Source organism: Pseudomonas sp. GW821-FHT02H09 (assembly GCF_059421425.1).
In genome coordinates this window covers 57,158-112,287 of sequence record NZ_JBWKVA010000008.1, presented here as the reverse complement: position 1 = coordinate 112,287, position 55,130 = coordinate 57,158, and the positions used below count along the sequence as shown (strand labels likewise).

57 protein-coding genes, 1 tRNA gene and 2 pseudogenes (2 of these 60 running past the window's edge) are annotated in these 55,130 nt (G+C 57.3%); 14 read left to right on the top strand and 46 right to left on the bottom strand.

The features are described 5' to 3' along the window. Together AC07VR_RS12845 and AC07VR_RS12840 are read right to left on the bottom strand one after the other, a co-directional pair. On the bottom strand, positions 1-309 hold the 5' portion of the coding sequence (locus tag AC07VR_RS12845) for an esterase/lipase family protein (RefSeq protein ID WP_495011443.1). Its footprint begins 573 nt before the window's first position; the window shows 309 of its 882 coding nt (coding positions 1-309); its start codon is at positions 307-309; its stop codon lies beyond the left edge, outside the window. Between the two features lie 275 nt (positions 310-584). Further along, positions 585-1,676 (bottom strand): 3-deoxy-7-phosphoheptulonate synthase, encoded by a 1,092-nt coding sequence (locus AC07VR_RS12840; protein ID WP_495011442.1) that lies wholly within the window; start codon positions 1,674-1,676, stop codon positions 585-587. A 631-nt stretch (positions 1,677-2,307) separates the two neighbouring features. On the opposite strand from AC07VR_RS12840, the gene AC07VR_RS12835 reads away from it, so the two are divergent. Together AC07VR_RS12835 and AC07VR_RS12830 are read left to right on the top strand one after the other, a co-directional pair. Then, positions 2,308-3,066 (top strand): carbon-nitrogen hydrolase family protein, encoded by a 759-nt coding sequence (locus AC07VR_RS12835; RefSeq protein WP_494993225.1) that lies wholly within the window; start codon positions 2,308-2,310, stop codon positions 3,064-3,066. A 9-nt stretch (positions 3,067-3,075) separates the two neighbouring features. After that, positions 3,076-3,516, top strand: a complete 441-nt coding sequence (locus tag AC07VR_RS12830) for a GNAT family N-acetyltransferase (protein WP_495011441.1) — start codon at positions 3,076-3,078, stop codon at positions 3,514-3,516. Between the two features lie 111 nt (positions 3,517-3,627). Here AC07VR_RS12830 and AC07VR_RS12825 read toward each other — a convergent pair whose 3' ends face one another. Continuing rightward, positions 3,628-3,858 carry a DNA-binding protein gene (locus AC07VR_RS12825; protein WP_495011440.1) on the bottom strand — a complete coding sequence of 77 codons (231 nt, stop codon included), beginning with the start codon at positions 3,856-3,858 and terminating at the stop codon, positions 3,628-3,630. 81 nt (positions 3,859-3,939) lie between these two features. On the opposite strand from AC07VR_RS12825, the gene AC07VR_RS12820 reads away from it, so the two are divergent. The 6 genes from AC07VR_RS12820 (at position 3,940) to AC07VR_RS12795 (ending at position 9,726) form a co-directional block, all read left to right on the top strand. Next, on the top strand, positions 3,940-4,305 hold the full coding sequence (locus tag AC07VR_RS12820) for a helix-turn-helix domain-containing protein (RefSeq protein WP_494993223.1): 366 nt from the start codon (positions 3,940-3,942) through the stop codon (positions 4,303-4,305). 148 nt (positions 4,306-4,453) lie between these two features. After that, on the top strand, positions 4,454-5,095 hold the full coding sequence (gene gacA / locus AC07VR_RS12815) for a response regulator transcription factor GacA (RefSeq protein WP_494993222.1): 642 nt from the start codon (positions 4,454-4,456) through the stop codon (positions 5,093-5,095). A 2-nt stretch (positions 5,096-5,097) separates the two neighbouring features. Next, on the top strand, positions 5,098-6,921 hold the full coding sequence (gene uvrC, locus AC07VR_RS12810; RefSeq protein ID WP_494993221.1) for an excinuclease ABC subunit UvrC: 1,824 nt from the start codon (positions 5,098-5,100) through the stop codon (positions 6,919-6,921). Between the two features lie 32 nt (positions 6,922-6,953). Continuing rightward, positions 6,954-7,514: a CDP-diacylglycerol--glycerol-3-phosphate 3-phosphatidyltransferase gene (pgsA, locus tag AC07VR_RS12805; RefSeq protein ID WP_494993220.1), complete on the top strand. Its 561-nt coding sequence runs from the start codon at positions 6,954-6,956 to the stop codon at positions 7,512-7,514. 63 nt (positions 7,515-7,577) lie between these two features. Next, positions 7,578-7,653, top strand: a tRNA-Gly gene (locus tag AC07VR_RS12800). A gap of 234 nt (positions 7,654-7,887) precedes the next feature. Then, positions 7,888-9,726: a tyrosine-type recombinase/integrase gene (locus tag AC07VR_RS12795; protein WP_495011439.1), complete on the top strand. Its 1,839-nt coding sequence runs from the start codon at positions 7,888-7,890 to the stop codon at positions 9,724-9,726. A gap of 282 nt (positions 9,727-10,008) precedes the next feature. Here the strand turns inward: AC07VR_RS12795 and AC07VR_RS12790 are convergent, their stop codons facing one another. Both AC07VR_RS12790 and mobH read right to left on the bottom strand, forming a co-directional pair. Continuing rightward, positions 10,009-12,633, bottom strand: coding sequence for an AAA family ATPase (locus tag AC07VR_RS12790; protein WP_495011438.1), 2,625 nt, complete (start codon positions 12,631-12,633; stop codon positions 10,009-10,011). Between the two features lie 225 nt (positions 12,634-12,858). Next, positions 12,859-14,580: a MobH family relaxase gene (gene mobH / locus AC07VR_RS12785; RefSeq protein WP_495011437.1), complete on the bottom strand. Its 1,722-nt coding sequence runs from the start codon at positions 14,578-14,580 to the stop codon at positions 12,859-12,861. Between the two features lie 223 nt (positions 14,581-14,803). Here mobH and AC07VR_RS12780 point away from each other — a divergent pair, with 223 nt between their 5' ends. Further along, positions 14,804-14,998 (top strand): DUF7740 domain-containing protein, encoded by a 195-nt coding sequence (locus tag AC07VR_RS12780; protein WP_020300924.1) that lies wholly within the window; start codon positions 14,804-14,806, stop codon positions 14,996-14,998. Between the two features lie 139 nt (positions 14,999-15,137). Here the strand turns inward: AC07VR_RS12780 and AC07VR_RS12775 are convergent, their stop codons facing one another. Together AC07VR_RS12775 and AC07VR_RS12770 are read right to left on the bottom strand one after the other, a co-directional pair. Beyond that, positions 15,138-16,097, bottom strand: a complete 960-nt coding sequence (locus tag AC07VR_RS12775; protein ID WP_495011436.1) for an ArdC family protein — start codon at positions 16,095-16,097, stop codon at positions 15,138-15,140. A gap of 130 nt (positions 16,098-16,227) precedes the next feature. Continuing rightward, positions 16,228-16,557, bottom strand: a complete 330-nt coding sequence (locus tag AC07VR_RS12770) for a hypothetical protein (protein ID WP_495011435.1) — start codon at positions 16,555-16,557, stop codon at positions 16,228-16,230. A 455-nt stretch (positions 16,558-17,012) separates the two neighbouring features. Between AC07VR_RS12770 and AC07VR_RS12765 the strand changes: the two genes are divergently transcribed. Further along, a complete protein-coding gene (locus AC07VR_RS12765) occupies positions 17,013-17,420 on the top strand; it encodes a DUF3742 family protein (RefSeq protein WP_495011434.1) in 408 nt (135 codons plus the stop codon). On the opposite strand, the gene AC07VR_RS12760 is transcribed toward AC07VR_RS12765, so the two are convergent. The 5 genes from AC07VR_RS12760 to AC07VR_RS12740 form a co-directional block, all read right to left on the bottom strand. Next, on the bottom strand, positions 17,413-18,951 hold the full coding sequence (locus AC07VR_RS12760; protein ID WP_495011530.1) for a conjugal transfer protein TraG N-terminal domain-containing protein: 1,539 nt from the start codon (positions 18,949-18,951) through the stop codon (positions 17,413-17,415). The two genes, AC07VR_RS12765 and AC07VR_RS12760, sit on opposite strands and share 8 nt — an antisense overlap. A gap of 10 nt (positions 18,952-18,961) precedes the next feature. Beyond that, entirely contained in the window at positions 18,962-19,270 is a 309-nt protein-coding gene (locus AC07VR_RS12755; RefSeq protein ID WP_495011433.1) for a hypothetical protein, read from the bottom strand. Between the two features lie 3 nt (positions 19,271-19,273). Next, complete coding sequence (locus AC07VR_RS12750) at positions 19,274-20,656, bottom strand: integrating conjugative element protein (protein WP_495011432.1); 1,383 nt, start codon at positions 20,654-20,656, stop codon at positions 19,274-19,276. Then, entirely contained in the window at positions 20,653-21,609 is a 957-nt protein-coding gene (locus tag AC07VR_RS12745; protein WP_495011431.1) for a TIGR03756 family integrating conjugative element protein, read from the bottom strand. The genes AC07VR_RS12750 and AC07VR_RS12745 overlap by 4 nt, the downstream gene beginning before the upstream one ends. A gap of 117 nt (positions 21,610-21,726) precedes the next feature. Then, on the bottom strand, positions 21,727-21,981 hold the full coding sequence (locus AC07VR_RS12740) for a helix-turn-helix domain-containing protein (RefSeq protein ID WP_495011430.1): 255 nt from the start codon (positions 21,979-21,981) through the stop codon (positions 21,727-21,729). Positions 21,982-22,150: 169 nt separating this feature from the next. Between AC07VR_RS12740 and AC07VR_RS12735 the strand changes: the two genes are divergently transcribed. Beyond that, positions 22,151-22,405 (top strand): LasR-specific antiactivator QslA, encoded by a 255-nt coding sequence (locus tag AC07VR_RS12735; protein ID WP_495011429.1) that lies wholly within the window; start codon positions 22,151-22,153, stop codon positions 22,403-22,405. Between the two features lie 44 nt (positions 22,406-22,449). Here AC07VR_RS12735 and AC07VR_RS12730 read toward each other — a convergent pair whose 3' ends face one another. From AC07VR_RS12730 to AC07VR_RS12690, 9 genes are read right to left on the bottom strand one after another with little or no spacing between them, the layout of a single operon-like run. Next, the gene (locus AC07VR_RS12730; protein ID WP_495011428.1) at positions 22,450-25,203 is read right to left on the bottom strand and encodes a conjugative transfer ATPase; all 2,754 of its coding nucleotides are present in this window, start codon (positions 25,201-25,203) and stop codon (positions 22,450-22,452) included. After that, positions 25,203-25,619 carry a TIGR03751 family conjugal transfer lipoprotein gene (locus AC07VR_RS12725; protein ID WP_495011427.1) on the bottom strand — a complete coding sequence of 139 codons (417 nt, stop codon included), beginning with the start codon at positions 25,617-25,619 and terminating at the stop codon, positions 25,203-25,205. The genes AC07VR_RS12730 and AC07VR_RS12725 overlap by 1 nt, the downstream gene beginning before the upstream one ends. Further along, the gene (locus AC07VR_RS12720) at positions 25,582-27,099 is read right to left on the bottom strand and encodes a TIGR03752 family integrating conjugative element protein (protein WP_495011426.1); all 1,518 of its coding nucleotides are present in this window, start codon (positions 27,097-27,099) and stop codon (positions 25,582-25,584) included. The genes AC07VR_RS12725 and AC07VR_RS12720 overlap by 38 nt, the downstream gene beginning before the upstream one ends. Beyond that, positions 27,089-27,901 (bottom strand): TIGR03749 family integrating conjugative element protein, encoded by an 813-nt coding sequence (locus AC07VR_RS12715; protein ID WP_495011425.1) that lies wholly within the window; start codon positions 27,899-27,901, stop codon positions 27,089-27,091. The genes AC07VR_RS12720 and AC07VR_RS12715 overlap by 11 nt, the downstream gene beginning before the upstream one ends. After that, the gene (locus AC07VR_RS12710) at positions 27,898-28,539 is read right to left on the bottom strand and encodes a PFL_4703 family integrating conjugative element protein (RefSeq protein WP_495011424.1); all 642 of its coding nucleotides are present in this window, start codon (positions 28,537-28,539) and stop codon (positions 27,898-27,900) included. Before AC07VR_RS12710 ends, AC07VR_RS12715 begins: the two co-directional genes overlap by 4 nt. After that, positions 28,536-28,949: a TIGR03750 family conjugal transfer protein gene (locus AC07VR_RS12705; protein WP_495011423.1), complete on the bottom strand. Its 414-nt coding sequence runs from the start codon at positions 28,947-28,949 to the stop codon at positions 28,536-28,538. The genes AC07VR_RS12710 and AC07VR_RS12705 overlap by 4 nt, the downstream gene beginning before the upstream one ends. A gap of 7 nt (positions 28,950-28,956) precedes the next feature. Further along, on the bottom strand, positions 28,957-29,328 hold the full coding sequence (locus AC07VR_RS12700) for a TIGR03745 family integrating conjugative element membrane protein (protein WP_065950720.1): 372 nt from the start codon (positions 29,326-29,328) through the stop codon (positions 28,957-28,959). A gap of 17 nt (positions 29,329-29,345) precedes the next feature. Beyond that, entirely contained in the window at positions 29,346-29,585 is a 240-nt protein-coding gene (locus AC07VR_RS12695) for a TIGR03758 family integrating conjugative element protein (RefSeq protein WP_495011422.1), read from the bottom strand. Continuing rightward, positions 29,582-29,917 carry an integrative conjugative element protein, RAQPRD family gene (locus AC07VR_RS12690; protein ID WP_495011421.1) on the bottom strand — a complete coding sequence of 112 codons (336 nt, stop codon included), beginning with the start codon at positions 29,915-29,917 and terminating at the stop codon, positions 29,582-29,584. Before AC07VR_RS12690 ends, AC07VR_RS12695 begins: the two co-directional genes overlap by 4 nt. A 299-nt stretch (positions 29,918-30,216) precedes the next feature. Between AC07VR_RS12690 and AC07VR_RS12685 the strand changes: the two genes are divergently transcribed. Further along, positions 30,217-30,798, top strand: coding sequence for a hypothetical protein (locus AC07VR_RS12685; protein ID WP_495011420.1), 582 nt, complete (start codon positions 30,217-30,219; stop codon positions 30,796-30,798). Positions 30,799-30,813: 15 nt separating this feature from the next. Here AC07VR_RS12685 and AC07VR_RS12680 read toward each other — a convergent pair whose 3' ends face one another. From AC07VR_RS12680 to AC07VR_RS12565, 24 genes and pseudogenes are all read right to left on the bottom strand, one after another. Beyond that, positions 30,814-31,545: a TIGR03747 family integrating conjugative element membrane protein gene (locus AC07VR_RS12680; protein WP_495011419.1), complete on the bottom strand. Its 732-nt coding sequence runs from the start codon at positions 31,543-31,545 to the stop codon at positions 30,814-30,816. An 88-nt stretch (positions 31,546-31,633) separates the two neighbouring features. Continuing rightward, a complete protein-coding gene (traD, locus tag AC07VR_RS12675; RefSeq protein WP_495011418.1) occupies positions 31,634-33,739 on the bottom strand; it encodes a type IV conjugative transfer system coupling protein TraD in 2,106 nt (701 codons plus the stop codon). Positions 33,740-33,748: 9 nt separating this feature from the next. Next, entirely contained in the window at positions 33,749-34,264 is a 516-nt protein-coding gene (locus tag AC07VR_RS12670; protein ID WP_495011417.1) for an integrating conjugative element protein, read from the bottom strand. Then, positions 34,261-34,809, bottom strand: a complete 549-nt coding sequence (locus AC07VR_RS12665; RefSeq protein ID WP_495011416.1) for a lysozyme family protein — start codon at positions 34,807-34,809, stop codon at positions 34,261-34,263. The genes AC07VR_RS12670 and AC07VR_RS12665 overlap by 4 nt, the downstream gene beginning before the upstream one ends. Continuing rightward, a complete protein-coding gene (locus AC07VR_RS12660) occupies positions 34,791-35,504 on the bottom strand; it encodes a TIGR03759 family integrating conjugative element protein (protein WP_495011415.1) in 714 nt (237 codons plus the stop codon). Before AC07VR_RS12660 ends, AC07VR_RS12665 begins: the two co-directional genes overlap by 19 nt. Before the next feature lie 9 nt (positions 35,505-35,513). Continuing rightward, positions 35,514-36,185 carry a chemotaxis protein gene (locus AC07VR_RS12655; protein ID WP_495011414.1) on the bottom strand — a complete coding sequence of 224 codons (672 nt, stop codon included), beginning with the start codon at positions 36,183-36,185 and terminating at the stop codon, positions 35,514-35,516. Beyond that, positions 36,182-36,721 carry a PFGI-1 class ICE element type IV pilus protein PilL2 gene (gene pilL2, locus AC07VR_RS12650; RefSeq protein ID WP_495011413.1) on the bottom strand — a complete coding sequence of 180 codons (540 nt, stop codon included), beginning with the start codon at positions 36,719-36,721 and terminating at the stop codon, positions 36,182-36,184. Before pilL2 ends, AC07VR_RS12655 begins: the two co-directional genes overlap by 4 nt. A 106-nt stretch (positions 36,722-36,827) precedes the next feature. Then, positions 36,828-37,574 (bottom strand): DUF5983 family protein, encoded by a 747-nt coding sequence (locus AC07VR_RS12645; RefSeq protein WP_495011412.1) that lies wholly within the window; start codon positions 37,572-37,574, stop codon positions 36,828-36,830. Between the two features lie 53 nt (positions 37,575-37,627). Then, positions 37,628-38,122, bottom strand: a complete 495-nt coding sequence (gene radC / locus AC07VR_RS12640; RefSeq protein ID WP_495011411.1) for a RadC family protein — start codon at positions 38,120-38,122, stop codon at positions 37,628-37,630. A gap of 100 nt (positions 38,123-38,222) precedes the next feature. After that, a complete protein-coding gene (locus AC07VR_RS12635; protein WP_495011410.1) occupies positions 38,223-38,480 on the bottom strand; it encodes a hypothetical protein in 258 nt (85 codons plus the stop codon). 71 nt (positions 38,481-38,551) lie between these two features. Further along, the gene (locus AC07VR_RS12630) at positions 38,552-39,133 is read right to left on the bottom strand and encodes an STY4534 family ICE replication protein (RefSeq protein ID WP_495011409.1); all 582 of its coding nucleotides are present in this window, start codon (positions 39,131-39,133) and stop codon (positions 38,552-38,554) included. A gap of 1,086 nt (positions 39,134-40,219) precedes the next feature. After that, positions 40,220-42,187: a DNA topoisomerase III gene (locus tag AC07VR_RS12625; RefSeq protein WP_495011408.1), complete on the bottom strand. Its 1,968-nt coding sequence runs from the start codon at positions 42,185-42,187 to the stop codon at positions 40,220-40,222. 226 nt (positions 42,188-42,413) lie between these two features. Further along, on the bottom strand, positions 42,414-42,884 hold the full coding sequence (locus tag AC07VR_RS12620; RefSeq protein WP_495011407.1) for a single-stranded DNA-binding protein: 471 nt from the start codon (positions 42,882-42,884) through the stop codon (positions 42,414-42,416). Further along, positions 42,881-43,399 (bottom strand): DUF3158 family protein, encoded by a 519-nt coding sequence (locus tag AC07VR_RS12615; protein WP_495011406.1) that lies wholly within the window; start codon positions 43,397-43,399, stop codon positions 42,881-42,883. Before AC07VR_RS12615 ends, AC07VR_RS12620 begins: the two co-directional genes overlap by 4 nt. Beyond that, the gene (locus AC07VR_RS12610) at positions 43,396-44,139 is read right to left on the bottom strand and encodes a PFL_4669 family integrating conjugative element protein (RefSeq protein WP_495011405.1); all 744 of its coding nucleotides are present in this window, start codon (positions 44,137-44,139) and stop codon (positions 43,396-43,398) included. The genes AC07VR_RS12615 and AC07VR_RS12610 overlap by 4 nt, the downstream gene beginning before the upstream one ends. 242 nt (positions 44,140-44,381) lie before the next feature. After that, entirely contained in the window at positions 44,382-45,572 is a 1,191-nt protein-coding gene (locus AC07VR_RS12605) for an STY4528 family pathogenicity island replication protein (protein WP_495011404.1), read from the bottom strand. Continuing rightward, positions 45,569-46,117 carry a DUF2857 domain-containing protein gene (locus tag AC07VR_RS12600; RefSeq protein ID WP_495011403.1) on the bottom strand — a complete coding sequence of 183 codons (549 nt, stop codon included), beginning with the start codon at positions 46,115-46,117 and terminating at the stop codon, positions 45,569-45,571. Before AC07VR_RS12600 ends, AC07VR_RS12605 begins: the two co-directional genes overlap by 4 nt. Before the next feature lie 17 nt (positions 46,118-46,134). Then, the gene (locus tag AC07VR_RS12595; RefSeq protein WP_495011402.1) at positions 46,135-47,742 is read right to left on the bottom strand and encodes a ParB family protein; all 1,608 of its coding nucleotides are present in this window, start codon (positions 47,740-47,742) and stop codon (positions 46,135-46,137) included. A gap of 14 nt (positions 47,743-47,756) precedes the next feature. Continuing rightward, on the bottom strand, positions 47,757-47,966 hold the full coding sequence (locus tag AC07VR_RS12590) for a hypothetical protein (protein ID WP_495011401.1): 210 nt from the start codon (positions 47,964-47,966) through the stop codon (positions 47,757-47,759). Positions 47,967-48,048: 82 nt separating this feature from the next. Continuing rightward, entirely contained in the window at positions 48,049-48,891 is an 843-nt protein-coding gene (locus AC07VR_RS12585; protein WP_495011400.1) for a ParA family protein, read from the bottom strand. Between the two features lie 4 nt (positions 48,892-48,895). Beyond that, complete coding sequence (locus AC07VR_RS12580) at positions 48,896-49,126, bottom strand: AlpA family transcriptional regulator (RefSeq protein WP_495011399.1); 231 nt, start codon at positions 49,124-49,126, stop codon at positions 48,896-48,898. A gap of 114 nt (positions 49,127-49,240) precedes the next feature. Further along, the gene (locus AC07VR_RS12575; protein WP_495011398.1) at positions 49,241-49,990 is read right to left on the bottom strand and encodes a hypothetical protein; all 750 of its coding nucleotides are present in this window, start codon (positions 49,988-49,990) and stop codon (positions 49,241-49,243) included. A gap of 353 nt (positions 49,991-50,343) precedes the next feature. Next, positions 50,344-51,048, bottom strand: a complete 705-nt coding sequence (locus tag AC07VR_RS12570; RefSeq protein WP_495011397.1) for a TetR/AcrR family transcriptional regulator — start codon at positions 51,046-51,048, stop codon at positions 50,344-50,346. An 883-nt stretch (positions 51,049-51,931) separates the two neighbouring features. Further along, positions 51,932-52,975 (bottom strand): annotated as a pseudogene (locus AC07VR_RS12565) (DUF3422 domain-containing protein); the annotation flags it as partial. On the opposite strand from AC07VR_RS12565, the pseudogene AC07VR_RS12560 reads away from it, so the two are divergent. Beyond that, a pseudogene (locus AC07VR_RS12560) lies at positions 52,972-53,061 on the top strand (AsnC family transcriptional regulator); the annotation flags it as partial. The pseudogenes AC07VR_RS12565 and AC07VR_RS12560 overlap by 4 nt on opposite strands. Before the next feature lie 505 nt (positions 53,062-53,566). Here the strand turns inward: AC07VR_RS12560 and AC07VR_RS12555 are convergent. Then, positions 53,567-54,451, bottom strand: a complete 885-nt coding sequence (locus tag AC07VR_RS12555) for a LysR family transcriptional regulator (RefSeq protein ID WP_495011396.1) — start codon at positions 54,449-54,451, stop codon at positions 53,567-53,569. Positions 54,452-54,585: 134 nt separating this feature from the next. On the opposite strand from AC07VR_RS12555, the gene AC07VR_RS12550 reads away from it, so the two are divergent. Further along, positions 54,586-55,130, top strand: partial view of an HTD2 family dehydratase gene (locus tag AC07VR_RS12550; RefSeq protein WP_495011395.1) — the 5' portion only. The gene runs 283 nt beyond the window's last position; 545 of the gene's 828 nt are visible here — the first part of the coding sequence; it begins with the start codon at positions 54,586-54,588; its stop codon lies beyond the right edge, outside the window.

The following is a 55,130-nucleotide window of genomic DNA, read 5'->3' as shown; positions in this document are numbered from 1 at the left end:
GACCGACGCCACCTTTTTCGGCTGTATCGCGGCGGCATAACGGGCGGCCAACGCGCCTTGGCTATGACCGATAAGATTGACTTTGGCGGCGCCTGTTCCAGCCAGCACCCGATCGATCTGCGCCAGTAGTTGTTCGCCGCGAAGCTCGTTGCTATGGGTGGCGGACAGATAGGGGATAAATACCCGGGCTCCGGCGTGTCTCAGGGCTTGCTTGATGCCATGAAAAATGTCGATGTTGGCAATGCTCTCAAAGCCGAAAAGTCCGTGGACCAGGAGGATTGGGTATTGAGTCGTCGCATTCCGTTGCATGTTGATTCCTTATCTTCAGTGAGTGAGGTGTTACTGATTTGTCTCCTCACTCTAGTGCAGGCGGCTGGACCGAATGTGTAGGGCATGTCCGTTGAGCGCTGAAGATCATAGAGTAAAAGTTGTGGGGGTGATTCGGACGTCAGGATCTGACATTCACGCTTCGTTGGTAGTCAGCGCTCATGATCGAGGAACATCGGGCAAGGCGAAGAGCGACGGGGTCTGATGGGATTTCAGGCCCCGGGCCTGGGTCGTAACAGGCAGCAGCGGTCTTTGTTTCAAATGCTCGCTTGGCGGGTCCTTTCGGATGAGCGCAACCGCCGGGCTGCCTGGCGTAACAGTTGCTCCGTTGCATCCCAGCCAAGGCAACCGTCGGTCACTGAAACCCCATAACGCAAAGACTGGCTCAATGGCTGGCAGCCTTCGAACAGGTGGCTTTCAAGCATCATGCCGATCAGGGAATGGTCACCTTGCAAGCGTTGCTCAAGCACGTCAGCGAAAACCGCCGGCTGACGCAAGGGGTCTTTAGCGCTGTTGGCGTGGCTGCAATCGACCATGATCCGCGTCGGGATGGCCAGTTTTTTCAGATCTGCGTGCACATGGCTGATGCTCTGAGGATCGTAGTTCGGTCCGCGATGGCCGCCGCGCAGCACCAGGTGAGTGTCCGGGTTTCCCGGTGTCTGAATGATCGCCGGGTGCCCCTGGCTGTCGACACCAAAGTGACGATGGGGATGAGCCGCCGAACGCATGGCATCGCAGGCAATGGCGACGCCTCCATCGGTACCGTTCTTGAAGCCGACCGGCATGCTCAGGCCACTGGCCATTTCACGGTGGATCTGCGACTCGGTGGTGCGCGCACCGATGGCGACCCAACTCAGCAAGTCATCGAAGTAGCCAGCGGCCATCGGCTGCAGCAATTCGGTCGCGATCGGCAATCCCAGGCGCAGCATTTCGCGCATCAACTCGCGAGACAAGCTCAGGCCGCCTGCCATGTCATCGCTGCCATCCAGGTGTGGGTCGTAGGCCAGGCCTTTCCAACCGACCGTGGTGCGGGGTTTTTCGACATAGGCGCGCATTACCAGCAGCATTTCATCGCTGACGTCGGCAGCCAGGCTGGCGAGATTACTGGCGTATTCGAGTGCCGACTGCGGGTCATGGATAGAGCAGGGGCCGACGATGACCAACAGACGGGAGTCTTCACCGTTGAGGATCGCGCGTACCGCTTGACGATGATTGGCGACTTGCTGGATCAGGGGCGTGTTGAGCGGCAATTGATGCTTGAGCTCCAATGAATTGGGCAGGCGCAGAGTCAGCGCTTCATTGGCAGAGGTCAAGGTGGACAGCGGCAGAGCAGAGACGGACGAGTTCATATTCGGGCTTCCTGGGCTGGCGGCGGGTTCGTTCCCGCACGCTCGGCCCTATAGGGGTGTTCGACAATTGGCCGGATTGGCTACGTGTGTGTGCTTGCCACCTGTGGGTGACCGATCGGAGGCGGCAGGCTGTCCCGAGCGGAGGCTGGTAAATCGCCAGGCGGTGAAGGTGTCGTAGCGGTAATAGGTGGCGTAGTTCATGTCGTGATTCCTCTATGCGTTTTTGGTGACGCTAAAAATGTGTGGGGGCCTGAAAAAACAAAACCCCCGGTCGGGAAGCCGACCGGGGGTTGAGAACTCTCAAGTGGCGACCCGTGGTAGTGGGCGCCGTGTGGGTATCAGGCGCGCCAGTGGCTAAACCAATACCCAAAATAAAAGCTGACCGGTGCACAGCCGTTGCTCACCCGGGCAGCCGCAACCGAGCGCAGGGCGCTGGCGGTATGACGAAGCTGTGAGAGGGTATGCAACATGATGTGTCTCCGATGAATGCACCGAGCTTACTAGAGGCGGGTGCAGGGGTTCAATCAGAAAATTCTATTAGGGGAGTGGGGTGGTTTCTATGGCTTAAGTGGCGTGATGCTTTGTGACACACTCATTGCTCTTTCCAAAAAACTGTCAGCAAGGACGGAACATGACGACATTGACCATCGCCGCCGCCCAATCGATCTCCATTGCCGGTGATCTTCAAGCCAACATCGCCCGCCATATGCGCTTCATCGAAATCGCAGCCGAACACGGCGTGCAGCTGTTGGTGTTTCCCGAGTTGTCGCTGACCGGCTACGAACGCGGCCTGGCCGCTGAACTGGCGGTGCTGCCGGACGACGCGGTTCTGCAACCGCTGCGCGACTTTGCCCGGGAGCTTGGTGTGACCACGGTCGTCGGTATGCCGATTCGGCTGTCAGCCGGCTCTGAAGTGTTGATCGGCGCCTTGGTCCTGGCCGCCGATGGCTCACTTGGGGTTTACAGCAAACAGCATCTGCACCCGGGAGAGGAGGTGGCGTTTGCCCCGGGTTCGGGTGGGTCGATGTTGACGGTCGGTAACGATAAGGTCTCTCTGGCGGTCTGTGCAGACTTTTCCCACGCCAGTCATGCGCAGCAGGCTGCGGATTCAGATGCAGACCTCTACGCAGCCAGCGTATTGATCACGGAAAACGGTTATGCCCCTGATACAGCCCTGTTGCAAGGCTACGCTGCCAGGCACTCGATGACTGTGTTGATGGCCAACCATGGCGGTGCGACTGGTGGCTGGGGTTCGGCAGGGCGTAGCGCCATCTGGGCGCCGAACGGCGAACTGATTGTCGCAGCATCAGGTACCGGCGATGTGCTGGTGGTTGCTCGCCGAGACGCCAATGGATGGATGGGTCAGGTTGTGGCTGCATCGGATGTCTAAGGGGTAAATGTGGACTTTGAATTACGTTCTGCCTCATCAGCAGACCTGCGTTTTGCTCGGAAACTGACCTGCGAAACGATGCTTCGCTATTACATTCGGCACGATCTACGGTGGCAGGACGAAGCGTTTGATGTGGCGTGGGCCGGGAGAGAGAACTGGCTGATTTGCCGAGGCGAGTCGGTGCTGGGTTTTCTCAGCCTGAGTCGCGACGCGAAGGCGTTGTACATTCGTGAGTTGCATGTGATCGAGGCCGAGCGCTGCAAGGGTGCTGGAAGCTGGGCGCTCGAGCGGGTGTTCTCGATGGCGCGCGAAGAGCGGCGGTCTTCGCTGCGCCTTACGGTCTTCAAGGAGAATCCTGCGCAGGCACTTTATCAGCGGATGGGGCTGGTCGTTGTGGGTGAGGACGATTGCTTTCTACGGATGGAGCGAATGTGCTCCGCCGCGCCATAGCAGCTTGATGTCGTGGGGTATCCAGTTTGTGTGGGATGAGCTGTTGTAACGCTCTAGACGGCATCATTGAGTAAATCGAATGCCGTCGCCAATTAAGTGCATACTGATCTTTCAGGTCTGCTCCTGACTCTGCTGCCCGGTGTCCGTCAGGATGACACCGTCTTTCATGCCCAGCAGTACCGCCACCTTGTGGGCCTCTCCACGCCGTCCTTTCTTGCGCCCGGCGAGCACTTGATAAGTGGTGGCCGGATCAACTCCATGCTCGCGAGCAAATTGTTGAACGGATTTACCTTGATGTTCCAGCCAAGCCTTGGCTTGTGCGGCGGTGCGGATACCGGGCATAGTTCAAAACCGTTCAAATGTGTTCGATAAGCAATGAGTGTGGCACCCCTAGGGGTGTACAAAATGGGATCATACATCCAAATGAGTGGAATCGGTTCGCGGTTGAGACAGGAAAGAGAACGGCTTGGGTTGTCGCAGAAAGTTTTTGGCGAAATCGGAGGCGTTGAAGCTAACGCGCAAGGCAAATACGAAAATGGCGGACGCGCGCCCAAGGCAGATTATTTGTCTCGAGTGGCCGAGAAGGGCGTGGATATCCTGTACGTGTTGACGGGAAATCCGACCCCGACGCTGATCGAGAATCTCAGCATGATGGAAGAGAAGGTACTGGGTAGCTATCGGGTGCTCTTCAAGGAAGATCAGGACGCGATTCGCAGATTGACGACGACGTTGGCAGAGTATTCCGTTGCCAGCAGTGCGAAAAGTAAACCAGGGTCATATGAGTCCTGATCAACCAAGGTAAGTTGTATGCGCCTGTCGTTCGGCAGGCGCTCATAGCGTATTGATACTCTTTATATGACGCTTGCAGCTAGGTCTGTCCGCCGGTTTTTTGCTAAGGTGTCCGGCAACCAATAAGACCATATCGCGAGGTGTCTGCTTGATTAGGGTGCTAGTGGTCGATGACCATGATCTCGTTCGTACAGGCATTACACGGATGCTGGCTGACATCGATGGGCTGCAAGTAGTCGGCCAGGCCGAGTCAGGGGAGGAATCCCTGCTCAAGGCGCGGGAGTTGAAGCCTGATGTGGTACTGATGGATGTCAAGATGCCCGGGATCGGTGGTCTTGAAGCCACGCGCAAGATGCTGCGCAGTCATCCGGATATCAAAGTCGTCGCCGTCACGGTGTGTGAAGAGGATCCGTTCCCCACACGACTGTTGCAGGCGGGGGCTGCAGGTTATCTGACCAAGGGGGCTGCCCTGGCGGAAATGGTTCAGGCGATTCGCCAGGTGTTCGCCGGGCAACGCTACATCAGTCCGCAAATTGCGCAGCAACTGGCGATCAAGTCTTTCCAGCCAACCAGTGATACACCGTTCGATGCACTTTCAGAGCGGGAAATCCAGATCGCGTTAATGATCGTTGGCTGTCAGAAAGTTCAGATCATTTCCGACAAGTTGTGCCTGTCTCCGAAAACCGTGAATACCTACCGTTACCGCATTTTCGAGAAGCTCTCGATCAGCAGCGATGTCGAATTGACGCTGTTGGCGGTCCGCCACGGCATGGTTGATGCCAGCCTCTGACAATGACAGACCTGTTTGATCCAAGTGCCTTTCTATCTACCTGTAGTGGGCACCCCGGTGTGTATCGCATGTTCGACAGCGATGCGCGCCTGCTCTATGTCGGTAAAGCCAAAAACCTGAAAAAACGCCTGGCGAGTTATTTTCGCAAGACCGGCCTGGCGCCTAAAACTGCCGCTCTGGTAGGGCGCATCGCTCAGATCGAAACAACGATCACCTCTAATGAAACCGAAGCACTGCTGCTTGAACAGACGCTGATCAAAGAGTGGCGGCCGCCCTACAACATTTTGTTGCGAGACGATAAGTCCTATCCATACGTTTTTCTTTCGGATGGTGATTTCCCGCGTTTGAGCATCCATCGTGGTGCCAAAAAGCAGAAAGGCAAATACTTCGGCCCGTACCCGAGCGCAGGCGCTATCCGTGAGAGCCTGAGCCTGCTGCAGAAAGCGTTTCTGGTTCGTCAGTGTGAAGACAGTTTTTACAAAAACCGTACACGACCGTGCCTGCAATACCAGATCAAGCGGTGCAAGGCGCCGTGTGTCGGTCTGGTCGAACCTGAAGTTTATGCCGAAGACGTACGCCATTCGGTCATGTTCCTCGAAGGCCGCAGCAATGCCCTGACTGACGAATTGTCTGGCGGTATGGAGGCGGCGGCGAGCACGCTCGACTTTGAGCGCGCCGCTGAACTGCGTGACCAGATTTCCCTGCTGCGACGGGTCCAGGATCAGCAGAGCATGGAAGGCGGGACCGGTGATGTGGACGTGGTTGCCGCGTTCGTCAATCCGGGAGGCGCGTGCGTTCACCTGATCAGTGTGCGTGGCGGGCGGGTTCTCGGCAGCAAGAACTTCTTTCCGCAAGTCGGTATTGAAGAGGAGGTGTCCGAGGTCATGGCCGCTTTCCTCGGCCAGTACTACATCAGCAGCCCTGAACGGGACTTGCCGAGCGAGTTGATTGTCAACGTCGTCCATGAAGACTTCCCGGCCTTGATTGCGGCCATCGAAGAGCTGCGCGGTCGCGAGCTGACCATCAGTCATCGGGTTCGTGGTACGCGGGCACGCTGGCAGCAACTGGCCGTGACTAACGCCGAACAGGCATTGAGCGCCCGTTTGGCCAACCGCCAACATGTTGCTGCGCGGTTCGAGGCGCTGGCTGAAGTACTGAGTCTGGACGAGCCACCGCAGCGTCTGGAGTGCTATGACATCAGTCACTCCAGTGGCGAGGCTACGGTGGCCTCCTGCGTAGTCTTTGGCCCTGAAGGCCCGCTCAAATCCGACTATCGTCGCTACAACATCGAAGGCGTGACGCCGGGTGATGACTACGCGGCGATGCATCAGGCGCTGACTCGGCGTTTCAGCAAGCTAAAGGACGGCGAGGGCAAGCTGCCGGATATTCTTCTGGTGGACGGCGGTAAAGGCCAGTTGTCCATGGCTCGAGACGTACTCAATGAGCTGGCCGTGCCTGATCTGATTTTGCTGGGTGTCGCCAAAGGGGCGACGCGCAAGGCCGGTTTCGAGACGCTTTACCTCAATGACGCCGCTCATGAGTTCACCTTGCGTGGCGACTCTCCAGCACTGCATTTGATTCAGCAGATACGTGATGAGGCTCACCGTTTTGCTATTACCGGGCACCGCGCGCGGCGAGGCAAAACCCGTCGTACGTCAACGCTTGAGGGGGTCGCAGGCGTTGGGCCGAAACGTCGGCGCGAGCTTCTGAAACATTTTGGTGGATTGCAGGAGCTGTCTCGTGCAAGCATCGAAGAGATCGCCAAAGCACCGGGGATCAGTAAAAAGCTCGCTGAGTTGATTTATGCAAACCTGCACAGCGAGTAGAATGCCAACTCACCTCGTAGCCAGTTGTGCCGATGAATATCCCTAATCTGATCACCGTCTTACGCGTCCTGCTCATTCCGATTTTCATTTTGCTGTTTTATTTGCCTTACCAGTGGAGCTACATGGCGGCCAGTTCAGTCTTCGCGTTCGCCGCGGCAACGGACTGGCTGGATGGGTATCTGGCTCGTCGTCTGGAGCAAAGCACGCCGTTCGGGGCATTTCTCGATCCGGTGGCTGACAAACTGATGGTGGCAGTGGCTTTGGTGCTGCTGGTGCAAGAACATGCCAACTTGTGGCTCACGTTACCGGCAGCGGTGATCATCGGTCGTGAAATCGTAGTCTCTGCCTTGCGAGAGTGGATGGCGGAGATCGGGGCTCGCGCGCATGTTGCCGTATCGAACATGGGCAAATGGAAAACCGCCGCGCAGATGCTGGCGCTGGTTATCTTGCTGGCCAACCCCTCGGATTTCAGCTTCTGGGTCCTGGTGGGCTATGCGCTGCTGCTGATTGCTGCAGGGCTGACGTTGTGGTCCATGCTGCAATACTTGCGCGCCGCCTGGCCGCACCTCAAGACCACTTCGGAAAAGAAATAAAACTTTTTTGAATCAAGGGGTTGACGGGGCATCTGGATCGTATAGAATGCGCCACACCAAGACGCGGGAATAGCTCAGTTGGTAGAGCACGACCTTGCCAAGGTCGGGGTCGCGAGTTCGAGTCTCGTTTCCCGCTCCAAATATTGCGCTGCAGAGTTCCACTGAATTCTGTAAGTGATTGAAATCAGGACCTTCGGGTCCTTTTTTCGTTCCGGCGGGAACCACTGAAATCCAGCACTATCCAGTGCGTTTAAGTCCCGATTTAAGTCCCGATGGGAATCTTGAATTTGGATGAGTACTGAATCGGTTTGTTGCTGGAGTAGCTTGGATAGCGAGATGAGCATCTGGCCCTGACTCTGTTCAGGAGCTCGCTATGGCACTCTCGGATATGACCGTTCGGCACGCCCGAATCACCGGTAATGACTACACGTTAGGCGACACGGATGGGCTTGCGCTCAATGTGACAGCCCAGGGCGGAAAAATCTGGCGCTTCAGGTACTACTGGGCGGGTACGCAGAAGCGTATGTCTCTGGGTAGTTATCCGCAAATCGGCCTCAAAGAAGCCCGCGCGCGGCGTGATGAGGCGCGTGCCTTGGTTGCCCAAGGCATCAACCCCTATGAGCACCGTAAACAGCAGCGTCGCGCTGTTCGTTTTGCGGCAGAGCATACCTTCGAGGCAGTGTTCAATCAGTGGGTCGAGTTTCGCAGACTGAGCCTGAAGGAAGGCCGCCAGAGCACACTCTCGCAAATCTTAAGAATCTTCAATAAAGACATCCTGCCATCGCTTGGTGGGCGGTCCGTCTACGATATCAATCGTCACGATCTGCTGGATTTGCTGAGCAGGATCGAACAGCGCAAGGCATTAACGACAGCCGAAAAATGTCGGACTTGGTTCAACCAATTGTTCCGATATGCGCTGGTGAAGGTCGAGGGGCTGGAACACAATCCTGCTTCAGACCTCGATGTTGTCGCACTCCCCAAGCCCCCGGTTGCACACAATCCGTTTTTACGCATGGACGAACTGTCGGCATTGCTCGCTGCGCTTCGTGGGCACCGTGGAACAAACCAAACACGGCTTGGTCTTCGACTACTGTTGCTGACCGGTGTCCGCACAGGCGAATTGCGCTTGGCGACACCCGATCAGTTCGATCTGGAGCAGCGGTTATGGATCATACCGGCGGAGGTGGTGAAGCAACTCCAGGTGGCGATGCGTAAGCCAGGGAGGCAGGTCCAAAATATACCGCCCTATATTGTGCCGTTGTCTGTTCAGGCGCTTGAAATAGTGCGTCACTTGCTGGACCAGGCTCTCCCTGCACAACGTTATTTGTTCGCGCATCGAAGCGACCTGACCAAGCGCATTAGCGAGAACACTCTTAATGGCGCGTTGCGCCGAATGGGCTATGCCGACCAACTGACCGGTCATGGTATGAGGGCCACGATCTCGACGGCGCTGAACGAGATCGGATATCCGAAGGTATGGGTAGATGCTCAGCTTTCTCATGCAGATCCAGACAAGGTGAGTGCGGCCTACAATCACGCGGAATACGTCGAGCAGCGCCGGACAATGATGCAGGACTGGGCGAATCGTCTGGATCTTTGGGGGCAGGGCCATCTGAAAGCGGCAAGCTCTCCGCTCACTATTCGTTTGGAGGGGGCTGCTTCGCTACCCTTACTCGAAAACGCGAACGCAAATACCGTTCTGTTCAGCAGCAACTTTCCATCGGCGACCGCCCCAGCGACAGTGCTGGTCAGTAGCGAGCAGGCCCCCATTGGGCCCAACCAATCGCCTGTCGTGCCCGCTCCAGCGCGGACTGGAAAACCTCACAAATCTCACGTGTCTGACATCCAGCGTGAACGGGCCGAAATGCTGGCCACGTTTGAGGCTTCGAGTAACTTGCCGCTGCTGGCCTTCGCCAGACTGGCAGGTAAATCCCGCGATCAGATCAATCGCGATATCAAGGCTCGGCGCCTTCTGTCCCTCAGCTTGGGGAATCGCGGTCAACGCATTCCCGATTGGCAACTCGATCCGTTACGGCACAAGCTGGTTCTAACCGTGTTAAAGCGTTTTCCCGATGTTGATGCGTGGAGGCTTTATCGGACGCTCTGTGAGCCTCATGAGCGACTAAAAGGTCGTTCGCCTATTGATGTGCTCACCCCAGATAACTTCAATGAAACCATACGGATAGCGTGGCGGGCACTTGGCTTGAATTGAAGTACTGTCATCGATAGGTGGCAAGGAGTGCTGTCGCCAGCAGAGGCTGTGTACGGCGAGTTCTACTGCCTGGTTTACGACGGTTCCCTGTAAGCGGTTGTCGGTAGTCGCTAGATAAGTGCGGGTGTTGGTCTTACTGCTCAGCAGCAAGGCCAACACCCTGGGGTGGAATTAATGCTGATTAGGACCGACTTGATCTAACCGGTAGTCCGGCATACTTGATGACGTGGTTTTGATTCAGGTCTGCACTCCAGTGTCACCGTCACCTTGCTTCGGGATTTATCATGCGGCTGGAGCCACAGATCCAGCTTTACGTTTTTTGGCGGTCTCAACACTACGAGTGTCGATCTTCGTACGCCATGTTTCCAGCGCTAAGATGTCTGCGAGTAGTTCCTCTGGTTCAGGAATCGCTACGCCACCCATAAGAGCTTTATCGTGTGCATAATTTGAGCACTTGGTCATTCCTGCATGCACTTGGGCATAATCGTCGTCTTCGACAATCACCCCAGCAAGGCGCTGTGTTTCCACTCCTTTGCGAAACCGCAAGATGACCTCGCGCAATAGTACCTCCTCAACTGCGCGTTCCCACGCCATACGAAGCCGAAAATAGGCTTCTACAGTTTGTTTATGATGTTCTTGCTCTTCACCGTCCCTATGAAGTTTTGCGATGATTTGGTGCTGGGCTTTCAGGGCGCCAATCCGCTTGCTGGCATTCTTGCCTTCAAATGGCAGTTCCGGGTCCGCAATTCCGAAGCCTTCGGCTCGGCGCGTGAGGCTCTGGGTGACAATCGTTGTGCCCGCCAATTTAGCTTCTTCTGCCAGCAGGCATAGAAAATAAATATCATGAGTGAAAACTACGACCTGCCGATCAGAGGCTTCTACCGCAAGGCGTCTTGCCACACGTTCGCGGCGACGATGGTCTAGCGAAGACACCGGATCATCGAAAACGATACCGCCTTTCCCGCCACTTAATCCTACTTCGGCTAAAAAGGAACCGATAGCTATGGCGCGCTGTTCACCTTCGCTCAGGATTTCGCCGGGGCTGCGACTCTGAGGTAACTCAAGCTTCAATTTATGCAAAGCCTTACCTTTATCGGAGCGACTTTTAAGTGATACCCGAAGAGCGCCAACACCTAAAGCTTTGAATTCTCTGTTGAGGGCTTCAGCCAGATCTTTGGATACCACTTTTTCTGCTAACTCTGCAGCCTTCAATGAAATTGCATTGGTTCGAACTGCCGACAGACATTTTGTTAGCTTCGCCTGGTGGCTAAGGCGGTTTATTGCCGAGATAACGGCGTCTTTGACTTGGCTAAGTCTTACTCGTGCATCGAGCTCATTAAATTGGCTCTGCAGCGCCGCGCGCGCTGTTTCATCTGAAGCCATCTCAAGCGTTTTAGCTTCAGCGTTTAGTTGGTTCGCCAGTATTTGCAGGCGTTCTGCTGGATTGACAGGTATCTGCTCGATACCGTCCCACTGGTGGGAGATCACCGCTGCTTTGATTGCCAATTGGCGGGATGTTAGCTGGGCCTCTAACGCTTTAGTATCAATGGCGAGTTGTTTGTCCAGAGCTTCAATTTCGCTGTACGTCACATCATCGAGATTCAATGACAGCACATGTGCCACAAACGGCTTATATTCCGCGTACAAAGCTGCCCGCCGTGCTTGAGAGGTTTTTTCCGCTTCTTCTTGAATGAATCTTTCGAACCTCAGTAAGCGCTCTGCACCCTCTGCCAGTGGTTGCTGGCAGAGAGGGCAAGGGGCATCCTTATCTAGTTCGGGGAAGCTTTGTTCGGGATGTGATTCAACTGCAAATTTTCGAGCCGCGTCAAAGAGCTCGCGCCAGGCTTCACCGCCTGTCCCAGGTAGCAGGTTATCACCTTCTTTGAACTTCTCTGCAGCAACTGTCGCCGCAGTTTGTGCAGTGCGATAGCTGTCCGACAATCCGCGTAGTTTCGTAACAACAGCTTGATCCATCAGTGATGCCTTGGTGGTTACGGTTGTCGCAATAGCGTCAATCCGCCGTGCTCGTAATCGGATTTGGTCCGCTTTTTCTTTTGGATTGTTTTCTTTCAAGCTTTTGTCGAGAGCTGTATGGCTAGTGAGTTCCTCTGGTGTGAGCGTGGCGAGTTTTTCAACTTGGGCAGGGATTGTTTTTGCAGACAGGGCTGTGACCAGTTTGCCCACAGCTGTATCGCCTTGGAGGGGGGCGAAGGCTGAGAGGTCAGCTGCGGACTGGGTGTGCTCTGTGTCAATGGACGTCTTCAACTGTTTGCAAACCTTAGCCAGACTTTCGAAGACATCGAGTCCGTATGGGACATAAGAAAAGTCATCCTCGCTATCTAGGTAAGCTCGTGCGCAGCGCGAATCGAAAATTGAGAATGACGACAAAGCTGCTGGGGCGGTCAGGCCGTGTACCCATTGGACGTCTTGTGCAACTCCATCGATGGCAATCTCGAAAATGGCTGCCGGGATGTTCGCAACGTTTGAGGGAAGATTGGCGTTCGGGTGGATCGCTTCCATCTGGTCCCTGGCGCGGCATGCTCTTTTGAAGACGCGCGAGTAGCCCGATTTGCCCGAGCCATTGTCGCCGTAAATTACAGTCATTCCGGATGCACTGAAGGGGAGCCGCTGGTTTTCAGCAATCGCGTTGACGTGCCTCATGTCCCTCATCGCGTGCAGCTCAACGTGTGTTGACTCTTTCACTTGCGCTGGCACTTGAGCTGCTGAAAGGGGAGCTGGAGTGCGTCCTGCTGGGTCGGTGATTCCGTGTTCAGATTTCAGCAGAGCGTATAGGTCATCGTAATCTGTTGCGGAAAGCGTCTGCTTGGCTAGCAAGCGAGCTACGGCATCGCTTTGCCATGCTGGCAGACCTTTTGTCCACTCAAGTATCTCTAGCAATATCGACATAGTATCCCTACGAGGTTTTTAGTGATTTCTTTGTCGATTGAGGAGGTCCCGTAACAATCGACGTTTCTGTAGCAACATCTTCATGTGCTGGCATTGCGCCTTTGTTGCGGTGTTGAGTTTCATGGTAGCTGAACATTTGCTGAGCAGAGATGAGTTCATCGTATGTGGGTTCGAGCATCGTTCATTTACAAGCAGCGCAGAATCGCTTTGCTTGGTTAGAAATTTTCATTTTGAAAGCGTTAAGAAGGGATTGTCGGAGGGTAGTGTCTGAAACAACTCTTTTGGTTTCTCCAGCAGGTAGCCTTTGAGTGTCGCTTTCTTCCGAGGACCTTCAACCTGACAGGTCCAAATGTTCAAACCGTCATCACGTTTTTTGTGAATCTTCAGTTTTTCAAATTGTTTCTGCACCCAGCGCCATTCTTCACTTTCGTGGTCGGCCTCCTGTGAGATACCAGGAAACTCCTGCGCGTAGCGTTGGAAGAGACCAGGTGTGACCAGTAATACGCTGCCACTCACCGTGTGGATTTTGGCCTTGCTGTCATTGATGATCAGCTTGTGACTCAGGATGCCTTCCTTGACCCAATTCAGGAATGCCTGACCAGGGTCTTCCGACGAGGGATTTGAGATTTCGAGAGTGCTTGCTGACGATGCGTCGCTGACCTCAGACTCTTCCAGTTCGAACATATCCAACAGCGTGCCGAGATAGTTGGCGTCTTCCATCGCCATGGGATCTCTCAGCGAAGAGCGTTGACGCGATCCTGTACTGACAGTCTTAGGCGCTGGTGGTGATGCCGAAGCGTCAGTCGAGTGGTCATCGGCTGCAACGCGCACCGTTCCGCTGAAAGCCTCAGGCCGGTCTTCGTTCCCCCAGATCAACACCGGTTGAAGGCGCAGAAAGGTAAAGGTCTGCTGCCAGTTGCCCTGTGCGACAAGAGCGGTCCAGATGGCTTTGCCTTCCGGGGTAGACTCGACCAATCCATGCGACTGGAGTTCATCGAACACAGCGATGTTGGATGAGGGAATGCCCTCAATCGATTGCGACAGCAGATAGGCTCGCAGCTTGTCCGTGACCGTCTTGCTGACCAGCCAGAGTGCGTCGTGAGTCAGCCAGCCCGCGGCACCCGGCTGGTTGAGTCTCAGCTCGTGCTGAACCAAATGACGCAGTCCGCTGATCAAGTGATGTTGCAGCGAATGAATCGGCGCTTGCAGCGCCTTGTTCGGGTTGCCACCGATGTTCTGTGCGGTGGAGACGCGGTCGGCCCGAATGACCAACTCGCCCAGCACGCCGGCACGTTCGTACTGACCGGCCAGGACATACAGCAAGCTGGCCCACAGCGAAGGAAATCCACTGAGCCAATCGAGCATCGGGCGGTCGAGAATCTGGGTGTAGAGCAAACCTGCAGCGGCGCCGTGCAGGTGATAGTCGCGACCTTTGACATAGCGAAAACGGTAGGGCTGATCCAGGGGACCGTGCCAAGGATGCCAAAGACGGCCATCCTGACGCTCGACCTGCAGGTCCACGGCGATCTTGCCGATGTCATGCAGCAGAGCGCCATAAGCAATACCCGCCGACCAGGCATCGGTCTGGGCGGCTTGGTCTTCGGGCGCGGCGCCGGTCGGAAGCAGATAGGATTGGCGCAGTTTCAGACTACAGGCGACCAGTTCCAGTCCATGGTCGAGCATGCCACCGAGATACGCATGGTGGTGTGTCTCGCTGGCAGGGAGTTGCTGAACCTGTTCGGCGTAGCGATGGATCGGATTTAAATAGAGCTGAGTGAATTGTGCGTGAGAGAGAGAGGTGTATTGCCAGATGCGATCGAGCAACTGGCGGCGGTGCTCCGCTGCTAACAAGTTTTGGGCCGACTCGATGGGCAGGTAACCGTCGGCGACGCTCAGGGTCAGTGGTGGAGGGGGCTTCTGCCTTTTGTGGCGAAACAGACTGAGCATCGTTTCCTCCGGGAAGTGGTTGGATCAGTGGCCTTTTAGCCTTTTCGGATAGAGCTCTTACCCTTGAGTCCCCATTCCCTTCCAACCCTTACCCGTCCTTTTGGCTCGTGTCCCTTTGTGCGGCAATCGGGATATCGATACGGCTAGACATCGTTTTGTTGGGGGGCTAGTACGGAAAAGAAAAGAGTCGGTACACTGCGGTGCATATTTTTTGGGTCTTGCCATGAACCTCACTGACGCCACGCTCGTGCTGCTGCTCGCGGCACGTATCCATGGGACCGACGAAGCCGTCAGGGCCTCGGCGAAGAGCGTGGTCAAGAAGTTACCGCGCAGTAAACGCGATCTGATCTACAAGGTGATCGACAGCCGGAGTCCGCTCGAGCTGGTGGATTTTCTGGCGCAGAACCTGGATACGTAACGGCCTGCTGCGGGTGTGCGCCCCTCTCTCGTTCTTTGCGTGAGGGCCCGCCGTATGATTCCGTCTGTTTTCTGGAAACAGAAAAAAGGGCTCAACTCGCGTTGGGCCCTGTGAAGCGTTTGCAGCGGTGAGGTAACGATCAAGCTCCATCGTTCATGCAGAGTGAGTCATCCAAGACCGCTTGCTTCAGTTGCTGCTCCAGGTTGAGTACATACTCCGAGGCGCTTCGGGCCTGGCCACTGGCGCGGAAGATCGCGCGTTTGTCAGCCTTGAGCAGGCCGAGCCAGGAGTCGATGTAGCCCTCGTGCTGCAGCACCCCCTGTATACCGGCGTAGGCACATAAAAATGCAGCGCCCATCTCGGCGATCAACTCCTCAAAGGCATAGCCTGGCGAGCCGAACGGACAGGATGACGTCACGCCTTCCCGTTGCAACCGAGCGTGATGCCCGGTCCAGTGCGTCAGCTCGTGCAGTGCGGTGGCGTAGTACCCGCCTTCATCGTGAAATTGTGCTTTTGTCGGCAGTTGGATGAGATCCCTGATCGGGTGGTAAAAGGCTTCGTCGGCAGGCCGATGAACGATGCATGCACCTGAACTTAACAGCAGATTTTCCGCAACGCTATTGGCCTGGAAGGGATGGGGCGGTTCCGTTTCGAGCAGGGTTTGATTGAACATCTCGAGCCCCTCCGTTTGCTCGATGTTGAACAGAAAATGCGTCCTGAGAATGCCGAAGTGAGCGACCTTGGGCTGACCGTTTTCATCGAGTACGGGTTGACCTGACTCGGTCTGTTCCTCGCGCTCCATCGGCTTGTAGAGCACAGCCAGAGTGCTGTGCTCACCCTTACGGATGTGCCCACCGGCCTTTTTAGCTTGGTTGAAGGTCAGCCAACGATCTTGAGTGAACCCCTGCAACCTGGCCTCGGCCCAGAGCAGCGGTAAATTGATGCCCGAATACGGACGTCGCGTGATGGCATTGATGGGGTAGGGTTGATGACCGATGTCAGCTGAGCCACTTGAGGACCAGGGTTTGATCCAGGGAGCAACGCCTTGTTCTAACGCGGTAACGATCTTGTCAGTTACGTCTTGGTAGATATCGCGCATGGCAATTTCCTCGAGAGAAAAACGAAGGAACGCCTTGCCCGTCGGGGAGGGTTCCCCGATGGGTGATGGGCTGGATTGATGCAGGTCTTGCATGCCGTCCGAATGTGGAGGTGGGCGCCGCCAATTGCGCTTAGCGCTGGTGTTCTCCTGCAAGCGCTATCAGTAAGGCGCCAGGCTGACCCGGTTCTTGGAGTAGGCTGAGACTCAATTGCAGCAACGGGTCGTGGTCGAAGTGATCGGTTGGTTCAATGTGGACTACCTCGAACAGCACATAGGGCTTCTGTGGATAGGCCAGGTGGGCTTCGTAGGCTGCGCGCAATACGTGGCTCAACCGATCAATCTGCAGCTTCCCAGCGTGATCGGAACGCTCGAGCTGTACTGCGTGTTGCCACGCGCCAGGTGTGAACACGATGGGCAACCGAAGGGTGTTCAGTGTTTCCGGTGTAAGTGAGTCGGGCATGGTATGTCTCCGTTGAAAACGCGAAGAAACCTGTCCCGTGCGGGGAAAGATTTCCCCGCGGTGGGTTGAAGAAAAACAAGAGGGCTTATCTCACGAGCAGCGCTCGAAAGGCGTTCAGGAGAGCAGTAGGCGTTCATCACCGTAGCAACGGTCACTGTGCGAGCCACCGAACGCTAATCGCACTTGGGGAGAACCATCATTGAAGTGACGTAGCCTTGAAGGTTCTGGCTACCTGGGCAGGTGCTGTCGATAACAGCGATCCGTACCTTGTATTTAGCCGGACGATTTATCTGGGTCAATCACTGTAGAGACGCTGTTTCACGGGGCTTGTCTTCTGGCTTCCAATGAGGATTTTTCGACCGGGGAAACTGATAAGCGGTCAGGCATGGGCCGTTTTCAGTAGTAGGCTATTACTCTTGGCTCAACCATGAAAACGCTCAGAAGAGGGCGAGACCATGCCGACTCAGCAACCTGTTCAGAGTTCACGCGCCTACCGCTGGGCGTACGCCTGCGGTATGTCGGTGAAGCGTGGTTACCGTAGTTTGAAAACGTTTGAATCCCACGTGGTTGAGCGTGCGGAGATGACAGGTATGCCCGCAGGTAAATTACTTGTTCGCGGGAGTTTTCTGATTGCCAAACTGGCAATGATCGGAGGGCTGCTCTTTATCGGTTTCTGGCTGGTCGCTTCTGTTGTGGTGGTGATCGCTGTGATTGCCCTTCTGCAGTCCAAGGCTGTCATCGACACGGATTTTGAAGAGGACAATCCAGGTCCTGACTACCTTGGGGCTAACTCCTATCTTGGCAACTACGATGACAATGGCCATTACATAGGTCATTTCAAATCATCTGATGACGTCAGATAAGCTTCTTCGTAGCACCCATCAACTGATCCGTTCCTTTGCCCGCTGCACCATGCGCGGCTTTGCTTGCACCACCTAGCATCCCCTCAAGGCTGTTGCCGATCGAGTAGCCAGCCCAGCTCATGGCGACCAAAAACAGTCCAGGCAGCACCAAGAACATCGCCCCCATCACATACTCGATCACCTGCGCGGTGACCGTCCCATCCATAAGTCCGGATGTGGGCAGCGACAACAGCACCTGATTGGACGCTGAAACCTGGTTGTACAAGGTATCGAGCATGCTGGAGTCGACCCAGCGCGCCAGTTCCCACCAGAAGCTCAACATATGAAGCGTGAACAGCGCGAACGTCACCATCATGACGGTCTTCAACTGGTAGGTACTGACCAACAGAATTAACGGCAAGCTGATGATGACGCCCATGATCAGGAAAGCCTGCACCATCGGCAGGGCGGCGCGTAGTGCATTCATCGCCGGGAAGTTGCTGAAGGAACCCAGTGCCAACCCGGTGTTGGTGGCCAGGTTATTGAGCCCCTGATTGATCGACCCGCCGCGAGCACTGGAGCCATAGTCCTGGTACACCTGTCCGGGCGACATGGACATCGATTGCTGGCGCGGGCTGACCAGCTCGCGCAGGGTGGCATCCTCGATCTCGTTGCTCGAACGGCCAGTCAACCAACCTTTCAGCTGAGTCAGCAGCGAAGGATCGACCTGCTGGATCAAGCGCTCGCGCAACCCGACACCGCTGTCGCTCCACCACTGCTTGCAGGTGGGATAGCCCGCGCCATTTTCCAGCCGCGGCAAGGAAATATCGCGGCTTTCGTCATATGGCCAGCTGACTCGTGGTGTGCGTGAACGATCCGTATCGTAGTAGCCGGGCGTGTCGAGAAAATAGCTTGAGCCGATCCAGGAGGCGTCATGACTTTGTGCCTTATCCAACTGCGGACGGTTGGTGAATAGCCGAGAGCGGGAATAGCCATAACAGTCGCGGGTGAAGTCGGCGACTTCCTGCAGCAGGATCTGACTGGCAATGCGCGAACTGTCGATCTCCATGCGCATTTGTCGGATATCCGGTGCGCAGGGGATGGAGGCGGTGGCTGCGGCGGTCACGCCTTTGCTCAAGGCATGCACTAGAAACCACCAGATCGGCACGTTGGCAGAGCGTTCGCCGATGGTATTGAAGGTGGTCCCCCAGGCGGTTTCCGCCGGCTTAGCCACACTCACGCCGCAGCGCTGGCTCGCCACATCATCGAACGCCATCGAGGCGAGGCTCAACGGAAAGACCGGCGCGCAGCCGAACAACACGACGATGTAGGCCAGCCACAACCGGTTCTCGATCCTCGGTACAGAGAGCAGTCCCTTGTTGCCTTCATCCGCGCCTTGCTGACGGGCCGACAACCATTCTTGCAAAATGATTGCTCCGAAGGGCGCGGCGAACAGTCCGGTATCGGACAGGACGCTCCAGAGGCCGTTGTTGATGATCCAGGCCAGGAGAGAGAGGTAAAACTCCAAGTAACTGTTGGTGCTCATGAGAATGGTGGTGACCTCACAGTCGGGTGAGTTCGACGCAGGTAAAGAGCACGAGCCCTAATGCCCCGATGCGCTTCACGCGCAGTCGATCCTGTGGTCGATGTCGGTAGCGCTGGAACAGATCGACCCAGAGCGCAAAGAGGGCGCAGTAGAGCAGGGCGCGCCACCACCGCAGATAAGGCCGTGCGGATTCGAATGCCTGCTGCCAGACTTCGAAACTACCCAGCGCAACGCGGCCGATCCAGGCGACCAGCGCGGCGCTCAGGATCATCACCGTGGCAATCCCCAGACTCGAAAGCAAAGTGAATAGCGGTGAGCGTTTCATGGCTCACTTGCGCCTGGCGTCAGCATCATTGAGTCGACCGGGCTCGGGGTCGCCTTGCTCGACGGTACGCGAAGCATCGGCACCACCGGCATGCCGATCGAGCACCAGGCTGGCGGTATTGGTGGTCAGCATCTGCCGTATCTGCAGCTCGGTTTGCAGCAGGCGAATTTCGCGCTCCAGGGTGTCGATGTTTTTCGTCAAGGCGGTCTGGGCTGGTTCGGCGGAGGCGATGTTCGGTTCGTGACTGCCCGCCAGCAGCGTGCGCAGCAGTAGCAATGCCTTGTCGAGTACGCTGGACAAGGCTGTCTCGCTGGCCAGGCGTCGCGCGAGCAGATCCTGGTCGGGATCGTCGCGCAGGGCTTCAACCACACCACGGGTCACCGGCAGCATCGGGCTGGAGGCTTTAGTCAGATTGTCAGGGGTAGTCGGCAGAGAGCCGGACAGCAACCCTTGCAGGGCCTTGAGGCGTTCGCTGTAGGCCTCCTGGATCAGCGGCGTCAATCCGCTGCCAGCGGTAGTACGCAGGGTTTCGCAGCTGTCGCAGGTCGCGACTTCGCTCTCGCCCAACACGCGAACGGCCCATTCGGATTCCTCCTGAGGCGAAGTCCAGGTCTGGCAAATAGCCCCACCCAGGCAATCGCTATTACTGATCGATGCATTGTCACCCACCGTTCGGTTATGCAGCAGGTTATAGCCCGCGCGTACCACGTCGGAAGTCACCCGAATGGGCATCTGCCCGTTACCTCCGGCCTTTGAGCCGCCGACCCAGGACACCCCGTTGTTGCCGTTACGGGCCTCGGTGTTTTTCACCGCAGCCACCGCATCGCCGCCGGTTTGTTCCAGATTGCCCTGCATTTCCTGGTTCTTGGCCAACGCGCCCCAGCCGGCCTGGCCGACCTTGTCCGCCATCTTTTCGGCCATGGCCTGGCAGGTCAGCTTGGAGCGGTCGAAGTCGATACGACCTTGCATCACCCCGTTACTGAGCAACTCATAGAGACCGGGGTTGGCGCGCTGAATAATCAACGCCGGCAGCGACATCACCGCTTGGGTCGCGTTCTGCACGATGTTGCCCATGATCTGCTGGAAACCTTCGGTGACGCCGTTCAGTTGGTTTTGCAGGGTGTTGGTGAGGCTCATGTTTCCGCACATCATGTTCGCTCGCCATGACCCGCCGACACCGAGACCACTGGGTCGGTAGAGCGAACTCGGTGAGCCGACTGCCGAGCCGCCACCAATGGTGTACATCACTCGGTCGTCGAGTACTTCGCCTTGAGTACCCAGGCGGTAATCGCCCTCGGCGGCGTGGGCATGCGTGGCCATGGCGAGCAGTCCACAGAGCAACAGACTCATCACGCCCAACCATGGTCGTGCGAGAAGCCGACTCATGAAGCACCGCCTTCGAAGTCGATGCTGAACAGAAAGGTCTGCCCCTCACGTTTGCAGCAGCTATAGGGACGCCACAGCGACCAGGCGTATCCGCCATCCGCGCTCTGTACCGGATCGCTGGGGAAGATGGCGCACGTGGGCTGAACCTGAGGGTAGAGCAATTGCCATTTGTGGGTCGAAGCGTCGTTTTCAACGATCGGGCCAGGCGGCCAGTAGCCGTCGCGTTTGGTGGGCGTGAGTGGTAAGTACACATGCGGCTGTCCGTTACGGGTAATCACATCGCCGGCCCGTTGCGCCATGACTGCGGCGGCCTTGAAATCGTCGGGCTGTACCAGAAAGCCCTGCCGGGGATAAACGTTGCCCCACATGTTTCCCGAAGCCTGACGTCCGACTTCACGGATCCCCGGCATGAGCGACTCGGGGTAAAGACTTTCGGGTATGCCATGGCGCCAGGCCAGTGAGTCCAGGGTGCTCAGGTAGTAGGGCATGAACGCGGTTGCGCCGCTGGCACAGGCGTAGCCGGATTGAGAGGCCAGTTGTGTGGCGGCCCAGCCCCCTGGATGACCAATGCCATCGACGTTCTTGAAACGGGCCAGATTGTCGCGCTGGGTGTTCGGCGTGATCAGGTTACCGCCACCTTCCGCACCGCTGATGGGAGAGGAGAGGGTGGCCATTTCGGTCCAGGGGTTATTGCCCGTGGTGGCGTAGCTCGAGACCACGAGTTCAGGAATGAAATGACGCACCTTGGTCGAGGTTTTGACTGTGCAGCCGAAGGGCGTACAGAGCAGCCAGAAACAAATGCCGACGACCCTGTATGCGAGGCATTTTGGAGAAAGCGCGGAGGACATGATGCTGCCAGTATCCAGCGCCACGCTCGGGCCGCACGCCAGCAGGATGCTCAGCGCCAAAGGTCGTAGCTTTTGGGGCGCGATTGACGGGCATACTACAGGCATGATCCAAGCTCTTTGGGCTAATGGCCTGGACACGTTCAATGATTGAACGTACACCGTCAGTGATAAAGCTGAAGCTGGCGTTGTCGATTTACAAGGATTTGCAGGGCGACGAGGTAGCTATTCGATGCTCAGCGCATGGCGAAGGGCGTCTGGCTCGGTGAGTAGCTGATCCGTCGTGATTTCGAGAATATTGGCGAGTTTGCACAGGACCATCAGCGACGGATTGCCCGTGCATCGTTCGATTTGACTGACGTAGGTACGATCGACCTCGGCCATGAGCGCCAACTGCTCTTGGGTAAGGTTCTTTATACGTCGCATCAAGCGGATGTTTTCCGCCAGTTGCAGACGCAGCTGTTCGTAGTCTTGAGTCATGCGCGCAAATTGCGCCTTGAGGGACTCTCAATCCACGGGATATAGTCTACATTGGTATTGATCTAGTCCATTTGATGCGCATACCTGTTATCCAGCGTTCATTTGGTTTCGTTATGATTTCGAGACTGGGTCCAGTGTCTAACAATAAAATTAGAACTCTAGGGTGTGTATGGACGAAAACTACATTTCAATTCCTGCGGCGGATGGTTGCTCAAGTCTTCTAACACCTTGGGGCAACGAATTTGCTCCAATGATCGAACGTGGCGTGCAATGCGCCCAGGCTTGGCTTGATTCGCCCGGTGAGATTCCACTGTGGTGGGAGCTGGCGCAAACACGCAAGACCTTTCCTGCCGGTGACTGCCAAGATGCTTTTGAAGCCGGATTCTTGTTGAGGATTCAGCAGCGGCTTCGAGGCGCATCGTAATAACCTGTCACTCGCTTCAGAGCGCGATACCTGAATAGATTTCCCTATGCGGGTTCTATGCCTCGCGCTCTATCGATCCGTTCAGCTACCCGGTAAGCGGCTTCCAACTCCGAACAGCCAATGTTCTGCATCAGTGTCCAGCGCTCGGCTTTTTCCTCGGGCTCCGTCATCGCCAGGGCGAGGTAAAGGCTGGGCGGCACGACTCGAAACAGCGTTTCGAGCTTCTTCGACAGCACGACCCCCTCGGTGTATTTGCCCGGTTCCTTGCTGGCGGAGAGCAACAAGGCTTTCTGTGCAGGCGTGAGTTTCTTGAACCGTGCAATTTCTTCGATTTCCGCGGGCGGCATGTTCAAACAAATCCACCATTCGATCATGTTGAGCATGGTCTGCGCGGCCGAGGGGAAGTCGGCAAGATTCTGTGTGGCGAGCCAGAACCAGGCACCGAGCTTGCGCCACATTTTCGTGCCCTTGACCACGAATGGCGCCAGCAGCGGGTTCTTGGTGATGATATGGCCCTCGTCGGTGACCATGATGATCGGTCGGCCCAGGTACTGGTCGCGCTCGGCAAGGTTGTTCACGGTGTTCATCAGGCTGATGTAGCTAATGGACATCTGTGCCTCATAGCCTTCGCGAGCGTAAGTGGCCAGGTCGACAATGGTCACATCGCTCTCGGGCCAAGGCGTGCCCTCGCGATCGAACAGTTCGCCCTCGAAACCCTGGCAAAACAGGTCGATGGACTCGCCCATTTCCTGGGCACGCTCACGACGCTTCTCCGGCAAATGCGGGTCAGCGGCGACGCGCAGCAAGGCGTCGCGCACGTTGCGGGTCAGTACCTGGCGGTCCGCTGCGACACAGGTCTGTGCTGCATCGAGGATACACTCGCGGATCAAGCTGCGATCGGCCCGGCTTAGGCGGGCTTCTTCCTTGGCCTCGCCGCCGGTGATCATCAGGCGGGCGGTGATCTCCAATTCGCCGAGAACATCGCGCCGATCTTCGTGACTGGCTACCGCCTCATCGTCCAGCTCATCGATCGACAGACTCGCGACCTGATCCGGCTGCTCGACCAGGCGCCAAGCATCGACAAAGGGCGCGAGACTGACCGAGGCACCAGGTTTCAATTGGACCTTGTTTACCGACAGGCCCTGTGTCGCGAAGTAGTCACCCTGCAAACCAAACGAATTGCCGGCTTCGACGATAAACAGGCGAGGTCGGTACACGGCCATGACCTGCATCAGCAAGGTGACCAGGGTGGCCGACTTGCCGGCACCAGTCGGGCCGAACAACAGCAGATGACCGTTCATGGCCCGGTCCAGGCGTGACAACGGATCAAAACTCAATGGCGAGCCGCCACGATTGAACAGGGTGATCCCCGGGTGGCCGGTGCCGGTGCTGCGGCCCCACACTGGAACCAGATTCGCCAGGTGCTGGGCAAACATCAGGCGGGTGTACCAGTTTCGCGTGTCTCGGACCGGGTTGTAAGCCATCGGCAACCAACGCAGGTAGCTGTTGCAGGCGGCGACCTCATCGCCTTCACGTACCGGTTGCAGCCCCGCACCCAGCAGCGCGTTGGCCAGGCTGACCGAGCGCTGGTGCAATTGCTGTTCATCGTGACCGCGTACGTAGAACGCCAGGGTTCCTCGGTACAGCTTGTGCTGGCGGCCGATGATCGCGCGAGCCTCTTCGACATCCTGACGGGTCTGGGTCGAGGCCAGGTTTTCACCGATGGCTTTGCTGGCCAGGCGATTCAACTGATCCTCGAGTACATCCTGTGGTTTGACCACTAAGGTCAGACTCATCACCGTACCTTCGGGTAACTGGTCGAACAGCGCATTCACCGCGTCGCCCTTGCGGGTTTCGCCGGTGAGTTGGCCAATCGACGGTGCCCGTCGCAGCTTGTCCACCACCATGACCCGATGGGGTTGGCCATCGAAGAACCAGAGTCCGCGTTGGACATCCGAACGCGGCTCATTGAAAAATAGGCGCTCGGCGAAATCGTGATCGAAGGGCAGTTCCAGCGATTCACCGTCGCCCGACTCCGGATAGGCCACGCGGCGGTAGAACTCCTCGGGCGCTTCATCGGTGAGCCTGGGTGCCGGATTGAACCAGGGCACTAACCAGGCATAAAGACCTCGGCCATCGACTCGTGCCGATTGCACCCCGCATGCCTGCAACGAAGCCGCGATACGTTCGCAAGCCTCATGCAGGGATTGCACCGGGGTGAGTCCTGTCTCCTCAGCATCAGACTCAAGCCAGCGATAGACCACCAGGCGCACCCGGCGGTTATTGCCGCGCCAGGGCAGGCGTGTCACCACTTTATCCTCAAACAGACCGCCAGGCTTGGTGATGGTCTTCAGATGAAGGCGGCTGAGCTCCAAATATGCCTGGGTGAAGACCGTGCCTCGCGCGCTGTCCCGGATATAGTCGGTGAGTCGGGTCAGATAGGGGGTGAAATCGTTGTCGTCCTGGCAGAAAAACTGCGCTACCCAAGGCGCTTGATCCAGCTCGTCAAAGCTATCCTGCAGGGCATCCTCAAGGGCATCGCGGGCCGCCATCAGCCAATCGGGTTCGCGCCCTTCGGTGCCGATGGGCAGTAACTCGAACACCGCGCCCACCGAACGATTGTCATCGAGCAGAAAACACTGCTCGGTGTCGAGGTACTCGACCCAAGGCAGGTGATCGGTGAAGCTGGGGTTGTGCGTATAGAGTGCAGCGTCATCGGCCAAGGTGGCGCGAGGGCGCAATGGGTTGCGCCAGGCTTTCCACGCAGGAGTGCGGTTGCTCGAATCGCCGGTACGCACTACAAGTCTTCCTGACGTTCACCAGGTAATGCGTATTGCACACGTTGGTAGAACGGAAAGACTGTCGAGTAACCCGGGATCGGTGCCTGCTCGGTACCACTCAGATGCGGATACACGTACAGCACCAGATCGGGATTGGGCAGGCGAGGGAACAAATTGTGGATCTCGTTCGTCGCTGTGCGCGTGTACGGTTCTTGGAGATAGGCGGAGAAATCTTCCTGGACCAGCGGACGGCGTAACTGCCGCCGAGCATCCAGCAGTTGCTGCTGAGTGCCTTGCGAACCGGCACCGTTCCAGATGTCCAGCATGCTTTGCTCTCCATGGGGCAGCAGCGTCTCCTTGTCGGTGGAGCACCCCGCCAGGACCCAGCAGAACACGCTAATCCAGATCAGGCGGGGAAGCATGGTCTTTTTCATGGCGAACGCTCCGGCCCTTGGGCTCGTAGTCGATGGTGATCTCATGGTCGAGGTGCAGTGCGACTTGGGCGGCAGGTGGCACGTACACGGCAGCAAAGGCCTCGCCATACAGCTTGTTCACCCATTCGCGGATGTCGCTGACCCCACCACTGAGGATTGAATTCAGTGCGCTATTGCCACTGCTGCTGGTGACCCCGAGCGTACTGCCGCCGGAACTGATCACACTGCTGTTGTTCCGCTCATCCCCGAGCAGGGCGGCGACACCGGCTCCAGCCGCAGTGATCAGGCTCTGGCTACCGAGGTACTGCTGGGCGTTCGAGCGACGTTCACCAGCAATGCAGGGAATGCCATACGGATCGGACAGGTAGCCGAGTCCGCCACGGATCTTGTCGGTGTTTGAGCTCTGGGTGGTGGAGGCATTGCGGCTGGCTACCGCCTTCGGCTGAGGCACCGTGCGGATAGTGCCGTCGGTAAACACAAAGGTGATTGACTCGACCTGTCCGCGTACACAAGACAGGGTCCAGTCACCGGACGCCGTGCCGCTCATCACGGCCCCCGCGACGTCCGGCAGGTCGATGCCGTTGGCAGTCAGGTTCTCCGGACCGACCAACACCTTGAAGGGATAGGGATCATTAACTGTGCCGTCCACCGGGACTCGGCCAATCAGCGCAGTCATGGCGACCGAGCCCATCAGCGTGGCGTTTTCGGGAATGGTGTAGACCGGCTTCGCGCCTTCGGTACGATCAACGGATCGCGTCAGGTCGCGCTCACCCTTGGTGACTGCACGTAGCTGTTTTTGGCTGCGATCAATCGCGTTATCTTTCAAGCCTTCCAGAGAGTTGAAAGCGGTAGGCAGACTCAGTGCGGAGGAAGACTTGGTTTTGCCTCGGGCGTCGGTGGACGGAGCATCCGAGGGTTCAATCCACTGCAGCGCATCATTGGCAGAGTGCCGCCCTTCGAACTGGGCACTGTCGCCCGGCTCAAGCCCCAATCCGATCGGCATGTCTTTGCCTTTGCCGGTCAGCCCCGACAACTGTTCCTGCAATTGCGTCAGCAGACCGCGAGCCTGGCGACTGTCTTGTTCCGCTTTGAGTCGGGCCTCGTTGGCTTGTCGGCGGCCTTCGTCGACCTGCTGGGTCACACTGCCAAGCGCCGTCTGGATACGCGAATCGACACTGTTTTCCCGCTCGCGCAGGCGGTTGTTTTCCGTCTGCAGTGAGTCATTGTGTTTCTTCAAACCGAGCATGTCGCTGCGCATGGCCTTCACCTGGCCGACCAGGGTGGCGACCGTGTCGCGTGGGGTATCGCCAGCAATGCCGAGCGACTTGGCTTGCTCGACGGATAACTGAAGGTTGCCCTGATCAACTGGGTTCTCTGGAGAGGGCGTGTTGCCACCCGCGACCCAGGTTTTCAGGATGATCAACACCACGGCCAGTAGCGCAGCCGGTACCAGCCATTTGAGCAATGCGTTAGCTTTCATCGTCAGCACCTCGCGCAACGGGCGGGAGCAGCACGGCTTGTTCGAGGCCGGCACCGCGAGTGACGAGGAAGGCGATCGTGGTGTCTTCAGCACTGCCGACAGGCCCTAGGAAAGCATGCTGGAAGGCCGCGGCGAATAGCTTGGCCTGAAGCCGCCGTGGATCGAGTTGCACCGTCTCTGAACCACGATTGCGCAACTTCACCGCCGTCACCCAGTAATCACCGAGTCGCCAGGCGACGATGGGTGTGCTGGACACGTTTTCGGTCGGCATCAGGGTCGGCAGTTCGGTGCGCAGCTTGAGCGGGACGCGGCGTACACCGGGCAGGGACTCAACGGTGCGTAGAGGCGCGTACAGGCTTTGCGCGGCGTAGCGCGTCAAAGCGACCGGGATCGGTGTACGTTCTGGAACAGGGACGGTGCTAGATTCAGCCTCGGTAGCTTGCACCTGAGCATTCTTGAGAATACGCACGGGCTCCAGCGGTTGATCACCAGGCGTGGCCGCGATATCCAGCAGGATGACCTCGCCCGTTGCGACCGATTGCAGTTGCAGTCGGGTCGGTGCAATGGCTTCCGACGCTCGCAGGTACAGCGTGCCGCCGGTTGATTGCACGCGCAGCTTGCCCGTCAGGATTGAGGGTACACCGACTCGAACATCCTCATCGACAAAGACCACCCGCTCTTGATTGATCACCAGTGGGACCGCGAGGGGGAGGCGTTCCCAGTGCATCAGTTCGACGGCCTGCGCTGCAGCTCCCCATAGCATCAGTGAGACGGTTAGTCCCAGGGTAGAAATCCGCTTCATGGCTCACTTCCAGGCAGGGAGATTTTTTGCGGAGTGCCCTGATAACAATCCAGTGCCAGCCCCCACTTATTGCGTTCGGGATCAAGGTCAAAACGCACCACGCGTAATGGATAACGCACCACCACCCGTTTCACCGGCTCGGCGGCGTAATACTCATCGGCGTTGAGGTCGAGCTTTACCAGCCAACTGTCGCGGTCGAGTTGCTTGACCCTGAGTTCCGGATCCTCGCTGTAGCCTCGGCCCAGAATTTCGTAGACACCACGCACCCGCTGGCGCAGTTCGCCGGCGGCCTTGCGGTACTCGTAGTCGCCATCGAGGAAGGCCTTGCAGGAGGGTGTCAGGTAGGACTGCAAGCCATAGATGGCGCGGCGATAGTCCTGCTCGCCATCTGAGGGCCAGCGGTTGAGCTGACCAAAGATGTAAAGGGCAAAGGCATAGACATTCTCTGAGGGGATATCCCACCACTTGCGAGTGCTGCCCGAGCGCAGATCCGGTGGTACATGCACAGTCAGATCGGTTGGTGCCGAGCGCCAGCCGTACCAGAGCCCTGCACAGACCAGGGCAAAGATCATTACCGCCAGACGCAGGCTGAAGATATGGGCCTGTTGGGCATCCACCTTGTTCCGAAAACGACTCATGGTTGCCACCGGGACAGGGCAGGGCGCAGTCGACGCGAACGGTGAACCGTCCAGGCGCCGGAGTGGAGAATCAAACTTCCGCGCCCCAGGCGCCAACGGCTGGCGAGTATCCATTCGAGCTTGCGATACAGCCAGGTCTCGGGGCGAGCCCGTTTGGCCCGACGCAGTAGGGTGCCACCGGCAAATAACACCACCGCCATGCTTGCGATCATGCTGGTCGGCGCCACGGCAATGGAGGTGGTGGCGATCGCCAGAGGAACGCCCAGCAGCAGGCCAATGACGGCGCCGGTGCCGAGCGCTACCCACATCTCATCATTGGTTAAACCGCGCAATACGGCGGGATCACGATTGAGTCGCTCTGGCAGAAAGACCAAGGTGCCGTCGGCAAGGCGTTCGATGGTGTCGTTCATATCGACCTCACAAAATTGCGGCAGCCTTGGTCAGGAACCAGATAATGATCACCACTAACAGGGCCCCGATACCGACCACCGCGCCGAGGTCTTTCCAGGTCTTACGCTGGTTCTGCACGTCGGCATAAACGGTCAGGGAATGCCAGGCCACGCCGAGAAAGGCGAGCAAAGCGATCAGCAGACCGAGCAGGATGCCGCCGTCGTAGGCGTAGTTTTTGATCGTCTCGATCAATCCAGAACCCTCACCACGCGAAGGGGCCTCCATGGTGGGGAGTTCGGCAAAGGCCAGGCTTGGACCGAGCACCAGCAGCAGGCCGATCAAGCGCTGACTGGCACGATCACGCAGGTTGTTTTTCAGGGGGACAAAGCACTTGAGCATAGAGGCGATCTCCTGGGTTAGGACAGGGTGAAGAACATCAGGACGAGTAGGGCGAGCAAGACGCGTGCAGTACTGCCGCCGAAGGCGCCGAAGCGCACGCTGCCAGCCGCCCAACCCCGGTAAGCCGTCCACATCACCCAGGTACACCAGAGCAAAGCCAGGACGAGAACCAAGGAAAGCCACAGCGTCGAACTGCTCTGTGCTGAAAAGCCAGAGGCGTTTAGGAACGCTGAGGTCTGAGCGTCAGTCATGCTCATGGCGACGGCTCCGGGGAAGGAGTGTCGAGGCGGTAATTACCGACCAGTTCACCGAGATCGCGGGGTTGAGCGCGGGAAGGCGATAGATAGCTCTGCACACCTTGGCGAATGCGTTGGATGTCTTGAGTTAGATGGGAATAGTCGAAGTGATAACGTTCGTTTGGTTCAGAGGTACTTGCTACCTCAGCTCGCGTCGCAAGGCGTTCGATAGTGTCGAGTTGCTGTTGGATCAGGCTTAGCTGTATCTGCTCATGGGCAGATGCGGCATAGCTGCCCCCATGGAACGTCAACAATACGAGCAGAGGGCAGTTTCGGCAAAATGTAGTCAGCATGAGGTTAGCCCATTTGGTGATGGGACCAGCATTCAACTAACGCCTAGTCTCAGCAGTAAGAAAAACGAAACACGCAACGTCATTTTGTTTTCGATACAGTCCCTGACCGTGTAGCCAACTCGTAAGCAGCATTGAGGGCTATGGAGCGCGGTGAAATCATGCGAGTGGTTGTAAGTACAGTCTCGAATTCTCAAGAGAAACGACGGGGAGTCGTTAACATTTGATGCCGTTAGCAACATTGTTAGCGGTGTGCAGAGAAGGCGCGGACGAAATCAGCTAACGAAGAGTGAGTGCAGGGAATGAACATCCAACAAGCGATTCAGCGGTACCGTATAAGACAGGGAGTAGGGTTCTCCTTGATGGTCTTCGGGGCGTTATTTTATTTGGTTTCATCATTGATTTTTCTACACCAACAAGGTGAAACGCTTGCTGGCTCAAAGATTTTTGGGCACTTGGGCGGACTGATGCAAAATTTAGTAGCCGACATTTACCAAGCCACATCCCCCTATATTGGATTTGTATGGAACCACGCGCCTACCCTCAGCCAGGGAAACCCATTCAGCTACGGCAACTTTCTGTTTCTCGGTTTGGTGGGTGTGATGATTGTTGGAAAGCAATTGCTCCTTTCCGCTAGGCATCTCAAGGGGCGTGTTCAGGTTCAACTTGAACGTCTTGAGGAAACTCAGTGGCGCAATTCGATGCAGAATGGGGTTGCAATCCAAGTCAATGCAAACCAGATCGGTCAAATAAATTTTTACCAGCAATCAATGCCGCCGTCGCCTAGCAGTGATTGGTGGCAGCGGCCGTGGGGTATTGTTGGGTTATCTATCATTGGTGGTTACATCGTCGTAGTGTTGGCTAAATTGACCGGGATGGTTTAATAATCCAGTAATATGTCAGATGTATTTTTTAAAAGTCGCTGCGGTGATAGCAGTCGTTACTCCGAGCGTCACCGCGCAAGGCAAAAAAACGGCCATGGGATTGAGCGAAAAGGGCAGGGATAGGTAAATAATCCAGGGCACGATCAGCAGTGGCATCACTGCCCGCTTGGCGCGGTGATAGACAAAACTGCTCTCCCGCCCTGCGCCAAATTTACGCAGGTCACGGCGCATCAAGCCATCCACAAAACCGGTAAACATGGCCAGCAGAAACAAGGGTGTGGCCAGGACCAGAATAGTCAGGCGCACCACGAAGGTGAAGCTGACATACACCGCTGCCAGCACAAAATCCTCGATGCTCACGTAGAGCGGATTGATCCAGCCCCAGTAACCGTTGCCATGGCTCGACACACGCGCCTGCTGGGCAAAATCAGCAAAGCCAGTCTTGACCAACAACCACTGATTGAGCAAATCCAGTACCTGGACAGTCGTTTGTCCAGGTTGCTGGACGATGAGTGAAGATTTGAAGTGCTCGCTGAGCCAACCCAATTCGCTGCTCAACATGGCCTGGCTGTGTCGCCAGCCTTGATCTCCCCAGAAAAGCAGCAGACCGACGAATTCGATCAGAATCGAGAACAGCAACGAGGCGATCAGCAAACCGATGATGCGCAGGACCAAGCCAATCGCCGAGACGATTAATCCTGGGTGCTGGATAGGTTGTGGCTGCGTGTTTTGTGCGGAAGTCGTCATCGTTCACTCCATTGTGCGCCACAGGACTGATGTCGTTACGACGTCTCTTGAGTGTGTTCTTGCTGAATAGAACCTAGTGCGGGAAGGCCTATCCCACCTGATCCAAATCGAAGTTAATTGTTGGGCTGCCACCGCTTGCGCTCCACCATTTTCCCGCCTGCGCGTTGTAGGCCGCCCGCATTCGCTGAGTGAGTTCCTGCAGGTCCTTGGGCATGGCATCGTCGCTGGAGGGCTTAGGTAATGGCATGCGGACTTTCCAGAGCTGCCCACCGGCCTGGAAGGAGAACATTTGCCCTTTGGGTAAACTGACGATGTGAGCAGGCTCGATCAACGGCACGCTGGTGCTACTGACGCGGTCTTGCGAGGAGGAAGTGAAGTCTGTACTGGCCTCCGGATCGGAGGTGTCGGTGGCACCCGACACCAGGGTCTTGGTCAGAACGTTAACCTTGGGCAACTGTTGGGTGAGTAGTTCAGCGGTGGCGGTTTCGCGCACGCGGAGCATCTGCAGGGTGTTGAAGTTGCCAATCACCTGGCCGGCCTTGGCGCGGTTACCAATTCGCGCTTCGATATCGCTGAGGGTCTGGGTGTAGGCGGTTACCTGGATGCCAGCGCCGCCGCCCTTATTGATCAGTGGGATGAATTCATCACCCATCAACTCGTTGAACTCATCGGCGTGGAGGTTGATCGGCAGCTTGTCACTGCTGTTACCCGATTGGGGCAGGCCGTGGTCGATGCCGTGTTTGTAGATGTGTCCCGCGACCGAGACTAAGTCGGCGAACATGGAATTGCCCACAGCGGCGGCCACCTCGGCGTCGGTCAGCGCATCCAGGCCGACATAGACGATGCCGCGTTTCCGGATGATCTGCATCCAGTCAAAGATTGGCCGCGGGTCATCTAGGTCGGTGTAGTTGGGAGCCAGCAGTTGGGCGGTCTTACCGGTGGTGAGTTTCTCCAGCAGTGGCAGCAGCGAGGCGACAATCTTGTCGAAATAGGTGCGGTCATACCGCACCGCAGAGCGCAGTCCGTCCAGTACCGGATCAAATATCCGTTTCACCGCCAGGTATTGCTCGATGGCCACCACGCGCTTTTCGCGCCCGATCATATGCCGGGGAGTGTTCTTCTCGGTGAGCTTGCCTTCAAGCTGGACGATCACTTCCCATGCTTTCGGATCGGTCTTGGCGAAAAACTGCTGGGCGTATTCGATGAACAGTGCATCGATGTTGACCACATGTCGCTGGATCTGCAGGTAGTCCGGACGTCGGCCCAGCTCGATCAGGGCGCGGGCGATGATGTTGACGAAACGCCAGGCGAACTCGCGAAAGGCGGCAGAGTTACCTTCGCCACTGAGCTGCCCGGCGATACGTGACGCCACTTCCGAGATACGTCCGAAACGTCCCACGGCGTTGTAGCGGGCCGAGATTTCTGGCCAGCCCAGATGGAAGACATAAAACTCCTTCTCCCGACCGGCGCGCTTGGCTTCGACGTACATGCGCTTGAGCAGGTCGGCATCGCCCTTCGGATCGAAAACGATGACCACCTCATGTTCGACGCGGTGAATGTCCTGGGTGATGTACACCTCGGCGAGTCGTGTCTTGCCGACACGAGTAGTGCCGAGCACCAAGGTGTGTCCGACCCGTTCGCCCAGCGGCAGACTAACTTCCGTTTCATTGGGCTCGACCCCATGCAACAGCGGCGAGCCACCGACCGGGGGCAAAGGGCGCAACGGATTGAAGGCACTGTCCCAGGCGGTGACACGGGCCAATGTCGAGAGCGGAAACGGTGCATGCTCCAGGCGCCGTTCGAGTTCACGGGCCAGGCGATAGTGGGTCGGTTGGTCGACGTAGTGGGCGACCGCGGGGTCCTGAGCCTCGACCAAGCGCTGGGTGTGCAGGCGGGTCCAGCGAAAGCCGCGCCCCATAAACAAGCGCTTACGGCTGACCGGAATCTGTCGGCTGGTCAGTTCGTAGCGGGGCAGCCGTCGGATATTGCGCCGATAGCGCAGCACCTCCCAGGCTTGTCGCAGCCGGATCAGGCCGAACAGGGCATAGGCCAGCGCCGCGCCCAGACCGATCTCGGGTGACAAGGCCACGGCCCAGGGCGAGTACACGCACAGCACCGCGGCGGCGATGCAGATCGCTACGGTGTACAGCTCCACCGCTGGCCGGAGCTTGGACTCCATCGCATGCTCGGCCATGACCTGGACTCACTGTTCCAGTGAGGTGGCAGTGATCAAAACGGGGTAGTGCTCAATCTGCAGGCGGGTGGCAATGTCGTTGCCGTTGACCGGCAGGATGGTGATGCCCGGAGCGGCTGCTCGAATCCGGGCTAGGGCTTCAGTATCGGCCACTTCGACGGCGAGGCCAGCCGCGCCCATTTCCTGCAGTTTAGCCGCATGTTGACGCAACCAAGCCAGTGACTGGGGATCCCCACCGACCAAGAAAAATGGCCGCAAACCCGGCATGTTCAGGGCTCGGGAGGTGATCTGGCCTGGGCTCAAGTGAGAGCTACGGACGGGCAGTATCCAGGCTTCATCGGCAAAGGTGGACAGGTCCGCATGCATGGCCCGATCAGGCTGGATCTTGTTGTTTATTGGCGGCCTGGAAACTTGAAAATGGGGGCGGGTGAAGTCGCTAGGCTGATCCCCTGCTATGGTCAGTTCCGGCTGGGCGAAAGGTGCCAAGAGCAGGATGAAATAGCAGGTAAGGGATATTCGCTTCATGGTGGTGTGCCCTGTTTGAAGGAAACCATCAGTCGTTCTAGTTGCCGGGAAAAGCCGGCGCGGTAACGCGCGGCCGGCGTTCCTCCTGCCGGGCGGTGATAGCGTCCGGCAGCTGACACCCAATCACCGCTGGCGGCGTGATGCTCCTGCAACAGCGCGGCGGTGAGGGCGAGATTTCGGTAGGGGTCGAGGGCTTCGCAGGGACTGGAAAAACGTTGTCCGTGGTAACCCAGGTTGGTTTGCCCGAGACCGACATCGACCTGCTTGGCGTCATGTTGAGCGATCGCCTGAAGTAAGGCGTGACAGGCGGCCTGGTGAGTGGCGAAGCGGTAGGGGGTTCCGGCGATGTTCAGGGTCCACGGCCAGGGCAGCAGTCGACCACGGACGCGGGTACCGCTCTCCTGCAGGGCAATCGCGAACAGCACCGTAGAAGGAATGTCGGCGTCATGCGCCGCCAGTTGGTAGGCCGGAGGCGGAAGTTCGTCAGCCTGGACGGCGAGCACCGCCAGCAGGAGCGCAATACCACTCAGTCGAGGCGTTGCCATTGTCCATTCACCTGTTGAAATGTGGCAGGCAATGATCCCGGGGCACCCAGGCCGAACCAGCGTCCACGGTCATGGTTCAGGGTGATCTGTCGGTGTTGAACCTTGGCCGGATCGATGTCTGCTTGCCGGGCCCAGCTACGGACGCGTTCATCCTCGCCTTGGCTGCCCACCAGGTAGATATCGAACGCTGTATCACTGCTTTGCAGACGCTGCGCTTCGGCGGTGCACGCTGGGCAGTGGTCCTCCACAAATAGGGCCTGGCGCGGCATGACCGATGAGGTGGCAGTGGATGCCATGCCCTGAATCGGCAGCAGCCGGGGAAACAGCTTGGCCCAGGCCGCGGTGTAAGCGTTTTGGTAGGCCAACTCGCGCTCGGCGCGTTTGGCTTCAAGTGCTACCTGTAATTCGGCATAGCGCTGGCGCTCTTGGTCGGTCTGGGCCTCAACCCCGAGTGCGGTCAGCGGGTCGAGGTTCGGGCTCCAGAAACCGCGAGGGCCGGCTTGGATCTGTTCGAAGCGCGTCCACTCCTGCTCCGTCAGACCCCAGCTCGCAGCCTGTTCAGAGTCAGAGCGCTTCAGGGGAGCAGACTGCGTGTCCTGACGCCGTGACGGTGTCGTGACAGGATTGCCCATCGTAGCGCCCGTGGTCAGTAGCGAAACGAGACAGACAACGGAGGGCAGTAGCGCTCTGTTCATGATCGCTTCTCAAGGGAGTTGCACGGTCTGGTCTGGCTGAGCGGCCACCGCGAAGATGGCTGAGTTCGGTTCCAGCACTTTCAGCTGCCAGGTTCCCAATTGCTCGCCGCTATGCAACAGCCGAACATCCATGAGAGAGCGACTGTCATGAGGAGCGACCGCCAGAAAGCGCTCACCACCGCGGAACTCGACACTCAACACTGAAAACGGCGGCGAGAGTGGGGCAGGTGTAGGGCGAGTCTTTTTTTTCGGCTTGGCTGCGGAAGATGTCGGTGGTGGGGGTGATGGCTGGGTCTTGAGGTCCAGGAGCTGCTGCTCGACGTGCTCAAGGCGTGCGCGTAACACTGTCATGTCCGCCGCGGTGGCGCGGGCTGCCAGACCGTCGCGCAGTTCCTGTATTTCTTGTGCCCACTGATCCAGCATCGGATCGAGGGTATTGGCCTGTTGCTCACCGGTATCGACCATCTGCTTCAGGTCTTTCAGCGCGTACTGCAGCTTCTCCTGTGAGTCCTTGAGGGCGTTTGAATCACGTTGCAGGGTGTCCAAAGTGTGTAGGTACTGAAGATTCGTGTTCTGCAGTTCGGCCACGCGCTGATACTGGTTATACAAACCGCCGCTCAAACCGGCGACCACCAGGCAAAGCAGTCCAATGATGAGGGTTTGAAACGTCGAAGTTTTCATGGACGCGCCTCCGATTGATGGGGCGAGACGGGTGTGATCAGCGCGACGCCGGCCTCCGTTCTCTGCTGTGCGAAGCAGACCGAACGGCTGACTTCATCGATCGTGAGTTGCCAAGCGGGGCCAGCCAGCACTTGTAGCGCGCTGCGCAAAGGGATTGGACCAAGCCGGTAATGGGCCGCCGGCAGGGGCCGAGTAAAAAGCACCTTCACCGCCGCGGTATCGGGACAGAGCGAATAGCCCGAGCGCTGCAATACGTACTGCAACGCATCCTGCACCGAAGGGCTCAGGCTGGACGGGATGCTCACATCGACGATCTGGGTGAGAAGGTCGCGTTGTTCCGTGGTGGGCTCGGTGCTGACCAGCGTATAGCGGCCATAACGGAGTTCTGCCGGAGGATGTTCTTCGGCTGTGCCCCTCGAGAGCTTGGCCCGAGAGCCACTGTCGATCTCTGGATGGGTCGGCAATGGGTTGGGGATTTGCGCGGTGCAGGCGCTCAACAAACCCAGCAGGCAGACAGGCGTGAGAAAACGCTCCATGAAAAAAACCTCATGTCAGATTCAGTGCAGAACCTGACATGAGGTGAAGGAGCGATTCAGTGAGAAAGTTGATTCAAAGCGGGTCGTATTAAAGCAGAACGCGTTGTTACTCATCAAAAATGGCGAGTCCCTCCAAGACGGTGGCGTCGGGGTCAAAGATCAACAATCGCACATGCGCCAACGCCGCCAGGTATAACACCGTGACCAGGGCTTCCGGTGTGCCGGCGTCGAGTTGCTCTTGTCTCAAGCTTGAATAACGTTTGCCCTCAATGTTCAGCAAGTTCTCGTCCGTCCATGGTGTGCCGATCAGTTTGCAACCGATACCGTTGCAATCCGGCAGCGTAAAAAGCTCGAACAAGAGGCCAGTTTGCCTCGGAACGGAGTGACTGACCCACTCCTCCAGATAAAGCATCGCTTCTTCGGGAAGGTGTGCGGTACTGATCTCCCAGGCTCGACTGTAGTGTCCCGTCTCGAAGCTCAAGTGATGGAACACGGCTTGGGCTTCTTCCAGGGAGTACAGGTCGCCAACGTGATGCTGCTCGTTGAGCGTTTGGCCAATCACGGCGTAGATCACTTGGCGCACCAGCCCAGTGGACTGGCAGCATTCATCCAACTCATTCGGAATGGATTGGCCTTCGCTGATCAAGGCGAAATCGTCATTGAACAGGCACGGGAACAGCTGCAACTCATCGTCGGACAGATGGGCCTGTGAGTCGTGAACAGGTCGAAAGCAGGGCGGGCAGTCGTTTTCGTAGGTGATCAGTAGCAGCCGTTCAATATGCAGGTTGTCGTAGCCGCGAGCAAATGGATTTGAGGCCGGCAGCAGAGCTGCGGCTTGGGGTATGGGGTTCATGAGAGGTGCTCCAGGATGAAAATGAATAAGGCGCCCGAAGGCGCCTGTGAGGGTTAAAGCCAGCCATATTCGGCAAGGGAAAGCGGGCGGCCTTCGCCCACGATGAAGTGATCCAGCACACGCACTTCGACCAAGGCCAGGGTTTCCTTCAGGCGTGTGGTTAGGAGGCGATCTGCCTGGCTGGGTTCCGTACAACCTGAGGGGTGGGTATGAACCAAAACGACAGCTCCCGCGTTATGAGCCATGGACCGCTTAATGACCTGTCGCGGGTAAACGCTGGCGCTGTCAATGCTGCCGTAAAAGAGGATTTCGAACGCCAGCACCCGGTGCTGGGCATCGAGAAAGATCACACCGAAGACTTCATGTTCTTGTGGCGCAAGGTGCAGTTTTAGGTATGAGGCCACAGTGTCAGGCGACGTCAGGATAGGGCCGCGGGCGAACAGCCGACGATCCAGAATATGCAGCGCTTCGTCGATCAGCTGGTTTTCTTGGACAATGCGATCAGCCTCGAGATCCGAAGTCTCGATCAGTGTGAGTTGGGTGCTCATGGTGGTACCTCCGAAGGGAACAATCAGGGGTACACGCCCAAGGGGAGTGGTATCCCCAAGGTGGGTGTGGAGTCGCGGGCGTTAGCCGTTGGTGCGTCGTTTACAGCCGAGTGAATCGGTGGCGTTGACCGTGCAGGGGTGAACCACAGCCGTCGCAGGGCAATGGGGAAAAGGCTTTTATCCCCCAGCCAGCCTCGGGATCGAAATCGGCGCTGATGGGCATTAACCGAACCAGTCCACGATGAATACCGGCGATGCGTTTCTCGACCTCATCCGCCGTGTAGTAGAGCGATAACGTGCTGTAGTCCTCGTAAGCAGCAGCGAACAGGCAGTCGTCGCAAAGCCAGAAGGATTCCATGATGGTTCTCCTGTGCGGATTAAAGAAAAGGCGCTCGAACGAGCGCCTTGATGAGGAACATCGTGGACTGTTCAGGTGGACTGAACGGTAGGGGTGGCATCACGGCGGGCCGTGCGGGGAGTGGTTGGAGATTCAGGTTCGACCCGAGCCTCTGTTGGGTTTTCGGTCTCCTCAGCTTCGGCATCAGCCGATGGTGGGGATGGCTCACTGTTTGGCGCTTGCTCAGCAGGTGCTGTTGCTTCCTGCCTGGCGGGCGCTTTGTACTCGAACGTGCCGTTGATCTTGATCCAGTCGATGAACAGCAAACGACCTTTCAGGCTGGCGCCCGGTTGACCTTGTTTATCGCCTTTCTCGTAGAGAAACGGATCGATCCACAGGTCGCCGATACGGAACGACAGCAAGACCTTTTTCTCGGCGTTGACGGCGTCCATATAGAGGCGAATCAAGCGTTCAGCTTCACCCCCAGCAACTTTGCAGTCGAAGCGGGTGTACTCCACCGCATCGCTGGCACCGTGCAGGGCGGCGATATCGCAGGCCATGAATGGCTGGCCGCGGCGGACTTGCACTTCACGAACACGGTTGAGATAACCGATACCGACGGTGTGCAGGTTGAAGTAGGTGGTCGCTTCTTGGGATTGGTTGGCGTGGGCCATGGTGGTTCTCCTGTTTCAAGGGAAAACGGCGACGCACAGTCCCTGACGGGGAAGTGAGCCCCCGTCAGGGTGGGTGAGGTGAAGTCGAGCGATGAACTACTCGCCACCGGCAAGCCGATGACGATCAGAACGATGCGTCTGGGGGAATAGCGGTGCAGCAGAAAAACGTCTGCAGTGGTGATCCGCAGGCTGGGGTAGTGGGCATTCATCACCGCTGAAGCGGTAACCGTGCGAGCTTCCGAACGCTGATCGCACTTGGGTAAACCACCACGAATGTGGCGTAGCCTTGAAGGTTCAAGCTACCTGGGCTGGGCTGTCAACGACAGCGAACCACGCCCTTTGTATAAGCCTGTCACAGGGGAGCGTCAAGGCGCTGCAACCCGATTTTTTACGCCTGGAATACAGTGGCAATCACTGGAATGAAGAAAATGAAGAGTGGCCTGGCGGGGCGCCAGGCGAGGAACAGAAAAGCCACCTTTGACGGTCTTACGCAGTCGACATGCTCCTCGCAAAGCCTGGTTTAACTGCGCCTTGATTCGCCAACCAACCCTTGTCGTGGCCTGGGTCGGAACATGCTGGCACGCATCCGCGCACAAAGGGTGCCCAGTGTTTCTCCGGCGGGCTCCGGGACTGAATACGATCACCGAAGCGGATGACCGCTACTGCCTGGCAGAGGCAACAGTGGTCATCCGCCACCACGATCAGGTCGAGCACAAAACGGGAGCGGAATCCCGCAGAAGAGAAGGCTCCGAACTCAAGGAGTTCGACCGAGCTGCCCGGAGCGAATCGGTCTTGGGTCGCCGTGGGCGATGATCCTGAGGCACTACAGCAGAGACAGTGGGACCACGTCAAGCCAGTGGGCGATCCTCATAAGGCAACTGCATTGAGCGAGATGAAAGAGGTTACTTGCTGCCGAGATGAGCAGCCTATTGTTCGACGGTTGCCAGGATAAAGGTGCAGTCACTTTCTTTGTCTTGGCCTGTGAAATCGGACAACACTTAATCGACTTAGAGAGGGATCAGCCGTCGTTGATGATGCACTCATCAGTACATCCCTCCAATACTCATGTCGATCTCCAGTGGCGCGTCATGAGCGACGCGTATCTTTTCTGATCGGCACCGTGCCCTTACAGTCGGGGTAGTGGGAGCATGACCAGAACGGCCCTGATTTCCCCTTTCGCTTGAGCATCGAGGCGTTGCAAATGGGGCAGGTCGGGCCGGCTTCGACCGGTACCGCCAAGGTGAGCGTTCCGCAGTGTGCGACCAATTGCGCAATCCAATTCGCCTGCTTGGCGACGAACGCATCCAGGGACAGGCGTCCTGCTTCGATTTCGTCCAGGGCCTGTTCCCAGATCGCGGTCATACCTGGATCTGCGATTGCAGTGGGTACCGCCTCAATCAGGGTATGGGCCGCGGCGGAGGCCATCAAGGCGCGTTTTTTCTTCAGCAAATAACCGCGATCAATCAACCCTTTGATGATGCCGGCTCGCGTGGCTTCGGTACCGATACCGGTGGTGTCCCGAAGTTTCTGTTTCAGGCGTGGGTCGTTGACCAGTTTGGCCACGTTTTTCATCGCCTTGATCAGATCGCCTTCGGTGAGAGGTTTGGGCGCGGCAGTGCGCATGGACTTGAGTTCGACGTCGTTCACTGCGCACTGAGTACCCTGTTGCAAGACGGGCAAAACTTGATGCTTTTGACTGGGCTCATCCTCCTCGGTGTTTTCGTAGAACAAGCCTTTCCAGCCCTGAACCAGAATCTGTTTGCCAACAGCGGTCAATCGTTCTTCGCCACACTCCAGTTCGACCTGGGTTCGATCAAACTCATGATGCGGAAGAAATTGCGCGAGGTAGTGGCAACGAATCAGCTCGTAGACATTGAGCTCCTGTTCAGACATCCGCGCAAGGTTCGCGGGTTCGGTGGTGGGGATGATGCCGTGATGCGCTGTGACCTTGGCATCGTTCCATGCCCGTGAGCGCAATGATCGATCGAGGCTTCCGAGTGCGGGCCGTAGTGCGGGATCCGTTTTGAGCAGGGCATCGAATACCGCGGGAACCTCGTTGAACATACTATCCGGCAAATAGCGGCAATCGCTGCGCGGATAGGTGGTGGCTTTGTAGGTTTCATACAGGGATTGGGCAGTGTTTAGGGTTTCCTGAGCGCCGAGTCCCAGCTTGCGCGAGCAGACTTCTTGCAGTGTGCTCAGGTCGAAGGGCAGGGGCGGAGGTTCTCGGAAATGCTCAGTCTGCAGCGAGAGTACTGTGGCAGTCTTACCACTAGAAGTCTCTTGGGCCGCCTGAATGGCCAGCGCTTGTTGCAGGCAACGACCTGCCTCGTCCTGCCCTGAGCTGGGTGGTAACCACGACGCTATGAATGGTTGCCCCATTGAGGACAGGTGCACCTCCACTTCCCAGTAGGGCACCGAGACGAAGCTGGCAATCGCACGATCCCGATCGACTACCAGACGTAAAGTGGGTGTCTGGACGCGTCCAACCGACAATACACCGTCGTAGCCCGCCCGCCGACCAAGAAGGGTAAACAAACGACTCAGGTTCATGCCGATCAGCCAGTCGGCGCGGCTGCGGGCGAGGGCTGAGTGGTAGAGCGGGAAGGTCTCCTGACCAGACTTCAGCGAGGACAGTGCTTTGCGAATCGACGCGTCGTTGAGTGCGGACAGCCAGAGGCGCTGAACAGGGCCTCGATACTTGCAGAGCTCCAGTAACTCGCGGGCAATCATTTCACCTTCGCGGTCGGCGTCGGTTGCGATGACGACGGTGGTGGCTTCACTGAGCAGGCGCTTGATGACTTTGAATTGTGCCGCGGTCTTGGGTTTGACCTCGATCTGCCACTGCACGGGAATGATCGGTAGATGATCCAACGACCAACTCTTGAATTGCTCGCCATAGGCTTCAGGCGATGCTGTCTCCAGCAGGTGGCCGATACACCAGGTGACGGTTGTCTCTGTGCCGATCAGGCAACTATCACCACGCCGAGTGGCCCCGAGTACCTTGGCGATGTCCCGACCCTGGGAAGGTTTTTCGCAGAGGAAGAGGCGCATAGAACTGCTCCGGATTGAGTTCGGAGCAGCGTTGTTGGAAACAGCAGTTGCGAGATATGAGAAACCTGAATGGCAGGTTCCTCATATTAGTCGGTGAGGGCAGGCTTAAATGGTCCGTAGCCGCTAGACGGTTGTAGCGTTGGCAACAGGGTGGGTCGTCACGAGCAGCGAGTAATAACAGCCCAGCAACTTCACGCAAAGGCGCAATTTTTATGCCTGAAGTCTGTCAGTCCGTAGGTGGCTGCCCTCTGCGCTTTTTGGGTTTCGACGCAGGTGAACTGGCCTGCTCTGTATTTTGTCCAACGTGTGTCGCAGATGCCGCTGCTTCACTGGATCGTTCCCGCATGACCACGCTGTGCACCCGGTGAGGCAAGATGCCGACTCGACGCGCCTCGATCTTGAAGGTCACCCGCGCATTGTCTTCGCTGTCCTCCCACTCATCGCGTACGGTGCGGCCTTCGACCAGCACGCGCATGCCTTTCTGGTACAGCGTGCTCCAGTGTTCAGCCTCGCGGTGCCAGAGCTCAACCGGCGCCCAATAGCCGCCTCGATCTTCATAGCTGCCATCGCGTGGCACAGGGTTGTCGAAGTACACATTCAGCCGTAGCAAACGCCGTGGCTCGTCATTGCCTGATGGGAATTCCTGGAACTCTGGCGCACTGCCGATGTTGCCTTCGCCGACGAAAAAAGTACTCATCGTGATATCTCCACTGCGGGTGTGAACTGGCGCAACAGCCGTTCGGCGCTGTCCATTTTGATCGCGCAGGTCGTGGCCTGGCGGTAGAGCGAATGCACCACGCTCATCTGTAGGTTCAGTGCAATGCGCTCGCATTCGAAACGGTGCAACCCCTCGCGTACGACCTGCGGTTGGGTCTTGTTGCGGACCTGGCGTTCCCAGACCGCAACCCCCATACGGGCGAAGTCACGGGTGCGCCAACGCAAAAAGGTGCTGCCAGCGCTGGTGTTTTGCAGCACCAATCGAATATCCAGCAGTGAGTAAGGGGGCTGTCCGGCTTGCTGCACAACAGCCTCCATCAGGTGACATAACTGCGCCTCGATTTCCCTCGCCATCTGCGCCAGGAGCTCCAACTCCCCCTTACCCTTAAAAGGTTTTAAAAGGCCTTTTAGGGAGGCTGCGTGTTCGAGCTGACGATAGGCATCCGGTGTCAACGCTTCGAAGGGCATTGGTTGAGCCGAGGTCAGGGGATTCATGCTTCGTCCTCCGTCGCAGATAGCTCTCCCGCTTCCTCTGCCAACGCGTCAGCGTCATCCACTGGCACAGCACCACGACGAATGATCGGCGGCGCGAACTGGGAGCGGCGAATACCTTCAAGGATATCCAGCGGGGGCAAACCAAGTTTCTCTATGGCTGCCAAGGCCCGAGCGTTGTTCGCCGCCATGTCATCACGCGTGACGCCAGCATGCCGATAGCGCTGTGCCTGACCGAACAGGCTGCGCAGCAGATGGGCGCCGTCGTCGATCCAGGCTTCCATGTCGATACGGCCGATCAGGGCGGTGTGATGGGCCAATAGGGTCCGGCGCACCAGGGTGTCATAGTCGGTCAGCAGGTAGACCGCCAGAAAACCCAGCTGGCTGCCGATATACAACGGCAAGGTGACGGGGTGGATGTTGAGGTTGTCGCTCATGTCGATCTGTGTCGGCAGGTCCTGCCTGATTCGATCCAGCTGTTGGGTCAGTTCCAGCATCCCAGCCTTGGCCTGCATCAGTTTTTCTTCGAGTTGCACGATGGCCCAGTCGGCATAGGGATCGTCCTGGGCCGCGGTTTGTTTGATCAGGTTGGTGACACTGATGTAGCCGGCCATGCCCATGATCGAGTGGACGCCTTCGCGTGCGGTTCGACCTTGCCAGATACGGGCGGCGTGGTGAGTGTGCAGGGTCAGGGTGATGCTGCTACGCAATGAACCCAGGTTGAGTTGATAGTGATCGGCCACGGTGTTGTCCTCGCATAGGCTTGGACGGAAACGTTGCGACAGATGATGGTCAAGGGCAGCCAAAAAGTTGAATGCGGTCTGTTCGGTTTGGTTTGAGGGGGTTAATTTCGGAGACGTTCACGAGTGACGCCGGTGGAATCATTTCCATGGATGGCGATGGTCTTACCGGTTGGATTGCGCAGGTTCGGCCCTTTGCGATCTCACAGTAGAGCTCAGTAGATTTGATGCCACTGGCATCAAATCTACTGATGTCCAGGGCGTCTGCCGCGCAGTTGGCGTAGCTCATTCAGGCACGCTTGGGCGAGGGCGGATGCGGACTCGCCCTGTTTTCGGGACGGGCGTGACGGTGCTGTTGGGGGCGGTTCTGCAACGGGTGAGGGCTCTGTCTGACCTGCCCAAGGACGAAAGTCGCCTTTCAGTGCGCGCTGGATTAGGCCCATCAGATACGCCGCTGGCTTGCGGATACCTCCTGCCGTACAGCGTGCACCCGCTTCGTTGAGCACCGCCTGACGATCCGCTGGTTTGAGCTTGTTCAGCGCCACGGCGACGGCCTGACGCTCGCTTGGACTCAGGTGCAGCGGATCGGGCCAGTGCAGGTTATCCACCGCTGGGGTCGCGTGCGGTACAGTACAAGTACTTTCTTTTAATACAGTACAGGCGGCGTTCGGATTCCGAACTGCGCCGGAAACATTGGCGTTCAGGCCCGGTTCGGAATCCGAACGAGGGCCTGCACGATTCCGAACGAGGTGATCTTCCCCCAGTTCGGAATCGTGCATGGTGGCTTCGATTACCTGATCCAATCCTTGCTGCATCCAGTGTTCGCCCCAACTATCGAGCCGTGTGGGTAGCTGACCCAGATCGATACGAGTGTCCTGGCGAATTTCTTCCAGAACATGCTGAGCGACAATGCGTACAGCCTTGGTCGCATGACCGAGGGCATGTCCGACCAGCTCGAGGTAATCCTGATCCAGTTCCATGGCTTCGGCGGGGGTTAACGGCTCATCGTGCAGGACGTACAGAGAACCTTGCAGGCGTCCGCTGAGCTGATCGCGCCCGCGACTCACCAAGCTAAGCCAGCGCGTCAGCCTGAGCATCGTCAAGACGCGAGCGATGGTTTCACGTGAGGCTGACGCGCCGTAGGGCACGCTCGAGAGGTAAGGCTGCAAATCCTCATAGCGCGGCGTGACCACGCCCTGGCCTTGCAGCATGAGTCGAAACACCTGCCAGGCATTACGCTCCAATGGCGTCAGCCGATGATCCAACAGTAGCCGACGCGGCACGACTTCGTGTGATTGGCCACTGAACAGAAAGCCAGCCTGTAGAGCCTGGTTGGAGGGTTTTTCAGTGGTAGGGCGTGCGGGCCAGCGTTCACTCAGCTGCTGGGTGCATTGCTGCAGGACACGCTGCCAGCGACTGGAGGGGGGAGTGTTCATGTTTCGTTGCTGTAATGGTCGATCTGCTGCCAAACAATGGTCAAGCTGATCTGTTGCTCCTCCGCCAGCATCATCATGGCGTCGAGCTGATCCTCGGTACCGTCTTGAGCGCGTAGCTGGCACCATCGCTGCCAAAGCGCATGTTCCTGCGCTTCGCTCAAATTCTGAGGGCGGCCCTTACGGGTTTCTATCTTGAGTAGCCGTCGGCGCAGGGCGGTTTCCGAATGCGCCAAGCCGAAGCATTGGTACATGATAGTGCTGCTGGCGCCTAGCTTGAGCGCTCGGTTGATCAATCGCTCGTTCTGCTCGTCGTGTTTGGCTTGCTCGATCAACCGATGCAGCACCGGCGAGTCGATCTTGATCTCGACCCAGGGCACGGTGGCATGGGCCAAGCGCGACAGCGTGGTGGGCGGTAAGGATTGCAACAGGTAAATATCGTCCTCGCCCAGTCCGAGGGCTTTGCAGCGCTGCAGGTTACCCAGGCGCAACTCGTGGAGCACCTGGGTCAGCATGGCTTGGTTGAGCACATTGAAGGACAGGTTCATGGCAGCTCCTTCGGTGATTAGTCTTCAGGGGGAAGTGTTAAGTCGATCAGGCGACGGGCTAGGCGGATCAGGCGATACAGTTTGACTAACAGGCTGTCGGGCAGTCGCTCCAGTCCCACATCCACAGCGGGACGATCTGTCAGGGGGAGTTGATAGATGCCCAACAACAGCTGGCCGAACAGGGCTGAGGGCAGTTGTTGGCGATCTTCCCAGTTCACGTCGTCTTGAGCGCGCAGCAGAGCCATGAGCAGTAGGTGAACGCCGGTTGCGCGAGGCGCTGCAAGATCAACTCGCTCGATGTTGAGGGCGAAGCCTAAGCCATGCGTCTGATCGATGATGCTCTCGGGATGTCCGGCATAGGCCGCCATTTCCCGTGCCAGCCCGGCAATGGCCGAACGCAGTTGTTCTGGGGTATCCAGTGCTGGTGCAATGGTCCAGATGTCGTCGATCGCGCAGGACTCGACGGTCGGTGCTAATTCGGTGGAGGTCTCGCGATTGATCTGTTCGCGAATCTGTTGAACGCGTGACGGAGGGCTGACCGCTGATGCAACATTTGTTTCAGGCGGTGTAAGAAGTTCCTCTCGCGTCTGTTCGGTTTGGGCTCCGGGCTCCGTTGATGTGGGATGGGGCTCGGGAGCGATGGGCTGGAGTGTGTGCTCAATGGGCCTGGACTCGGAGGAGGGCGATCCTGCCGCGACTTCACTATCGCTCGGCAGATGGCTGTTCTTTGAGGGTGTGGTGACGACATCGCCAGGCGTTGAGATGACGCGTTGGGTGTCGCTCAGCTCCAAGGCCAGCATGCGGTAGGACTGACCAAGCAGCCGGCTCATGCGCTCGAGCAGTTCATCCTGGATCTGCTCAAGATCGAAGGATTCGGGATCGGCATCGAAGTAGCCCAGGGTATCGAGCCAAAACTCGGCGAACGCAACGGTGGCGGCTGGATAACGGTTCCAGGTTCGTTCTGCCTGGCTACGTAGACCGATCAGCCGTTCGATCTGGGGTTTACCCAATCCGGCATACAGGGTTTGCGGGATGGCGGGCAGTAGGTGTTCAAGGGTGTCCAGCATCCGGCTGATGTGCGACTGCGAAATTGGATAACCCCCAACGGCAAGACGTCGTGCCAGCTCACGTTGCGAGAGCACAGCTCCATCTGGCTCGAGCATGGTTTTGAGTTTGGCCACGGCCAGCGCACGCTCGATGAAGGTGAGCTGGCCATGCAGATCGCTTTCAGCCAGATGGCCGAGCAGGGCAGTGATTTCATTGGTCCAGGGTCGGAACAGGCAATGAATCCGAAAGAAGCGCTCGTCACGGGTTTCCTGCCAGAGTTCGCCGAGAATTGCCAAGCGCGTATTACCGCCGTTGCGGATGATGAAATAGGTTTCTCCCGGGCGGCGGGTAATCGGCGGTGGTTGATCCAGCCCACGTTCTTGGATCGAGGCCTTGATATCGTCATACAGCGGATTACGGATGAAGCGCGGGTTGTGCTCGTAGGGCCGCAACTGCTCCAGAGTGACCAGCATAGGCGTGTCAGTAAGTGGATCGGACAGCCGCTCCAGTTCTGGACCTCGAGGGAAGTGGTCCTGGTGCAGTTTGTCGGTGATCTGCTCCTGACTGAGCTTCTTCATCTGAACCACCTCCGTTAACGCCGGTTGCGCAAATGGTCACCGACCTCGAACTTGACGATCTCGGCAGTACCCGAACCTTCGAAGTGTCGGGAAAGTTCTGCGAGGAACCACCCCATGGCCGAGCGCCCACCCTGCAGGCGAAAGACCACGGTGCAGTACTCATCGCAAGGTGGATGATGTGGTCGAATGGATGGTTGAACGATGATGGGAAGCTGATCCAACATCAAAAGACTCCTTGCCAAACGCTGTTGGCATCAAGATCGATAAAAAATGACTGGGCGAGAAATTCCGGCTTGGCGTTTCGTCTCATTGAACCTCCGCGCATCTGCTCACCGTAGAGATCGCCTCGCGCCATTCCGGAAACAACTCAATGGCGAGCGCTTGCATGGTTTCCAGCGCTGATGGCGAGCGTCGTTCACGTGGCTGGCGCGTCTCGATTCGGTGGGCCGGTAGGCCGAGGGAGGCGGCATTGAGGTAAGCCACTCGGTCTGGAACTACGGTTTCTAGAATCGAGATGTGGGTAGCCCCAGCGAAGGTCTCGCGCAGGCCACGGATGATCATCCGTGTGTCCACCCTAATGGCATTCACCTGGTTCAGTAGCAATCGCAAGGGTGGCGGTGTAATGCCCAGGTGGCGGAACGGTTCGAGTTCACTGAGCAGCTTCAAAGTGCCGCGGCGCAGTTCGCGAGCGGCGAGCATTTCCGGCGTAATGGGAGAGAGGGCGAGATCGGAGGCCAGTAGGGCCATCTCCAGCAGCACGCTGCGTGCGCCTTGGGTGTCGATCAAAAGCAGGTCATAACTGGACCGGAAATTGTCGAGCAAATTGCGCAGCCGTAATCGCCCGTCAGGGGCGTGCAGCAGCAATGTACTCAGCTGGCCTTGATCGTCGTTGGATTTGATCAGGTCGAGCCCTGCAATCACTGTCCTGGAAACAATCAGAGCAGGCGCTGTTAAGTTGAGTGCAATGAGCTCGTACGCACCAGCAACAGCTTTCTGGCTCAAGACGTAATAGCTGGATAGGGTGGGTTGGCTATCCAGATCGAGCAGCAGGACGCGTAGGCCTGCATCAGCCAGCAGACCGCCGAGATTGGCAGCTACTGTGGTTTTGCCTACCCCACCTTTGGTGGAAACCACCGATACCACGCGCATGGCATCAGGCCTGCGGCGCCAAACGCTCAGTGATCCACTGTTCGATCTCCAGCGAGTCCCAGCCGACTGAGCGCAGTCCAATGCGTTTGGCTTGAGGGAATTTACCTTCCTTCATCAAGTTGTAGATGTGCGCACGCTTGAAGCCGGTTTTACGCTCCACCTCGTCACGACGCATGATGTGACGTTCTACCTGTGGTAGAGGTGCTTCAGCGATGGGGGAGGGTTGGCTGGACATGATGGTCAATCCTGGCGCCGATTGGCGCGTGGTGGGAATGACCTGAATTGAATCGCAGAAAAGCCTGAGAGTCATTGCAGTGCAATCAAGGGCATTGCACTGCAATGCTGTGGCTTAGGTGGTTTTTTTGAGGCTACGGTTGGCCGCAGCAAATTTCTCGTCCAGCGTTCGTTTGCTGAGACCGGGAATGTCTCTATGGCGCGCGGTTATAGCGTCGACGATCGCAGATTGACTCTTGAACACGGAAAGAGGCTTGCCTGACGGTGACGAGTCCAAGACAGTGTTGAGCAAGGCGCCGATGATCTGCAGGTAGGTGTGTTCACTATGTTTGCTGAGCTGTCCCTGCGTCTTCACCAGCGCTTTAAGGCTTTCCTGCTCAAGGCCCAGCGCCTGAAGGTCAGCTTCGACATCTTGGAGCTGACGTTGCAGAGTATTCCGCTCTCGCAGAAGGGCATCCCGCTCGGCCTGGAGTGCAAAGTAAACACCCAGGCTGATTTTGTCCCGAGTGTCGTCGCCTGACTCGAACAGAAAATCGGGCCTCTGATCGGGGTAGTAGATCTGCATCCAATAACGCAGATCCGAATGTCGGACCGTCAACAGCGTGAGCTCCACGGGGGTACCCAGGGGCACCGAAATACCGAAACAGCCATACGGTAATTCGCCATTTCGGACGGCGTCATAAATTATGTCGGTATTGGCTTGCAGGCAAGGCCATTGAGGAAATAGGACCCTGAGCTTCTCTGGGCAGGACCAAGCAGCCTGTACTATCTGCGTTTCGTAACGAATGAGGTTGCACCAACGCAACGCCGCGTCGATAGGCCGATAGAAGGTTCTAGCCTGTGGATTAAAATTTTTCGAAGACATGTGCGAACGGGCCTCCATTCCTGATCGATTGGCCTCCTGCAGAGCATCTTTATATCAACCCCCGCTGATGGCAGCGGCTGTGCTACTCGGATTTTTCACTCGGTGAGGTCATTCCATTTACCTTTTACTCAATATTGTCTTCATGCATGCTTGTACAACGTCTGATTTTTTGGTCGGATGTCAGGCTCTCGCCACCTAGTTTTATTTGCCCACTTCAGATTCCGAAGATCGTTTTCTCTATTAGGTAAAGTAATCTGAGGATTCAGGGATGCTTTCGATCCTCAGGACTTCTGCTCCGCCTTGGTTGAACCTAACGATAGAAATCACAGCTAGCTCTGTGTGGACGGTCTTATTCATGACATAGACTTGCGGGCGCGCTTGCGGTTGGCATCTGTATCCAAGAGGAGGTGCAGCACCTTGCGGTGCGTTTCCTTGAGTCTCTGGAACTCCACCCCGGCAATGTCCTCGGGCAGAACCATCGCTGTGACTGCGGCGTAGAGCAGCGGAGCCGCCATGAGGAAGCTGAAGCTGCCACTCAGTAATGTGTCCTGCAACTCACCCGCGGCCACGAAATCGTTCATGCGCCGTTCCTGTTCGGTACGTACAGGAAGTACGGCTTCTGTATGCCAGCGTCGAACCAGAGCGGGAACCCGGTGGCTTTCTGAAATCAGCAGCCGGATGATGGCCACAGTCTGAGGTGTCAAACGGCTGTAGGTGTCTTCAAGGAAGGCGTCGATTACGTCTCTCGGATTCTGGCCCGGCTGCATGGGCTTCCACAGGCTGTTCGACGAGGCGAGCACCTGTTTGAGCAAGGTTTCGAAGATCTCGTCCTTGTCCGCGAAATGCACGTAAAGATTGCTCTGGGTTGTGCCGGCGCGGCGTGCGATCTTGGCGGTGGTTGCGGCACTGAAGCCCAGTGTGCCGAACTCGATCAGCGCAGCATCCAGAATCTGCTGGCGACGTACTTCGGGCGAGAGTCGCACCCGTTTATTTTTCGCAGCTGATTCCTTCGTCCTAGCAGCCGCTTTGGCAGTCGTTTGTTTCGTTGAAAAGGTCATGGCGGTCGTTGTTCTGTAGACATGATTCGTGAGTTACCAACAATATTTGCAGAATACTAATGATCGTTCAATCGCTAATACCGATTAAACAATCATTAACCGACAGTTGAGTCCCTTTTTCATGCCAGTGTTGCCGGGTGGACTTGTCTGGTCGGAGATTACGCATGCATAAGGGACGTTTACTCAATGAATGGCAAAGACATCCGATGGATGTTGATTTCTCCACCTTGCAGGTTGCTGATCACAATGAGTGTTGTCGCGCTGTTGCTTGGCGGCTGCTCTGGATTAGCCCCGCGCACCGAGGTTCCACCACTGGCGGTGTCGTCCGCGTGGCCTGAAGCATGTGGCCATGCTGGGTGGCGCCTCAGCCTATACGCTACACTGGTGCGGCTGCATGCCCGAGATGTTGAGGTCGCCCGGTGTCCGCGCGCGGGAGCCCTGACCGCCCATGCCAATGCCTGAGAACTGTTCGGTGCGCTGAATGCTGTACAGTGCCCGGCTTCTTCGACACCCAGCAGCGCCACCCGAAGATCCCGAATACCAGCACCTTCATGATTGGCGCGGTGGTAGGCGAACAGATAGCACAGCCACGACCCGCGTCAGCGCGGTGTCGGCGCGCCTATCCATGGGCTCCGTGGCGAGCCAAATTGAGTCGATGCGGATCATCACGTCAGTCCGCGAATGAGTCGTGCAAAACCCTCGGGATCGGAAGCAGGACATTTTACTGTCAGCGTTCCTTGCTCGCATGGCACCACCCGAAGGTTGCGGGTCTGTCGCCCCCGGCCCTCGGCGTCCACCACCGTGCCATCTCGGTCCCCATTCGGCAAGTGCCCGCCGGGTGAGCCCTTGGTTGCGGTGTTCAGCATCCCTGCGATTCGCCGTATCAATGTTCTTTGACTTTCTTGATGCGTAGAAAAATCAGCGCAAGGCTGACGATCGCGAGGGGCGTCATGGCCAACATAGCCTCCTGCGGGGCTGCCTCGGCGCCGAGCAGGTGCAACCCTGAGTAGCCAAGCTTGAGCAGGTTCAGCAGGTAATGGGTGATGGCGATAATCGACAGGCCTTCCACGGCGCGCTGGATCTTGATCTGGGCATCGGCGCGGGTGTTCAGGTTTTTAAGGATCTCCGAGTTCTGTTCTTCCATTTCCACCTGCACCCGGGCTTGCAACAGATCGCCCAGGTTGGCCACGCTTTTGGCCAGGTGCTCCAGGCGTTGTTCGGTGACGGCGCAGTACTGGACGGTGGGCTTGAAGCGGCGTTCGATGAACACCCCGAGGCGCTGGCAATCCCCCACGTGACTTTCCCGCAGTTCGCCCAGGCGCTCGAACACCAGTTGGGCATAGGCCTGGGTGGCACTGAAGCGGTGGCGGGATTTTGCGGTACTGCTGACCACCTGGGCTGAAAGGCTGGAGATATCCGCCAGCAGGGCTTTCGCGTTGCCGCTGTCGGCGTCGGCGTTACGCTCGGAGAGCGTGACCAAGGTCTTGTCAAAGACGTTGAGTTGCGCGCTCAAGGTCTTGGCCGTGGTCAAGGAGAGCGAGGCCATCATGCGGTAGGTCTCGATTTCCAGCAGGCGGCGGATCATCCGTCCCTGGCGGTAAGCGTTCGGGCGCCGGTTGACGAACAGGAAGCGGTTGCTGCCGTCCTCGCTGAGACGAAAATCGCTCCAGACCACCGCATCGCCGCCGCCCACGCAGGAACCGCACGGGTCCTTGAAGCCGTAGCGGGCGAGGTCCAGGCCGGCTTCGCCACGCACGACGATCTGCACCGAGTTGATCAGCTCCGGCAAATGCACTTCGACCTTTTGCGCCAGCACCTTGGGCAGCGATGTCCAGGACAGGTCATCGCTGGATGAAGTGACCACCAGGGTCAGGGTGAAGAACTCGGCGTGGCGTTCCCATTTCAGTGGGTGGCCGTCGAGCTGAGAGCCTTTCGACCTTACCCAACGTACAACGGTTGACCTCGACCCTCGTTATGAAACGGGTCATTCAGGATAGGCCTCTACCTTTGTGATGGCGGTGGTAAACCCTGCGGTTTCGTCTTTCAAGAGGAGGGGGGACGGGCTGAAGCATCTAGTGAAAATAGACAATGGGATAGTGCTGTTTGGAGCCGCACTCATAAGTGGATTGCTGAGTGTGTAAACTCAGCTATTTATTGCAACAACGTCTGGGTGAAAGGGGCTTTAAATGTCAGTCCGGAAAAATTCGTGTTATCAATCTTCATTGATAACGGCGAGTTTAAAGCCTCCATTCGTAGAGGGTTTAAATTTTCTTTTGCGCGCCGTCATATACCACCTTTTGATAATAATTTATCGGGCGGTCAATAGGTTTTTATGTGGCTCTTTACTTTATAAGTTTGCACGCTTCTACAGTAAGCGGCTGATAGCGCTATTCGATGCATGCCTGACTTATAAGTGTAGCCTGCTGTGTTTTTGGTATTCGGTAGTGTATAGGCGAGACTAGTTTGTGGCTTGTAGGTTTTACGGCTATTTTCTGCGGTGTTCTGCATAGTCACGCGTTTACTCGTTACGCAGTAATGCGATCAGGGGGCGTACGCAACCGGGTAGTGCTTCAAGGTCTCTGACAAGAATACTGCGTTCACGTACGGCCCAGGGTTCATCCAGTTGCAGTATGGCCAAGTGCATGGTCTTGCTATGGCGGATGGCAGCGGACTCTGGGATTACGCCGATTCCGACGCCGGCTTCGACCATTCGGCAGATCGCCTCGAAACTGGAAAGCTGGATTCTCCAGGAAAGCGCTATATCAAGCTTCTCGGCCTGTTCACGCACAAAGGCTTGTAGGGTGCTTCCCTCATGCTGGCCGATGTGGGGAAAGGATAGCGTGTCGCGAAGCTTGATCGTTTTGTTGTGGGTCAACGGGTGATTGGCGGGAACCACGAGGACCAGCCGATCCGTGCTGAAATGCAGGACTTGTAGCTCTGTACTGGCCACTGGTCCAGCGACGATGCCCATGTCGGTTGACCCTTCCAGTACGCCACGAATGATGTCTCGCGTAAGCCGTTCCTGTAGGTCGATGGTGACCCCAGGTCGCTGTGCGAGAAACCCTGCCAGGACTTCCGGTAGAAACTCAGTGACGGCCGTGGTGTTGGCAAAAATTCTTATATGGCCTGCAGTGTCGCTGCCGAATTCTGCAAAGGCATTTTTTAGATTTGCGACCTGACGATTGACCAGTCGTGCATGCTGCAGGAGCAACTGACCAGACTCGGTAAGTTCTACTCCTTTTCGATTTCGGTACAGCAAGGTGCAATTCAGCTGTGCTTCCAGCGTTTTTATACGAGTGCTGGCGGCTGCCGCAGACATGAATGTTTTTCGTGCGCCTTGGGTCAGGTTAGAAGATTCGGCGATATTGATGAAGAGACTCAGGTCAGTCAGGTCGAAATTCATGATAGGTACTTCGGGAATTGCGGTGGAGCGTTAATCTTGCATTAACGTACACTTTAATAAAAGGAAATTTACAGGCTGTTTTTGAACTCCGATGATCGGCGCATAACAAATAAACACGCCGAGGATAAGCGTCCATGAGCGCTCAGGATCTGACGAGTTGGATCGGTAAAACCGAACAGGCTCACGAGTTCATCAGTTTCAATTTGCTCAAGCGCATCGCCGCGACATTCGACGAACCGGTGCCCGGTCCGAATGAGGCGCTTCCACTGCTCTGGCATTGGTGTTTTTTCCAGGAGCCTGTCGCCGAGTCGGCACTAGGCGACGATGGCCATCCTGCCCGGGGCGGATTCCTCCCGCCTGCCGATGACCGTAACCGCATGTGGGCCGGTTCCCGACTGGAGTTCATCCAGTCGTTGCGCGTGGGGGCCGAAGCATCACGCCTGTCCACCATCACCCATATCGAAGAAAAGCTTGGCCGTACCGGCAATCTGCTGTTCGTTACGGTCCGCCATGACTACCACCAGGACGGGAAGCTATGTCTGCGTGATGAGCAGGACATTGTCTATCGGCAAGCCACACCGCCCAAATTGAGTGACGCAGAGGCGCTTAATGAAGGGCAATGGAGTGAACAGGTAAACCCTGGTCCGGTCCTGCTGTTCAGGTACAGCGCGGTGACGTT

What these genes read in the sequence shown, in the direction of transcription:
- AC07VR_RS12840 (WP_495011442.1), bottom strand. Translation starts at nt 1,676, where the DNA reads ATGAACTCGTCCGTCTCTGCTCTGCCGCTGTCCACCTTGACCTCTGCC.
- AC07VR_RS12835 (WP_494993225.1), top strand. Translation starts at nt 2,308, where the DNA reads ATGACGACATTGACCATCGCCGCCGCCCAATCGATCTCCATTGCCGGT.
- AC07VR_RS12825 (WP_495011440.1), bottom strand. Translation starts at nt 3,858, where the DNA reads ATGCCCGGTATCCGCACCGCCGCACAAGCCAAGGCTTGGCTGGAACAT.
- AC07VR_RS12820 (WP_494993223.1), top strand. Translation starts at nt 3,940, where the DNA reads ATGAGTGGAATCGGTTCGCGGTTGAGACAGGAAAGAGAACGGCTTGGG.
- uvrC (WP_494993221.1), top strand. Translation starts at nt 5,098, where the DNA reads ATGACAGACCTGTTTGATCCAAGTGCCTTTCTATCTACCTGTAGTGGG.
- pgsA (WP_494993220.1), top strand. Translation starts at nt 6,954, where the DNA reads ATGAATATCCCTAATCTGATCACCGTCTTACGCGTCCTGCTCATTCCG.
- AC07VR_RS12795 (WP_495011439.1), top strand. Translation starts at nt 7,888, where the DNA reads ATGGCACTCTCGGATATGACCGTTCGGCACGCCCGAATCACCGGTAAT.
- AC07VR_RS12790 (WP_495011438.1), bottom strand. Translation starts at nt 12,633, where the DNA reads ATGTCGATATTGCTAGAGATACTTGAGTGGACAAAAGGTCTGCCAGCA.
- mobH (WP_495011437.1), bottom strand. Translation starts at nt 14,580, where the DNA reads ATGCTCAGTCTGTTTCGCCACAAAAGGCAGAAGCCCCCTCCACCACTG.
- AC07VR_RS12780 (WP_020300924.1), top strand. Translation starts at nt 14,804, where the DNA reads ATGAACCTCACTGACGCCACGCTCGTGCTGCTGCTCGCGGCACGTATC.
- AC07VR_RS12775 (WP_495011436.1), bottom strand. Translation starts at nt 16,097, where the DNA reads ATGCGCGATATCTACCAAGACGTAACTGACAAGATCGTTACCGCGTTA.
- AC07VR_RS12770 (WP_495011435.1), bottom strand. Translation starts at nt 16,557, where the DNA reads ATGCCCGACTCACTTACACCGGAAACACTGAACACCCTTCGGTTGCCC.
- AC07VR_RS12765 (WP_495011434.1), top strand. Translation starts at nt 17,013, where the DNA reads ATGCCGACTCAGCAACCTGTTCAGAGTTCACGCGCCTACCGCTGGGCG.
- AC07VR_RS12755 (WP_495011433.1), bottom strand. Translation starts at nt 19,270, where the DNA reads ATGAAACGCTCACCGCTATTCACTTTGCTTTCGAGTCTGGGGATTGCC.
- AC07VR_RS12750 (WP_495011432.1), bottom strand. Translation starts at nt 20,656, where the DNA reads ATGAGTCGGCTTCTCGCACGACCATGGTTGGGCGTGATGAGTCTGTTG.
- AC07VR_RS12745 (WP_495011431.1), bottom strand. Translation starts at nt 21,609, where the DNA reads ATGCCTGTAGTATGCCCGTCAATCGCGCCCCAAAAGCTACGACCTTTG.
- AC07VR_RS12740 (WP_495011430.1), bottom strand. Translation starts at nt 21,981, where the DNA reads ATGACTCAAGACTACGAACAGCTGCGTCTGCAACTGGCGGAAAACATC.
- AC07VR_RS12735 (WP_495011429.1), top strand. Translation starts at nt 22,151, where the DNA reads ATGGACGAAAACTACATTTCAATTCCTGCGGCGGATGGTTGCTCAAGT.
- AC07VR_RS12725 (WP_495011427.1), bottom strand. Translation starts at nt 25,619, where the DNA reads ATGAAAAAGACCATGCTTCCCCGCCTGATCTGGATTAGCGTGTTCTGC.
- AC07VR_RS12720 (WP_495011426.1), bottom strand. Translation starts at nt 27,099, where the DNA reads ATGAAAGCTAACGCATTGCTCAAATGGCTGGTACCGGCTGCGCTACTG.
- AC07VR_RS12715 (WP_495011425.1), bottom strand. Translation starts at nt 27,901, where the DNA reads ATGAAGCGGATTTCTACCCTGGGACTAACCGTCTCACTGATGCTATGG.
- AC07VR_RS12710 (WP_495011424.1), bottom strand. Translation starts at nt 28,539, where the DNA reads ATGAGTCGTTTTCGGAACAAGGTGGATGCCCAACAGGCCCATATCTTC.
- AC07VR_RS12705 (WP_495011423.1), bottom strand. Translation starts at nt 28,949, where the DNA reads ATGAACGACACCATCGAACGCCTTGCCGACGGCACCTTGGTCTTTCTG.
- AC07VR_RS12700 (WP_065950720.1), bottom strand. Translation starts at nt 29,328, where the DNA reads ATGCTCAAGTGCTTTGTCCCCCTGAAAAACAACCTGCGTGATCGTGCC.
- AC07VR_RS12695 (WP_495011422.1), bottom strand. Translation starts at nt 29,585, where the DNA reads ATGAGCATGACTGACGCTCAGACCTCAGCGTTCCTAAACGCCTCTGGC.
- AC07VR_RS12690 (WP_495011421.1), bottom strand. Translation starts at nt 29,917, where the DNA reads ATGCTGACTACATTTTGCCGAAACTGCCCTCTGCTCGTATTGTTGACG.
- AC07VR_RS12685 (WP_495011420.1), top strand. Translation starts at nt 30,217, where the DNA reads ATGAACATCCAACAAGCGATTCAGCGGTACCGTATAAGACAGGGAGTA.
- AC07VR_RS12680 (WP_495011419.1), bottom strand. Translation starts at nt 31,545, where the DNA reads ATGACGACTTCCGCACAAAACACGCAGCCACAACCTATCCAGCACCCA.
- traD (WP_495011418.1), bottom strand. Translation starts at nt 33,739, where the DNA reads ATGGCCGAGCATGCGATGGAGTCCAAGCTCCGGCCAGCGGTGGAGCTG.
- AC07VR_RS12670 (WP_495011417.1), bottom strand. Translation starts at nt 34,264, where the DNA reads ATGAAGCGAATATCCCTTACCTGCTATTTCATCCTGCTCTTGGCACCT.
- AC07VR_RS12665 (WP_495011416.1), bottom strand. Translation starts at nt 34,809, where the DNA reads ATGGCAACGCCTCGACTGAGTGGTATTGCGCTCCTGCTGGCGGTGCTC.
- AC07VR_RS12660 (WP_495011415.1), bottom strand. Translation starts at nt 35,504, where the DNA reads ATGAACAGAGCGCTACTGCCCTCCGTTGTCTGTCTCGTTTCGCTACTG.
- AC07VR_RS12655 (WP_495011414.1), bottom strand. Translation starts at nt 36,185, where the DNA reads ATGAAAACTTCGACGTTTCAAACCCTCATCATTGGACTGCTTTGCCTG.
- pilL2 (WP_495011413.1), bottom strand. Translation starts at nt 36,721, where the DNA reads ATGGAGCGTTTTCTCACGCCTGTCTGCCTGCTGGGTTTGTTGAGCGCC.
- AC07VR_RS12645 (WP_495011412.1), bottom strand. Translation starts at nt 37,574, where the DNA reads ATGAACCCCATACCCCAAGCCGCAGCTCTGCTGCCGGCCTCAAATCCA.
- radC (WP_495011411.1), bottom strand. Translation starts at nt 38,122, where the DNA reads ATGAGCACCCAACTCACACTGATCGAGACTTCGGATCTCGAGGCTGAT.
- AC07VR_RS12635 (WP_495011410.1), bottom strand. Translation starts at nt 38,480, where the DNA reads ATGGAATCCTTCTGGCTTTGCGACGACTGCCTGTTCGCTGCTGCTTAC.
- AC07VR_RS12630 (WP_495011409.1), bottom strand. Translation starts at nt 39,133, where the DNA reads ATGGCCCACGCCAACCAATCCCAAGAAGCGACCACCTACTTCAACCTG.
- AC07VR_RS12625 (WP_495011408.1), bottom strand. Translation starts at nt 42,187, where the DNA reads ATGCGCCTCTTCCTCTGCGAAAAACCTTCCCAGGGTCGGGACATCGCC.
- AC07VR_RS12620 (WP_495011407.1), bottom strand. Translation starts at nt 42,884, where the DNA reads ATGAGTACTTTTTTCGTCGGCGAAGGCAACATCGGCAGTGCGCCAGAG.
- AC07VR_RS12615 (WP_495011406.1), bottom strand. Translation starts at nt 43,399, where the DNA reads ATGAATCCCCTGACCTCGGCTCAACCAATGCCCTTCGAAGCGTTGACA.
- AC07VR_RS12605 (WP_495011404.1), bottom strand. Translation starts at nt 45,572, where the DNA reads ATGAACACTCCCCCCTCCAGTCGCTGGCAGCGTGTCCTGCAGCAATGC.
- AC07VR_RS12600 (WP_495011403.1), bottom strand. Translation starts at nt 46,117, where the DNA reads ATGAACCTGTCCTTCAATGTGCTCAACCAAGCCATGCTGACCCAGGTG.
- AC07VR_RS12595 (WP_495011402.1), bottom strand. Translation starts at nt 47,742, where the DNA reads ATGAAGAAGCTCAGTCAGGAGCAGATCACCGACAAACTGCACCAGGAC.
- AC07VR_RS12590 (WP_495011401.1), bottom strand. Translation starts at nt 47,966, where the DNA reads ATGTTGGATCAGCTTCCCATCATCGTTCAACCATCCATTCGACCACAT.
- AC07VR_RS12585 (WP_495011400.1), bottom strand. Translation starts at nt 48,891, where the DNA reads ATGCGCGTGGTATCGGTGGTTTCCACCAAAGGTGGGGTAGGCAAAACC.
- AC07VR_RS12580 (WP_495011399.1), bottom strand. Translation starts at nt 49,126, where the DNA reads ATGTCCAGCCAACCCTCCCCCATCGCTGAAGCACCTCTACCACAGGTA.
- AC07VR_RS12575 (WP_495011398.1), bottom strand. Translation starts at nt 49,990, where the DNA reads ATGTCTTCGAAAAATTTTAATCCACAGGCTAGAACCTTCTATCGGCCT.
- AC07VR_RS12570 (WP_495011397.1), bottom strand. Translation starts at nt 51,048, where the DNA reads ATGACCTTTTCAACGAAACAAACGACTGCCAAAGCGGCTGCTAGGACG.
- AC07VR_RS12555 (WP_495011396.1), bottom strand. Translation starts at nt 54,451, where the DNA reads ATGAATTTCGACCTGACTGACCTGAGTCTCTTCATCAATATCGCCGAA.